The organism is Aeromicrobium sp. (assembly GCF_023146395.1).
In the GTDB taxonomy this organism is placed as follows: Bacteria; Actinomycetota; Actinomycetes; order Propionibacteriales; family Nocardioidaceae; genus Aeromicrobium.
Genome location: NZ_JAGLCD010000017.1, coordinates 1 through 56,329 on the forward strand (window position 1 = coordinate 1; position 56,329 = coordinate 56,329).

General features: G+C 71.3%; 61 protein-coding genes and 1 tRNA gene (1 of these 62 cut by a window edge). 13 read left to right on the top strand and 49 right to left on the bottom strand.

Annotation, left to right across the window (positions count from 1 at the left end; all coding sequences use genetic code 11):
* Positions 1-34: 34 nt before the first annotated feature.
* Positions 35-283, bottom strand: a complete 249-nt coding sequence (locus KAG51_RS11920; RefSeq protein ID WP_290583940.1) for a DUF6457 domain-containing protein — start codon at positions 281-283, stop codon at positions 35-37.
* The gene (locus KAG51_RS11925; protein ID WP_290583942.1) at positions 280-936 is read right to left on the bottom strand and encodes an NTP transferase domain-containing protein; all 657 of its coding nucleotides are present in this window, start codon (positions 934-936) and stop codon (positions 280-282) included. Before KAG51_RS11925 ends, KAG51_RS11920 begins: the two co-directional genes overlap by 4 nt.
* On the opposite strand from KAG51_RS11925, the gene glp reads away from it, so the two are divergent.
* Positions 898-2,148, top strand: coding sequence for a gephyrin-like molybdotransferase Glp (gene glp / locus KAG51_RS11930; RefSeq protein ID WP_290583944.1), 1,251 nt, complete (start codon positions 898-900; stop codon positions 2,146-2,148). The genes KAG51_RS11925 and glp overlap by 39 nt on opposite strands.
* A gap of 16 nt (positions 2,149-2,164) precedes the next feature.
* Here glp and nirD read toward each other — a convergent pair whose 3' ends face one another.
* The 34 genes from nirD to KAG51_RS12100 form a co-directional block, all read right to left on the bottom strand.
* Positions 2,165-2,521, bottom strand: coding sequence for a nitrite reductase small subunit NirD (nirD, locus tag KAG51_RS11935; RefSeq protein ID WP_290583946.1), 357 nt, complete (start codon positions 2,519-2,521; stop codon positions 2,165-2,167).
* Entirely contained in the window at positions 2,518-5,070 is a 2,553-nt protein-coding gene (gene nirB / locus KAG51_RS11940; RefSeq protein WP_290583948.1) for a nitrite reductase large subunit NirB, read from the bottom strand. Before nirB ends, nirD begins: the two co-directional genes overlap by 4 nt.
* 5 nt (positions 5,071-5,075) lie before the next feature.
* Entirely contained in the window at positions 5,076-6,443 is a 1,368-nt protein-coding gene (locus tag KAG51_RS11945) for an FAD-dependent oxidoreductase (RefSeq protein WP_290583950.1), read from the bottom strand.
* Positions 6,444-6,454: 11 nt separating this feature from the next.
* The gene (locus tag KAG51_RS11950) at positions 6,455-8,500 is read right to left on the bottom strand and encodes a molybdopterin oxidoreductase family protein (RefSeq protein WP_290583952.1); all 2,046 of its coding nucleotides are present in this window, start codon (positions 8,498-8,500) and stop codon (positions 6,455-6,457) included.
* Positions 8,501-10,069: a nitrate/nitrite transporter gene (locus KAG51_RS11955; protein ID WP_290583954.1), complete on the bottom strand. Its 1,569-nt coding sequence runs from the start codon at positions 10,067-10,069 to the stop codon at positions 8,501-8,503.
* 185 nt (positions 10,070-10,254) lie between these two features.
* Positions 10,255-10,380 carry a hypothetical protein gene (locus KAG51_RS11960; RefSeq protein ID WP_290583956.1) on the bottom strand — a complete coding sequence of 42 codons (126 nt, stop codon included), beginning with the start codon at positions 10,378-10,380 and terminating at the stop codon, positions 10,255-10,257.
* 172 nt (positions 10,381-10,552) lie between these two features.
* The gene (locus tag KAG51_RS11965; protein ID WP_290583958.1) at positions 10,553-10,996 is read right to left on the bottom strand and encodes a DUF2550 domain-containing protein; all 444 of its coding nucleotides are present in this window, start codon (positions 10,994-10,996) and stop codon (positions 10,553-10,555) included.
* A gap of 27 nt (positions 10,997-11,023) precedes the next feature.
* Positions 11,024-11,413, bottom strand: coding sequence for a F0F1 ATP synthase subunit epsilon (locus KAG51_RS11970; RefSeq protein WP_290583960.1), 390 nt, complete (start codon positions 11,411-11,413; stop codon positions 11,024-11,026).
* A complete protein-coding gene (gene atpD / locus KAG51_RS11975) occupies positions 11,413-12,867 on the bottom strand; it encodes a F0F1 ATP synthase subunit beta (RefSeq protein WP_290583962.1) in 1,455 nt (484 codons plus the stop codon). The genes KAG51_RS11970 and atpD overlap by 1 nt, the downstream gene beginning before the upstream one ends.
* A gap of 6 nt (positions 12,868-12,873) precedes the next feature.
* On the bottom strand, positions 12,874-13,815 hold the full coding sequence (locus KAG51_RS11980) for a F0F1 ATP synthase subunit gamma (protein ID WP_290583964.1): 942 nt from the start codon (positions 13,813-13,815) through the stop codon (positions 12,874-12,876).
* A 2-nt stretch (positions 13,816-13,817) separates the two neighbouring features.
* Positions 13,818-15,458, bottom strand: coding sequence for a F0F1 ATP synthase subunit alpha (gene atpA, locus KAG51_RS11985; RefSeq protein WP_290583966.1), 1,641 nt, complete (start codon positions 15,456-15,458; stop codon positions 13,818-13,820).
* A 34-nt stretch (positions 15,459-15,492) separates the two neighbouring features.
* Positions 15,493-16,317, bottom strand: coding sequence for a F0F1 ATP synthase subunit delta (locus KAG51_RS11990; RefSeq protein ID WP_290583968.1), 825 nt, complete (start codon positions 16,315-16,317; stop codon positions 15,493-15,495).
* Positions 16,317-16,862 carry a F0F1 ATP synthase subunit B gene (locus KAG51_RS11995; RefSeq protein WP_290583970.1) on the bottom strand — a complete coding sequence of 182 codons (546 nt, stop codon included), beginning with the start codon at positions 16,860-16,862 and terminating at the stop codon, positions 16,317-16,319. Before KAG51_RS11995 ends, KAG51_RS11990 begins: the two co-directional genes overlap by 1 nt.
* A gap of 40 nt (positions 16,863-16,902) precedes the next feature.
* Positions 16,903-17,106, bottom strand: a complete 204-nt coding sequence (locus KAG51_RS12000) for an ATP synthase F0 subunit C (RefSeq protein ID WP_290583972.1) — start codon at positions 17,104-17,106, stop codon at positions 16,903-16,905.
* A 102-nt stretch (positions 17,107-17,208) separates the two neighbouring features.
* Positions 17,209-18,006, bottom strand: a complete 798-nt coding sequence (atpB, locus tag KAG51_RS12005) for a F0F1 ATP synthase subunit A (protein ID WP_290583974.1) — start codon at positions 18,004-18,006, stop codon at positions 17,209-17,211.
* 138 nt (positions 18,007-18,144) lie between these two features.
* The gene (locus KAG51_RS12010) at positions 18,145-18,537 is read right to left on the bottom strand and encodes a hypothetical protein (protein WP_290583976.1); all 393 of its coding nucleotides are present in this window, start codon (positions 18,535-18,537) and stop codon (positions 18,145-18,147) included.
* Positions 18,538-18,674: 137 nt separating this feature from the next.
* Positions 18,675-19,796 carry an MraY family glycosyltransferase gene (locus KAG51_RS12015; protein WP_290583978.1) on the bottom strand — a complete coding sequence of 374 codons (1,122 nt, stop codon included), beginning with the start codon at positions 19,794-19,796 and terminating at the stop codon, positions 18,675-18,677.
* Positions 19,789-20,451 (bottom strand): L-threonylcarbamoyladenylate synthase, encoded by a 663-nt coding sequence (locus KAG51_RS12020; protein ID WP_290583980.1) that lies wholly within the window; start codon positions 20,449-20,451, stop codon positions 19,789-19,791. The genes KAG51_RS12015 and KAG51_RS12020 overlap by 8 nt, the downstream gene beginning before the upstream one ends.
* Before the next feature lie 23 nt (positions 20,452-20,474).
* Positions 20,475-20,954, bottom strand: a complete 480-nt coding sequence (locus tag KAG51_RS12025; protein WP_290583983.1) for a VTT domain-containing protein — start codon at positions 20,952-20,954, stop codon at positions 20,475-20,477.
* The gene (locus KAG51_RS12030; RefSeq protein WP_290583985.1) at positions 20,951-21,559 is read right to left on the bottom strand and encodes a CDP-alcohol phosphatidyltransferase family protein; all 609 of its coding nucleotides are present in this window, start codon (positions 21,557-21,559) and stop codon (positions 20,951-20,953) included. The genes KAG51_RS12025 and KAG51_RS12030 overlap by 4 nt, the downstream gene beginning before the upstream one ends.
* Before the next feature lie 51 nt (positions 21,560-21,610).
* The gene (locus KAG51_RS12035; RefSeq protein WP_290583987.1) at positions 21,611-22,102 is read right to left on the bottom strand and encodes a VTT domain-containing protein; all 492 of its coding nucleotides are present in this window, start codon (positions 22,100-22,102) and stop codon (positions 21,611-21,613) included.
* Between the two features lie 57 nt (positions 22,103-22,159).
* On the bottom strand, positions 22,160-22,717 hold the full coding sequence (locus KAG51_RS12040; RefSeq protein ID WP_290583989.1) for a hypothetical protein: 558 nt from the start codon (positions 22,715-22,717) through the stop codon (positions 22,160-22,162).
* Positions 22,714-23,817 carry an MlaD family protein gene (locus KAG51_RS12045; RefSeq protein ID WP_290583991.1) on the bottom strand — a complete coding sequence of 368 codons (1,104 nt, stop codon included), beginning with the start codon at positions 23,815-23,817 and terminating at the stop codon, positions 22,714-22,716. Before KAG51_RS12045 ends, KAG51_RS12040 begins: the two co-directional genes overlap by 4 nt.
* Positions 23,814-25,004, bottom strand: coding sequence for an MlaD family protein (locus tag KAG51_RS12050; RefSeq protein WP_290583993.1), 1,191 nt, complete (start codon positions 25,002-25,004; stop codon positions 23,814-23,816). Before KAG51_RS12050 ends, KAG51_RS12045 begins: the two co-directional genes overlap by 4 nt.
* Positions 25,001-26,086: an MCE family protein gene (locus KAG51_RS12055; RefSeq protein WP_290583995.1), complete on the bottom strand. Its 1,086-nt coding sequence runs from the start codon at positions 26,084-26,086 to the stop codon at positions 25,001-25,003. The genes KAG51_RS12050 and KAG51_RS12055 overlap by 4 nt, the downstream gene beginning before the upstream one ends.
* A complete protein-coding gene (locus tag KAG51_RS12060; protein WP_290583997.1) occupies positions 26,083-27,069 on the bottom strand; it encodes an MCE family protein in 987 nt (328 codons plus the stop codon). Before KAG51_RS12060 ends, KAG51_RS12055 begins: the two co-directional genes overlap by 4 nt.
* Positions 27,066-28,076, bottom strand: a complete 1,011-nt coding sequence (locus KAG51_RS12065; protein ID WP_290583999.1) for an MlaD family protein — start codon at positions 28,074-28,076, stop codon at positions 27,066-27,068. The genes KAG51_RS12060 and KAG51_RS12065 overlap by 4 nt, the downstream gene beginning before the upstream one ends.
* A complete protein-coding gene (locus tag KAG51_RS12070; RefSeq protein ID WP_290584001.1) occupies positions 28,073-29,314 on the bottom strand; it encodes an MCE family protein in 1,242 nt (413 codons plus the stop codon). The genes KAG51_RS12065 and KAG51_RS12070 overlap by 4 nt, the downstream gene beginning before the upstream one ends.
* A 7-nt stretch (positions 29,315-29,321) precedes the next feature.
* Complete coding sequence (locus tag KAG51_RS12075; RefSeq protein WP_290584003.1) at positions 29,322-30,185, bottom strand: ABC transporter permease; 864 nt, start codon at positions 30,183-30,185, stop codon at positions 29,322-29,324.
* Positions 30,182-31,033 carry an ABC transporter permease gene (locus KAG51_RS12080; protein WP_290584005.1) on the bottom strand — a complete coding sequence of 284 codons (852 nt, stop codon included), beginning with the start codon at positions 31,031-31,033 and terminating at the stop codon, positions 30,182-30,184. The genes KAG51_RS12075 and KAG51_RS12080 overlap by 4 nt, the downstream gene beginning before the upstream one ends.
* 108 nt (positions 31,034-31,141) lie before the next feature.
* Positions 31,142-31,981 carry a peptide chain release factor N(5)-glutamine methyltransferase gene (prmC, locus tag KAG51_RS12085; protein WP_290584007.1) on the bottom strand — a complete coding sequence of 280 codons (840 nt, stop codon included), beginning with the start codon at positions 31,979-31,981 and terminating at the stop codon, positions 31,142-31,144.
* Positions 31,978-33,051, bottom strand: a complete 1,074-nt coding sequence (prfA, locus tag KAG51_RS12090) for a peptide chain release factor 1 (protein WP_290584009.1) — start codon at positions 33,049-33,051, stop codon at positions 31,978-31,980. Before prfA ends, prmC begins: the two co-directional genes overlap by 4 nt.
* 96 nt (positions 33,052-33,147) lie before the next feature.
* Positions 33,148-33,354 carry a 50S ribosomal protein L31 gene (rpmE, locus tag KAG51_RS12095; protein WP_290584011.1) on the bottom strand — a complete coding sequence of 69 codons (207 nt, stop codon included), beginning with the start codon at positions 33,352-33,354 and terminating at the stop codon, positions 33,148-33,150.
* A 171-nt stretch (positions 33,355-33,525) separates the two neighbouring features.
* Positions 33,526-34,008 (bottom strand): glutathione peroxidase, encoded by a 483-nt coding sequence (locus KAG51_RS12100; RefSeq protein WP_290584013.1) that lies wholly within the window; start codon positions 34,006-34,008, stop codon positions 33,526-33,528.
* Positions 34,009-34,208: 200 nt separating this feature from the next.
* On the opposite strand from KAG51_RS12100, the gene KAG51_RS12105 reads away from it, so the two are divergent.
* Both KAG51_RS12105 and KAG51_RS12110 read left to right on the top strand, forming a co-directional pair.
* Entirely contained in the window at positions 34,209-34,385 is a 177-nt protein-coding gene (locus KAG51_RS12105; protein ID WP_290584015.1) for a DUF1059 domain-containing protein, read from the top strand.
* Positions 34,386-34,426: 41 nt separating this feature from the next.
* Complete coding sequence (locus KAG51_RS12110; RefSeq protein WP_290584017.1) at positions 34,427-35,419, top strand: EAL domain-containing protein; 993 nt, start codon at positions 34,427-34,429, stop codon at positions 35,417-35,419.
* 6 nt (positions 35,420-35,425) lie between these two features.
* On the opposite strand, the gene rho is transcribed toward KAG51_RS12110, so the two are convergent.
* The 4 genes from rho to KAG51_RS12130 form a co-directional block, all read right to left on the bottom strand.
* Positions 35,426-37,300 (bottom strand): transcription termination factor Rho, encoded by a 1,875-nt coding sequence (rho, locus tag KAG51_RS12115; protein WP_290584019.1) that lies wholly within the window; start codon positions 37,298-37,300, stop codon positions 35,426-35,428.
* Between the two features lie 126 nt (positions 37,301-37,426).
* Positions 37,427-38,302 carry a homoserine kinase gene (gene thrB, locus KAG51_RS12120; RefSeq protein ID WP_290584021.1) on the bottom strand — a complete coding sequence of 292 codons (876 nt, stop codon included), beginning with the start codon at positions 38,300-38,302 and terminating at the stop codon, positions 37,427-37,429.
* On the bottom strand, positions 38,299-39,363 hold the full coding sequence (gene thrC, locus KAG51_RS12125) for a threonine synthase (protein WP_290584023.1): 1,065 nt from the start codon (positions 39,361-39,363) through the stop codon (positions 38,299-38,301). Before thrC ends, thrB begins: the two co-directional genes overlap by 4 nt.
* Positions 39,363-40,685, bottom strand: coding sequence for a homoserine dehydrogenase (locus KAG51_RS12130; protein WP_290584025.1), 1,323 nt, complete (start codon positions 40,683-40,685; stop codon positions 39,363-39,365). Before KAG51_RS12130 ends, thrC begins: the two co-directional genes overlap by 1 nt.
* Before the next feature lie 113 nt (positions 40,686-40,798).
* Between KAG51_RS12130 and KAG51_RS12135 the strand changes: the two genes are divergently transcribed.
* Entirely contained in the window at positions 40,799-41,344 is a 546-nt protein-coding gene (locus KAG51_RS12135; RefSeq protein ID WP_290584027.1) for a hypothetical protein, read from the top strand.
* A gap of 4 nt (positions 41,345-41,348) precedes the next feature.
* Here the strand turns inward: KAG51_RS12135 and lysA are convergent, their stop codons facing one another.
* The 3 genes from lysA to KAG51_RS12150 are packed head-to-tail and all read right to left on the bottom strand — an operon-like array spanning position 41,349 to position 44,842.
* Positions 41,349-42,743: a diaminopimelate decarboxylase gene (gene lysA / locus KAG51_RS12140; protein ID WP_290584029.1), complete on the bottom strand. Its 1,395-nt coding sequence runs from the start codon at positions 42,741-42,743 to the stop codon at positions 41,349-41,351.
* A 17-nt stretch (positions 42,744-42,760) separates the two neighbouring features.
* Complete coding sequence (argS, locus tag KAG51_RS12145) at positions 42,761-44,425, bottom strand: arginine--tRNA ligase (protein ID WP_290584031.1); 1,665 nt, start codon at positions 44,423-44,425, stop codon at positions 42,761-42,763.
* 9 nt (positions 44,426-44,434) lie between these two features.
* Complete coding sequence (locus tag KAG51_RS12150) at positions 44,435-44,842, bottom strand: response regulator (protein ID WP_290584033.1); 408 nt, start codon at positions 44,840-44,842, stop codon at positions 44,435-44,437.
* A gap of 74 nt (positions 44,843-44,916) precedes the next feature.
* On the opposite strand from KAG51_RS12150, the gene KAG51_RS12155 reads away from it, so the two are divergent.
* The 3 genes from KAG51_RS12155 (at position 44,917) to KAG51_RS12165 (ending at position 45,988) form a co-directional block, all read left to right on the top strand.
* Positions 44,917-44,988: transfer RNA gene (locus KAG51_RS12155), tRNA-Arg, on the top strand.
* A gap of 158 nt (positions 44,989-45,146) precedes the next feature.
* Entirely contained in the window at positions 45,147-45,539 is a 393-nt protein-coding gene (locus tag KAG51_RS12160) for a MerR family transcriptional regulator (protein ID WP_290584035.1), read from the top strand.
* Complete coding sequence (locus tag KAG51_RS12165; RefSeq protein ID WP_290584037.1) at positions 45,536-45,988, top strand: PaaI family thioesterase; 453 nt, start codon at positions 45,536-45,538, stop codon at positions 45,986-45,988. Before KAG51_RS12160 ends, KAG51_RS12165 begins: the two co-directional genes overlap by 4 nt.
* Positions 45,989-46,024: 36 nt before the next feature.
* Here the strand turns inward: KAG51_RS12165 and KAG51_RS12170 are convergent, their stop codons facing one another.
* Positions 46,025-46,867 (bottom strand): alpha/beta hydrolase, encoded by an 843-nt coding sequence (locus KAG51_RS12170; protein WP_290584039.1) that lies wholly within the window; start codon positions 46,865-46,867, stop codon positions 46,025-46,027.
* Positions 46,868-46,953: 86 nt separating this feature from the next.
* On the bottom strand, positions 46,954-47,799 hold the full coding sequence (locus KAG51_RS12175) for an SDR family oxidoreductase (protein ID WP_290584041.1): 846 nt from the start codon (positions 47,797-47,799) through the stop codon (positions 46,954-46,956).
* Between the two features lie 47 nt (positions 47,800-47,846).
* Between KAG51_RS12175 and KAG51_RS12180 the strand changes: the two genes are divergently transcribed.
* The gene (locus KAG51_RS12180; protein WP_290584043.1) at positions 47,847-48,818 is read left to right on the top strand and encodes a hypothetical protein; all 972 of its coding nucleotides are present in this window, start codon (positions 47,847-47,849) and stop codon (positions 48,816-48,818) included.
* 8 nt (positions 48,819-48,826) lie between these two features.
* Here the strand turns inward: KAG51_RS12180 and KAG51_RS12185 are convergent, their stop codons facing one another.
* The gene (locus KAG51_RS12185) at positions 48,827-49,786 is read right to left on the bottom strand and encodes an NAD-dependent epimerase/dehydratase family protein (protein ID WP_290584045.1); all 960 of its coding nucleotides are present in this window, start codon (positions 49,784-49,786) and stop codon (positions 48,827-48,829) included.
* Positions 49,787-49,856: 70 nt separating this feature from the next.
* Here KAG51_RS12185 and KAG51_RS12190 point away from each other — a divergent pair, with 70 nt between their 5' ends.
* Genes KAG51_RS12190 through KAG51_RS12205 form a run of 4 tightly spaced genes read left to right on the top strand, consistent with a single transcriptional unit; the run spans position 49,857 to position 52,398 of the window.
* Positions 49,857-50,216 (top strand): CrcB family protein, encoded by a 360-nt coding sequence (locus KAG51_RS12190; RefSeq protein ID WP_290584047.1) that lies wholly within the window; start codon positions 49,857-49,859, stop codon positions 50,214-50,216.
* Positions 50,213-50,569: a CrcB family protein gene (locus tag KAG51_RS12195; protein WP_290584049.1), complete on the top strand. Its 357-nt coding sequence runs from the start codon at positions 50,213-50,215 to the stop codon at positions 50,567-50,569. Before KAG51_RS12190 ends, KAG51_RS12195 begins: the two co-directional genes overlap by 4 nt.
* 43 nt (positions 50,570-50,612) lie before the next feature.
* On the top strand, positions 50,613-51,554 hold the full coding sequence (dapD, locus tag KAG51_RS12200) for a 2,3,4,5-tetrahydropyridine-2,6-dicarboxylate N-succinyltransferase (protein WP_290584051.1): 942 nt from the start codon (positions 50,613-50,615) through the stop codon (positions 51,552-51,554).
* 19 nt (positions 51,555-51,573) lie between these two features.
* On the top strand, positions 51,574-52,398 hold the full coding sequence (locus KAG51_RS12205; protein ID WP_290584053.1) for a hypothetical protein: 825 nt from the start codon (positions 51,574-51,576) through the stop codon (positions 52,396-52,398).
* 7 nt (positions 52,399-52,405) lie between these two features.
* On the opposite strand, the gene KAG51_RS12210 is transcribed toward KAG51_RS12205, so the two are convergent.
* The 3 genes from KAG51_RS12210 to leuA all read right to left on the bottom strand — a co-directional run bounded on the left by KAG51_RS12210 (position 52,406) and on the right by leuA (position 56,050).
* Positions 52,406-53,218: an ABC transporter permease subunit gene (locus KAG51_RS12210; protein ID WP_290584055.1), complete on the bottom strand. Its 813-nt coding sequence runs from the start codon at positions 53,216-53,218 to the stop codon at positions 52,406-52,408.
* Positions 53,215-54,198, bottom strand: coding sequence for an ATP-binding cassette domain-containing protein (locus KAG51_RS12215; protein WP_290584057.1), 984 nt, complete (start codon positions 54,196-54,198; stop codon positions 53,215-53,217). Before KAG51_RS12215 ends, KAG51_RS12210 begins: the two co-directional genes overlap by 4 nt.
* Before the next feature lie 109 nt (positions 54,199-54,307).
* Entirely contained in the window at positions 54,308-56,050 is a 1,743-nt protein-coding gene (leuA, locus tag KAG51_RS12220; protein WP_290584059.1) for a 2-isopropylmalate synthase, read from the bottom strand.
* Between the two features lie 167 nt (positions 56,051-56,217).
* Between leuA and KAG51_RS12225 the strand changes: the two genes are divergently transcribed.
* A protein-coding gene (locus KAG51_RS12225) for a glutathione S-transferase C-terminal domain-containing protein (protein WP_290584061.1) crosses the window boundary here: on the top strand, positions 56,218-56,329 show its beginning. 851 nt of this gene lie beyond the right edge of the window; only the first 112 of its 963 coding nucleotides appear in the window; its start codon is at positions 56,218-56,220; the stop codon falls past the right edge of the window.

Sequence of the window (56,329 nt, forward strand, 5' to 3'; positions counted from 1 at the left end):
GCAACCAACGTGCTGACCGGTTACACCTAGGCCGTCAGTCCTGTGGTGCCGCCCGCCGGGCCAGGACCCGGCCCACGGCCTCGAGCGCGTCGTCGAGACGCGCGCCACGGCCCACCGCGACGCCGACCAAGAACGTCGTGAGCGGCGCGGCCGGTCGCACGACGGCGTGCGCGGCGTCACCGGCCAGGTCCAGCACGACGCCGACCTCGACCTCCAGGTCCACGCCGAGCTCGCGACCCACGTCGGCGACCCACGCGGCCAGGACCGTGTCCTGGTCGCTCACAGGTGGATCCCGTGCCGGGCAGCGTCCTCGGGGTGGTCGACGTCGTCGACGCCCACGTGGACCTCGCGCACGGCCAGTCCCGTGACCAGCTCCCGCATGCTTCTCCCCTCCTGCGCGCCGCGCTGCGTGCGTGCCAAGAGCTCCGGGCCGGGGTACATCGCCAGCAGGTGCTGGCGGCGGCCGGTCGGGTCGACCGCGACCGCCGGCTCGCGCAGCGCACGTAGCTGCGCGAACGCCGCCACGACCTCGGGCACGTCACTCGCGAGGACGGCCACGAGGGGGGCCGGGTCGACCAGTGCCGCGAGTCCGGCCGCGACGGCCGCGGCCGGGCCCGCCCCGGGCGGGTCCTCGACGGCGTGCAGGGCGCCGTCGACCGGCGGTCGGTCGCCGACGACCACGACGCGCCGGGCGTCGGCGACGGACTCGAGCGCGTGCTCGAGCAGGGTCGAGCCCCGGTGCACCAGCGCCGACTTGTCGATGCCGCCCAGTCGCGACCCGCGGCCGCCCGCCAGCACGATCGCGTCGAAGACGAGTGGTGTCATGATGCTGATCATGCCCGATCCGTCACGCGCGAGCGCCGTCATCACCCGGAGCAGGCCGACGAGGTGGACCGCGTGATTCCCGCCGACTCCCTGGTCGAGGTCGAGGAGCACCAGGCGCGCATCCTCGACGCTGTTGTCCGGCTGACGACCGAGCGGGTCGACCTGCGGTCCGCGGCGGGACGCACGCTGGCCGCCGACGTGCTCGCCGCTCGCGACGTGCCGACGTTCGACAACTCGGCCATGGACGGGTTCGCGGTCCGGTTCGACGACGTCGCCGGCGTCGCGCCGGGACGCCCCGTCGTCCTGGAGGTCGTGGCCGACGTGCCGGCCGGGTCCTCCCTGGACCCCGCCCTGCTGCCGGGGCAGGCCGTCCGGATCATGACAGGCGCCGCCGTCCCCAGTCAGGCCGACACCGTGGTCGCGTTCGAGGACACGCAGGAGGGCCTGTCAGACGGCTCGGGACGCATCACCGTGCTCGCCGCACCCCGGGAGCGCGGCCGCCACGTGCGTCGTCGAGGCGAGGACGTCGCCGCCGGCGACCTCCTGCTGCGGGCGGGCACGCGCCTAGGGGCGATGCAGGTCGCCGCGGCACTCTCGGTCGGGCACGTCGCCATCGAGGTCGCCCGCACCCCGCGCGTCGCGATCCTGTCGACGGGTGACGAGCTCGTCACGGACGGCTCGGACCTGGCACCCGGCCAGATCCCGGAGTCGAACGGACCCATGCTCGCCGACCTCGCCCGGTCGGCCGACGCCACGGTCGTCCGGACGGGATCGGTCGACGACGACGACGCGTCGCTCCTGCGGGTCATCGATGAGCTCTCCGGGACCGCCGACGTCATCGTCCTGACAGGAGGTGTCGGCACGGGTGCCCACGACGTCGTGAAGTCGGCGCTCGGCAGCGCGGGCCTGATGGACTTCCTCCGGGTGCGGATGCAGCCGGGCAAACCGCAGGGCTTCGGCGTCACGGCGACCGGGCAGCTCCTGTTCGGCCTACCGGGCAATCCGGTCAGTGCCGCCGTGTCGTGGGAGGTCTTCGTCCGGCCCGCACTTCTCGCCCTCCAGGGACGGTCGGGGCCGTCCCACCGGAAGGTCCGGCTCCGCGCCGCCACGGCCTGGCCCTCGCCGCCGGAGCGACGACAGTACGTCCCGGTCACGCTCGACACGACCGACCCCGCCGCCTGGCAGGTCCGCCCCGCGTCGTCGGGCCACTCCGGGTCCCACCTCGTCGGTTCGCTGGCGCGTGCCGACGCGTGGGCCGTGGTCCCGGCCGGCGTCGACCGCGTGGAGGCAGGCGCCCTCGTCGAGGTCATGCTGACCGTCTGAGCGCCGCTCCGCCAGGTCATGGGGCTGATGCGGTCGCTGCCTCCACGTGCACCACACCGTCGCGCACCACGACCGGGTGCACCGCGACCCGCACGCTCTCGTCGTCGAGACACAGCCCCGTCCGGAGGTCGAAGACCTGTTTGTGCAGAGGCGAGGCCACCACGTCACGGTCGCCGCGGGTCCCCACGATGCCGCGCGACAGCACCGACGCCTGACCGAACGGATCGAAGTTGTCCAGGGCGAACACGTCGTCGGCGTACGTGCGGAACACCGCGACGACCTCGCCGTCGACCAGGGCCGTGACCCCGCCCTCGCGGTCGATGTCGTCCAGTCGGCAGATCGCGACGAGCCGCTGCATCGACGGGGCGGTCACGGCCGACCCACCGGGATCGAGGTCCCCAAAGAGACCGGACCCAGAGACACGGGGCCCGTGCTGGCCTCCGGCACGATCTGGTCCCGTGTGCTGCCGAAGCTGATGTTCGGGTCAGGGGTGTCGGGCGCGTTGACGAACGACACGAACCGGCGCAGCTTCTCCGGGTCCTCGATCGTGGCCTTCCACTCGTCGACGTAGGTGTCGACGTGGCGGGCCATCGCCTCCTCCAGCTCCGTGCCCAGCCCCAGGGCGTCGTCGACGACGACCTCGCGCACACGGTCGAGCCCGCCCTCCAGGCTGTCGATCCACGTCGACGTGCGCTGCAGACGGTCGGCCGTGCGGATGTAGTACATGAGGAACCGGTCGATCATCCGCACGAGCTCGTTGTCGTCGAGGTCCCCGGCGAGCAGCTGGGCGTGCGCGGGCACCGCGCCACCGTTGCCACCGACGTAGAGGTTCCACCCCTTCTCGGTTGCGATCACGCCGAAGTCCTTGCCGCGCGCCTCGGCGCACTCGCGGGCACAGCCGGAGACGCCACCCTTGAGCTTGTGCGGCGAGCGCAGCCCTCGATACCGCAGCTCCAGCGCGATCGCCATCGCGACCGAGTCCTGTACACCGAAGCGGCACCACGACGACCCCACGCACGACTTCACGGTGCGCAACGCCTTGCCGTACGCGTGCCCGGACTCGAACCCGGCGTCGACGAGCCGCTTCCAGATCGCCGGGAGCTGCTCGGTCCGCGCGCCGAACAGGTCGATCCGCTGCCCGCCGGTGATCTTGGTGTAGAGCCCGAAGTCCCGCGCGACCTCACCGATCACGATGAGCTTCTCGGGGGTGATCTCCCCGCCCGGGATCCGCGGCACGACCGAGTACGTGCCATTGCGCTGGATGTTGGCCAGGAACGCGTCGTTGGTGTCCTGCAGGACACGACGGTCAGGTGCGAGCACGTGGCCGTTGAGCTGGCTCGCCAGGACGCTGGCGACGACCGGCCGGCACACGTCGCAGCCGCGGCCACGTCCGTGCGCCTCGACGATCTCGTCGAACGTCCGGTAGCCATGGACCAGCACGACGTCGAACAGTTCGGCGCGGGTCATCGCGAAGTGCTCGCACAGCGACCGGTCGACGACCTTGCCCTGCGACGCGAAGTAGTCCTCGACGATCTTCTTGACCTGCGGCTTGCACGAGCCGCACGTCGATCCGGCCGTCGTGCAGGTCGTGACGCAGGCTGCGGACTCGCAACCGCCCTCGACCGCGCCCTCGATGTCGTCCTTCGTGACGGTGTTGCACGAGCACACGACGGCCTCGGCCGGCAACGTGACGCCCGGCGCGCCACTCGACGCCGGCAGGATGAGCTCCTCGGGGTTCTTCGGGAGCTCGATCCGACTCGAGACCATCGCACGCAAGGTGCCGTAGGCGCTCGCGTCACCGACCAGGACGCCGCCGAGCAGGTGACGTCCGTCGTCGCTGATGACGAGCTTCTTGTAGACCCCGGCGACGGCGTCGGAGAACACCAGGTCGATGCTGCCCTCGGTCGTGCCGTGGGCGTCGCCGAAGCTCGCGACGTCGACCCCGAGCAGCTTGAGCTTGGTCGACATGTCGGCGCCCGTGAAGGTGCCGGCACCTTCGAGCAGGGCGTCGACCGCGATCTCGGCCATCGTGTAGCCCGGCGCGACGAGGCCGTACATACGGCCCTGGTGCGCCGCGCACTCCCCAATGGCCCAGACGTGCGGATCGCTCGTGCGGAGCTGGTCGTCGACCGCGACCCCACCGCGCTCGGCCACCGCGAGCCCGGCCTGCCGTGCGAGCTGGTCGCGCGGACGGACACCCGCGGAGAAGACGACGACATCCAGCGGCACGGTCTCACCACCCGCGAACGTGATGCCCGTGACGTGCTCCTCGCCCTCGATGCGCTCGGTCGCGACGCCCGTGTGGATCGTGAGGCCGAGCTTCTCGACGTGGCGACCCAGGATGCGCCCGCCCGCCTCGTCGACCTGCGCCGACATCAGGCGCGGGTTCATCTCGACGACGTGGGTGTCGAGGCCGAGCTGGCGCAGCGCATTGGCGGCCTCGAGACCCAGCAGGCCGCCGCCGATCACGACGCCGGTGCTGGCACGGGCCGCCGCGTCCCGGATGGCCTCGAGGTCCTCGATCGTGCGGTAGACGAACGCGCCCTCGAGGTCGTGACCCGGGACGGGCGGCACGAAGGGTGCCGATCCGGTCGCGAGCACGAGCTCGTCGTAGCCGATCGTCTCCCCGTCGTCGAGCGAGACCGTGCGGGACGCCACGTCGAGTTCCGCGACGTTCGTGCCGAGCCGCAGTGTGACGCGGGGGTCCTCGTAGTCGCCGGACGGCAGCAGGCTGAGAGCGTCGGCGCCGACCTCGAAGAACGACGTCAGCGCGACGCGGTCGTACGCCGCGCGCGACTCTGCACCGAGGACGACGATGTCGTACGTCTCGGACAGTCCGCGTTCGACCGCGGCTTGCACGAAGCGGTGGCCGACCATTCCGTGGCCGACCACGACGAGGCGCTTGCGCAGGTGTGGACTCATCGGTTTCATCCCTTCACCAGTTGAGAGAGCAGGTTCGTGCAGGTCGAGAGGCAGCCACCGCAGCCGGTCGTGGCCCGGGTGGTCTCGCGCAGCTCCTCGAGCGAGGAGCACGCCCGGACGCGGCCGACGCTGACCCCGGCGCATGCGCAGACCTCGGCGTCGTCGGGCAGCTCGGGCGGCGCCGAGGGGCGGGGGGTCATCAGGAGCTCGCCCGGCTCGCCGGCCGCGAGGACCGTGCGCTGGTCGAAGGCCTGCGTGATCAGGCCGACGCGGGAGAGGTCGCCGACCAGCGTCGCGGCGACCACGACTCCACCGTCGACGACGAGCTTCTTGTGCGTGCCGGTCACGGGGTTGGAGACCTCGACGACCTCGCCCTGAGCGGTCTCGGGCTCCCCCAGGACGGCGACGTCCAGGTCGGTCGCCCGCAGGCGCGCCACCGTGCGGTGACCCGTGTACGTCGCGGGTGACCCGGCGAACCGGTCGCCCAGGATCCGGGCCTGCTCCCAGGCCGGCGGGACAAGACCGGGCGTGCGACCGGAGTGCTCCGCGCAGTCGCCAATCGCGAAGATGCGCGGGTCGGACGTCGCGAGCGTGTCGTCGACGACGACGCCACGCGCGGTGACGAGCCCGGCCGCGTTGGCCAAGCGGATGCGCGGGCGGCTTCCGGCGGTCAGCACGACGAGGTCGGCGTCGAGCTCGTAGCCGTTGTCGAGACGCAGCCCCGACGGGGTCAACCGGGTCGCCCGGACGCCGACGTAGACCGCCGTGCCGAGCTGCTCGAGGCTGCGCGCCAGGATACGGCCGGCCTGCGGGTCGACCTGGCGTCGCAGGACGTGGTCGCCGACCTCGACGAGCTCGGCGCGCATCCCCCGGACGCTCAGCGCACGGGCGACCTGGAGGCCGAGCAGCCCGCCGCCGACGATCAGCGCGCTGGAGGACGCCGAGGCGGCGGCGATCAGACGGTCGCAGTCGGCCAGGGTGCGGAACGCGTGCACGCGCTCGTCCATGACCCCGTCGGCGTCGACCAGGCCCCGGATCGGCGGCAGCTCGGGGACGCTGCCGATCGCCAGCACGAGCCGGTCGTAGGGCACCCGCTCACCGTCGGCGAGCTCGACCTCCTGCACGCTGCGGTGGATCGCGACGACACCGGCGCCCAGACGCAGGTCGACCGCGTGCGCCGCGTACCAGTTCGCGCTCCGCAGCGAGATCGCCCCGGGACGGTGGGAGCCCTCGAGCACCGCCGACAGCAGGATCCGGTTGTACGGCGTGCAGGTCTCCTCGCCCAGCACGGTCACGTCCGACACACCGTGCTCGACGAGTCGCTCGACGAGGGCCACGGCCGCCATCCCGTTGCCGATGACGACGGTCCTCATGTCGTCACCCCTCACGTCGACACCACGGCGGCGCACACCTTGAACTCGGGCATGCCGCTCGACGGGTCGAGCGCGTCCGACGTGAGCCGGTTGGCCCCGAGCCAGTGGAACGGGACAAAGATCGTGTCGGGCCGGATCGTCTCGACGACCCGGGCAGGGGCCCGCAGGACACCGCGTCGCGTGCGCACCGACACCGGGTCGCCGTCGTGGGCGCCGACCCGGAGAGCGAGGAACGGGTGCAGCTCGACGAACGGACCCGTGTCGGGCAGGTCCTTGATCCGCCGCGTCTGCGCACCGGACTGGTACTGGGCGAGCACGCGCCCGGTCGTCAGGTGCACGGGGAACTCGCCGTCGACCGGCTCGACGGGACCCGTGTGGTCGACCGCGACGAAGCGGGCCCGTCCGTCCGCGTGGAAGAAGGACTCCTCGAACAGGCGCGGGGTCCCGGGGTGATCGGCATCGGGGCACGGCCAGAACACGCCGTCCTCGGCGCGGATACGCGCGTAGTCGATCCCCGCGTAGTCGGCCCGACCGCCGGCGCTCGCCCGGCGGAGCTCGTCGAAGACCTCCTCGGGATCGGTCGGCCACGTCGACGCGGCACCGAGACGCTCGGCGATGCCAGCCATGAGCTCGAGGTCGGACCGCACGCCCTCGGTCGGCGTCACGGCCTGCTGGCGCAGGATGACGCGTCCCTCGAGATTCGTCATGGTTCCGGTCTCCTCGGACCACTGCGTCACAGGAAGCACGACGTCGGCCAGGGCTGCGGTCTCGCTCATGACGATGTCGGCCACGACGAGCAGGTCGAGCGCGGCGAGACGTTCGGCGACGCGCGCCGTGTGGGGCGCCGACACTGCGATGTTGGAGCCCAGCACGAGCAGGCTGCGCGGCCCGCCGTCGGTGCCCAGGCTCATGAGCAGCTCGTAGGCCGAGAGGCCCTTGCCGGGCAGGCTGTCGGGATCGACGCCCCAGACTCCCGCGACATGGGCCCGGGCGGCCGGGTCGTCGATCATGCGGTAGCCCGGCAGCTGGTCGGCCTTCTGGCCGTGCTCGCGGCCGCCCTGGCCGTTGCCCTGGCCGGTCAGACAGCCGTACCCCGCGAAGGGCCGGCCCGGCAGGCCCAGCGCCAGGGAGAGATTGACCCACGCCAGCACCGTGGCGGTGCCGTCGGCGTGCTGCTCGGCACCCCGGGCGGTCATGACCATGACACGGGGCGAGCTCATGAGGAGGCCGGCGAGCTCACGCAGCTGAGCGACGGCGACGCCCGTCACGCGCTCCACCCGCTCGGGCCACCACGCCGCCGCGGCGGCCCGGACGTCGTCGAAGCCCGATGTGCGGGCCGCGACGTACTCCTCGTCGACGCCCCCGGCGGCGTCGACGAGGTGCAACAACCCCAGGGCGAGCGGGAGATCGGTACCCGGCACGGGCTGCACGTGCACGTCGGCGCGATCGGCCGTGAGCGTGCGCCGCGGGTCGACGACCACGACGTGGGCACCGCGCTGCCGGGCGCGGTCGAGATGACGCACCGCCGGCGGCATCGTCTCGGCGAGGTTCGACCCCACCAGGACCACGACGTCGGCCTGCTCGACGTCAGCCAGGGGGAACGGCAGCCCCCGGTCGACCCCGAACGCCTGGTTGCCGGCACTCGCGGCCGACGACATGCACCAGCGGCCGTTGTAGTCGATCATCCGCGTGCCCAGGGCGACCCGTGCGAGCTTGCCCAGCTGGTACGCCTTCTCGTTGGTCAGACCCCCACCGCCGAACACCGCGTTCGCATCGGCACCGTGCTCGTCACGGATCGCCGCGAGCCGTTCCGCCACGACGTCGAGGGCCTCGTCCCACGACACCGCCGACCACACGTCCGTGGCCCGGTCTCGCACGAGCGGCGTCGTGAGCCGCTCGCGCGAGCCGCGCAGTCCCATGGCGGTCCAGCCCTTGCGGCACAGCGCACCCTCGTTGACCGGGAAGTCCTCGCGGGCCTGCACCTCCAGACGGCGACCCTCACGGACGAGGGTCATGCCGCACTGGAGGCTGCAGTACGGGCAGTGGGTGTCGGTCACTCAGACGTCCCGGTAGCGCGAGGCCGACCTGCGGAGGAAGACCGCCCAGGTCACGGCGGCACACACGACGTAGAAGGCCGTGAAGATCCAGAAGGCCGTCTTGGTCGCCGAGAGCGGGTCGCTGACCCACGGGCTGTTGAACGTGATGGGGATCAGGAAGCCGCCGATGGCCCCGATCGCGCCGACGATGCCCAGGGCCGCCGAGGAGCGCTTGCCCTCCGCGCGGAGGGCGTCGTCGCGCTCCGGCGTGCCCGGGCTCGTCGCGTGCTCGGCGTCGCGGCGGAAGATCGCCGGGATCATCTTGTAGGTCGAGCCGTTCCCCATGCCGCTGAACACGAAGACCAGCAGGAACGCCGCCAGGAACCACGGGAAGACGGCGGCATTGGTGTCGACCGCCGACCGCACCGCGTCGGGGAACTGGAACGCCGCGGGATCGGCGGCGATCGTCGCGAGCTGGTCCGGGGTCGGCGGCGCCGGCAGGGTCTGCAGGCGGCTCAGGGTCACCAGGACCAGGAGCGTCGACGCGATGATGCCGACGAACGAGACGAGCGTGATGCGAGCTCCACCGAACCGGTCGGCGAGCCGGCCACCGATCGGCCGGGCAGCCGAACCCACGAGCGCCCCGAGGAAGGCGTAGAACACGAAGTTGATCCCGATGCCCTCGACCCCCGGGACGGGCTGCCGCCAGAAGTTGAGCTTGATCAGCAACGGCATCGCGGCCGAGTAGCCGATGAACGAGCCGAACGTGCCGATGTAGAGCAGCGACATGACCTGGATCGGACGGTGCGTGATGACCCGGAGCTGCTCGCGCGGTCGCGACTCGACGCCCTCGATGTTGTCCATGAAGAAGAACGCGCCGAGCGTCGCCACGACCGCGAGCGCGGCGTACAGCCACGCCGCACGCTCGAGGTGGATGCCGCCCTCGCTCGCCTTCACGAGGCCGAAGATCCCGGCGCCGCCGACGATGACCGGCAGCAGGAACTGGATCAAGGCCACGCCCAGGTTGCCACCGGCCGCGTTGAGGCCGAGCGCGGCACCCTTCTTGTCAGGCGGGTAGAAGAAGTTGATGTTGGCCATCGAGGAGGCGAAGTTGCCCCCGCCGACGCCGGCCGTCGCCGCGATGAGGCAGAACGCCCAGTAAGGAGTGCCGGGCTGGGTCACGGCGTAGGCGAAGCCGAGCGTGGGCACCAGGAGCAGGGCCGCACTCATCATGGTCCAGTTGCGCCCCCCGAACTTCGGGACCGCGAGCGTGTACGGCACCCGCAGCAGCGAGCCGACCAGGTTCGGGATCGCGACCAGGAAGAACAGCTGCTCGGGCGAGAAGGAGAAGCCCTGCGACACCAGGAAGGCCGAGCTCACGCTCCAGATGAGCCAGACGGAGAAGCCGAGGTGCTCGGCGAAGATCGACCAGGCGAGGTTGCGCCGCGCGACACGGGCGCCGATCACCGTCCAGAAGGTCTCGTCCTCAGGTCTCCAGTCGCGGATCCACCGCCGTCGCAGGGGTGCCGGCGACGACGCGGTGTCGGACACCATGTCTGACACGGGGGGCTGTTGTTGCGTGGCGGTCATGCGGGCTCCTCGGTGCGAGTCGGTCGTACCGATCCTCGGAGTCCGTCATGTCAGCGGTCGTTCCCCCGCGTGCCAGTTGCGTCAAACCTTCCTCACGCGCCCGCAGGGGCGACTGTGAGCAGGAGGCTCAGAAGGCAGCGACACCCGCCTCCCGGAGCCGGGAGACGGGTGTCGGAGCGCGAGTGTCAGTGCCAGTCGATGGCCTGGGTGACGATGCCCCCCGGCTTCGCGGGGGCCGCGTCCGCCGGAGCAGCGACGCCCAGGACGGGCAGGACCGCGACGACCGCGGCGACGACGAGCTTCTTGACCATGAGACTTCTCCCCCGGGCTCTCGGACCGGGTCGTCGGTGACCCGGCCGCTCTGCCGATCCTGCCCCGGCCCGCTCGGGGGCGTCAAGGGCCCGTCGGTGACGTTCAGAGAACGGTGCCCCCGACGTTCAGAGAACGGTGCCCCCGACGTTCAGAGAACGGTGCTTCTGACGTTCAGAGAACGGTGTTGATGCCCCGCCCCGGGGGCGAGGACTCCAGCCACGACAGCAGACCGGTCAGGGCCGGAGGCGTCAGCGACAGCCGGAGGCGGCGCTCGGAGCTCACCAGGTCGACCACGATCGACCCGGGAGCGAGCACGTGCGCCTCGGCCGTGTCGGGGTGGCGCCGCCCCGTGATCTCGACGCCACGTCGCGGCAGCACGATCGACGGCCGCCAGGCGAGCGAGAAGGTGCGGTACCACTCGAGGTGGTCGTCGTGATAGACCGCGGTACCGATGGACCAGCCAGCCGCGCCCGCGTCACGGCGACTGATCGTGAGCTCGAAGGCACCCGCGCGCCGTTCGATCGATCGTCGGCGCACGACCACGAGCGCCAGCAGGACGACGACCAGGACGACGACGAGCAGGAGGGAGTCGACCAGCCACAGCCAGAGCGGCATGTGCGTCTTCTCCCTCCCGCGTCGTCGTCAGGAACGCTGCAGCACGCGCAGCTTGGCCTCGGCGCGCAGGGCAGCGAGATCGTCACCGTCGGCCGCAGCCCGCTCGAGCTCGGCGCGCGCGTCGGACTCCACGATCTCCTCGGCGAGGAAGGTGTCCTCGCTCAGGATCGACACCCGGTTGTCGGACACCGAGAGGAATCCGTCGCCGACCGCGGCGCGGACGCGCTCGCCACCAGCCGTCTCGATCTCGACGACACCCGGGACGAGCAGCGACAGCAGCGGAGCGTGGTTGGCCAGCACACCGAGGTCGCCCGACGCGGTGCGTGCGAGGACGCGAGCGGCCTCACCCGACCACACCACGCGGTCGGCCGCGACGAGCTCGACCTGGAGGGCCTGGCCCGATCCTGATGGGGCCATCAGAAGCTCTTCTGGATCTCGGCCCACTTCGCGTCGACGTCCTCGAGACCGCCGCACATGAAGAAGGCCTGCTCGGCCACGTGGTCGTAGTCGCCGTCGCAGATCTTGGTGAAGGCGTCGATCGTCTCGTCGAGCGGGACGGTCGAGCCCTCGATGCCGGTGAACTGCTTGGCGACGTACGTGTTCTGGCTGAGGAAGCGCTGGATGCGACGCGCGCGCGAGACGATCGTCTTGTCCTCCTCGCTGAGCTCGTCGACACCAAGGATCGCGATGATGTCCTGGAGCTCCTTGTTGCGCTGCAGGATGCTCTTGACCCGGTTCGCCGTCTGGTAGTGGTCGTCGGCGATGTAGCGCGGGTCGAGGATCCGCGAGGTCGACGTCAGCGGGTCGACGGCCGGGTAGATGCCCATCGAGGCGATCTCACGGTTGAGCTCGGTCGTGGCGTCCAGGTGCGCGAACGTCGTGGCCGGGGCCGGGTCGGTGTAGTCGTCGGCCGGCACGTAGATCGCCTGCAGCGAGGTGATCGAGTGACCACGGGTCGAGGTGATGCGCTCCTGCAGCACGCCCATCTCGTCGGCCAGGGTCGGCTGGTAGCCCACGGCCGACGGCATGCGGCCGAGCAGCGTGGAGACCTCCGAACCGGCCTGCGTGAACCGGAAGATGTTGTCGATGAACAGCAGCACGTCCTGCTTCTGGACGTCGCGGAAGTACTCGGCCATCGTCAGGGCCGACAGGGCCACGCGAAGACGCGCTCCCGGCGGCTCGTCCATCTGACCGAAGACCAGCGCCACCTTGTCGAGGACGCCGGCCTCCTCCATCTCGGCGATGAGATCGTTGCCCTCACGCGTGCGCTCGCCGACGCCGGCGAACACCGAGACGCCGTCGTGGTCCTTGGCGACGCGGGCGATCATCTCCTGGATCAGCACGGTCTTGCCGACGCCGGCGCCACCGAACAGGCCGATCTTGCCGCCGAGCACGTACGGCGTCAGGAGGTCGATGACCTTGATGCCGGTCTGGAACATCTCGGTCTTGGCCTCGAGCTGGTCGAACGCCGGGGCCTTGCGGTGGATGCCCCAGGTCTCGCCGACCTCGAACTCCTCACCCTCCTCCAGGTTCATGACCTGGCCGGTGGTGGTGAACACCTTGCCGAGCGTGCGGTCGCCGACCGGCACCGAGATCGGGCCGCCGGTGTCGATGACCGGCGTGCCGCGCACGACGCCGTCGGTGGGACGCAGGCTGATCGCACGGACCAGGCCGTCACCGATGTGCAGGGCGACCTCGAGCGTCAAGGTCTCCTTGGTGCCCGCGACCTCGGTGTCGACGTGCAGGGCGTTGTAGATGTCGGGCATCTGGTCGGCCGGGAACTCGATGTCGAGCACCGGGCCGATGACGCGCGCGACGCGACCCGTGGCACCCGAGGCGGGGGTGGTCTTCTCAACAGCTGTGGCAGTCATGTTCTCTCACTCCTGACCAGCGGTGGCGTCGGCCAGCGCGTTGGCGCCGCCCACGATCTCGCTGATCTCCTGGGTAATGCCAGCCTGGCGGGCCTGGTTGGCAGTGCGGGTGTACTTCTCGATGAGGTCCTGCGCGTTGTCGGTGGCGGACTTCATGGCCTTCTGGCGGGCCGCGAGCTCGGAGGCGGCCGCCTGCAGCAGGCAGTAGTAGATGCGGCTGTTGACGTACTTCGGCAGCAGCGCGTCGAGCACCTCGGAGGCCGAGGGCTCGAACTCGTACAGCGGAAGGAGCTCGTGGTCCTCGGGGGCCTCCGTGCCCTCGACGACCTCGAGCGGGAGCAGACGGATCACGTCGGGCTCCTGCGTCAGCATGGACTTGAACCGCGTGAACACGATGTGCAGCTCGTCGACCGGGCGCACCTCGACGTCGGTGGAGGCGCCGGACTCGACGTCCTCCCCCTCGGCGAACGCCTCGACCAGCACCTCACCGATCGTGCGCGCGTCCTCGTACTGCGGCTTGTCCGAAAATCCCGTCCACGACGTCACGTGGTCGAGGTCGCGGAACTTGAAGTACGCCACCGACTTGCGACCGGCGAGGTAGAAGTCGATCTCCTTGCCCTCGCTGCGCAGCTTCTCAGCCAGGCGCTCGGTCTCCTTGAGCACGCTCGAGGAGTAGGAGCCGGCCAGACCACGGTCGCTCGTGATGACGAGCACCGCCGCCCGCGTCGGGTTCTCCTTCTCGGTCGTGAGCGGATGGTCGACGTTCGAGAACGTCGCGACCGCCGAGACCGCACGGGTCAGCTCACGCGCGTACGGCGCTGCCGCCGCCGCGTGCTGCTGCGCCTTGATGATGCGCGACGCGGCGATGAGCTCCATCGCGCGCGTGATCTTCTTGGTCGCCTGAGTCGACCTGATCTTCGCGCGTAGCTCTCGTACCGACGCTGCCATGGTCAGCCCCGCTTCTGCTTGACGATCTGCTCCTGCTCGACGTCCTCGTCGTCCAGGGCCTCGACGTCCATCGTGCCAGGCTTGATCGACTCGCCCTCGCTGGTCTCGAACTGGTCGAGGAAGGACGTGTAGGCGTCCTCGAGCGAAGCGGCGGTGTCGTCCTCGAACTTCCCGGTCTCCCGGATCGCGTCGAAGATCCCGCTGTGCGAGCGCTTGATGTAGTCGAGGAACTCGCGCTCGAAGCGGCTGACGTCCTCGATCGGCACGTCGTCGACCTTGCCGTTCTGGACCGCCCACAGCGAGACGACCTGCTGCTCGACCGCGAAGGGCTGGTACTGCCCCTGCTTGAACAGCTCCATGATGCGCTGACCGCGGGCCAGCTGCGCCTTGGAGGCGGCGTCGAGGTCCGAGGCGAACATCGCGAAGGCCTCCATCGCGCGGTACTGCGCGAGCTCGACCTTGAGCGAGCCGGTGACGGCCTTCATCGACTTCTGCATCGCCGCGCCACCGACGCGCGACACCGAGATGCCGACGTCGACCGCGGGACGCTGGTTGGCGTTGAAGAGGTCCGACTGCAGGAAGATCTGGCCGTCGGTGATCGAGATGACGTTCGTCGGGATGTAGGCCGAGACGTCGTTGGCCTTGGTCTCGACGATCGGCAGACCCGTCATGGAGCCGGCGCCGAGGTCGTCGCTGAGCTTGGCGCAGCGCTCGAGCAGACGCGAGTGCAGGTAGAAGACGTCACCGGGGTAGGCCTCGCGGCCCGGCGGGCGACGCAGCAGCAGCGACACCGCGCGGTACGCCTCGGCCTGCTTCGACAGATCGTCGAACACGACCAGGACGTGCTTGCCCTGGTACATCCAGTGCTGACCGATGGCCGAACCGGTGTACGGCGCGAGGTACTTGAAGCCGGCCGAGTCGGACGCCGGAGCCGCGACGATCGTCGTGTACTCCAGGGCGCCGGCCTCCTCGAGCGCACCGCGGACACCCGCGATGGTCGAGCCCTTCTGGCCGATCGCGACGTAGATGCAGCGAACCTGCTTGCTCGGGTCGCCCGACTCCCAGAACTCCTTCTGGTTGATGATCGTGTCGATCGCGATGGCGCTCTTGCCGGTCTGGCGGTCGCCGATGATGAGCTGACGCTGACCGCGCCCGATGGGCGTCAGGGAGTCGATCGACTTCAGGCCCGTCATGAGCGGCTCGTGCACGCTCTTGCGCTGCACGACGGTGGGCGCCTGCAGCTCGAGCGCGCGGCGGCTGTCGGTCTCGATCTCGCCGAGGCCGTCGATCGGGTTGCCGAGCGGGTCGACGACGCGGCCGAGGTAGCCCTCGCCCACGGGGACCGAGAGGACCTCGCCCGTGCGGCGGACCTTCTGGCCCTCCTCGATGCCGGCGAAGTCACCGAGGATGACGACGCCGATCTCGCGGACGTCGAGGTTCAGCGCGAGGCCGAGGGTTCCGTCCTCGAACTCGAGCAGCTCGTTGGCCATGGCCGAGGGCAGACCCTCGACGTGGGCGATGCCGTCACCGGCGTCGGACACGATGCCGACCTCTTCGGTGCTGGCCGCGCTGGGCGTGTAGTCGGCCACGAACTTCTGCAACGCGTCCCGGATCTCTTCCGGACGAATCGAGAGCTCCGTCATGGTGTGCCTGCCTTACTGGGTGGGATGCGAGACTTCAGCCCGCGAGCTGCCGGCGGGCAGCCTCGAGGCGACTGGACATGGTGCCGTCGATCACGTCGTCGGAGACGGCGACCGCAAGGCCACCGATGACGGACGAGTCGACGACGACGTTGAGGTGGACCTCTCGGCCGTACCGGGCGGTGAGGGCCGCGGCGAGCCGGTCGTGCTCGGCCTGGCCGAGCTCGTGTGCGGTGCGGACCTCCGCGAGGAGGCGGCCGCGCCGCGCGGCGACCAGGTCGGCGAACCGCTGGAGCGTGCGCTCGAAGGAGGCCGAGCGCGCCCGAGCGGCCTGGCGGACGATGGCGACCGTGGCCGGCTGGACCTTGCCGTCCAGCACCGACCCGATCAGGTCGGCCTTGCCCGCGCCGGGGACCGACGTGTCGGACAGCGCCGACCGCAGCTCCGGGGCGGACGTGACCAGGCCGGCCACCGAGAACAGCTCGTCCTCGAGGGCGTCGACCTGACCGGCCTTCGCTGCGGCCGCCAGGATCGCGACGACCCCAGCGGTCTCCAAGGCGTCGGTGAGATCGCGACCCGCGCTCCACCGACTGCCGACCGCGGTGCGGACGACCTCGAGCGTGCTGGCCGCGACGGCCTCACCGAACACCGACGAGGCCAGGCCGCGCTTGGCCTCGTCCTCAGTCGACGGATCGGTCAGGACCCGGCGCAGCGCAGGAGAGCTGTCGAGCGTGGCGACGACACCGAACAGCTGGCTGCCCAGCTGCTCGCCCGCGTCGCCGCTCGCCTCGACCGCGGACAGCACGGCGTCGAGCGAGCTGCCGGAGACGCCACGCAGGTGGCCGGGGGTGGACGCGGACATCAGTTGGCCGACTCCCCTTCGAGCTCGGCGATGAAGCGCTCGACGGTGCGCTGGCTGCGCGCGTCGTCGTTCAGGGCCTCACCGACGATGCGGCCGGCGAGCTCGGTGGCGAGCGTGCCCACCTCGCTCTTGAGCTGCGCCACGACCTGCGCGCGCTCGGCCTCGACCTGCGCGTGCGCCGCCGAGGTGATGCGCTGAGCCTCGGCCTGCGCGTCGGCGCGCAGCTCCGCGAGGATCTGCGCACCCTGCTCCTTGGCCTCCTCGCGGATGCGAGCGGCCTCGTGCCGGGCCTCGGCGAGCTGAGCGTTGTACTGCTCGAGCGCCGCCTGCGCCTCCTTCTGCGCGGCGTGCGCCTCCTCGATGCCACCCTCGATCTCCGCCGTGCGGGCCGCGTAGGCCTTCTCGAAGCCGGGGACGACGAGCTTCCAGATGAGGACGAGGAGCAGCAGGAAGACGGCTGCGCTCAGGACGATCTCCGCGGCGTGCGGGATGAGGGGGTTGAGCTCCTCACCCTCGGTGGCCGCGACGAGTCGGGTCGAGATCATGCGTGTGCCTTCTGTCGGAGTCGGTGGCTGGTGCTACGGACTAGAGAACGAACGCGAGCGCCAGGCCGATGATGAAGAACTGCTCGGCGAGCACGAAGCCAAGAATCGCGAGCTGACGCAGCGTGCCCTGGGCCTCGGGCTGACGGGCGACGCCGGAGACCAGCGCGGCGAAGATCAGACCGACCGCGATACCGGGGCCGATGGCGGCCAGGCCGAGACCGATCATGTTCAGGTTGCCATCCACGGCAGTTCCTTTCGTCGTCGGCACGGTACGTCCGTGCCGATGTACAGGTGGGAATGTGAAGTTGTGTCGGTGCGGCGACCGACGGGCCCGATCCGGGTCGGATCAGTGCTCGTCGGCGACCGCCTCACCGATGTACATGGACGCCAGCAGCGTGAAGACGTACGCCTGCAGGAACATCACCAGGATCTCCAGGAAGGTGATGCCGACGAAGAGGATCGCCGAGGCGATGCCCGCAGGGATGGCCAGCGCGTTCTCGGAGTGCAGGAGCAGGTACTCCGCGCCGAGCGAGAACAGCAGCAGGAGGAGGTGCCCGGCGAACATCGTGGCGAACAGACGCAGGGTCAGCGTGACCGGGCGGAGCAGGATGTTCGAGAGGAACTCCAGGGGCACGAGCAGCAGCAGGATCGGGCCCTTCATGCCGGCGGGGACCGTCTCGTGCTTGAGGTAGCCCACGAAGCCGTGCTGCTTGATGCCGGCGCCGTTGTAGACGACCCAGGTGATCAGCGCGAGGGCCAGGGGGAAGCCGATGTGCGACATCGTCGGGAACTGCACGACCGGGATCAGACCGTAGTAGTTGTTGACGAAGACGAACGTGAAGATCGCGAACAGGAACGGCACGAAGCGCTGGAAGTCGTGCGACCCGATGTTGTCGCGGGCGATGCCGTTGCGGACGAAGCCGTAGGCCATCTCGCCGGCGAACTGGAGCCGGCCCGGCACCACGGCGGCGGGTCGCGCCGCGGCGGCGAACAGGGCGACGATGAGGACCGCTGAGATCAGCAGGAGCACCATGGGCTTGGTGACCTCGAGCGCGCCGATCTCGAAGATCGCGGGAAGATTGAAGTCGGCCGGACCGGGGCTCGGCGGCGTGGAGGCTGCGGAGAGCGTGGAGGCGAGGATCACTCGGTCTCTTCCTTAATCATGGCGCGGTCGCGCGACGAAAAGTCGCGATCCGGGCTTACGGCCAGCGTCATCAGCGGGTCCGGTCGGGCATGCCTGCGGGCCGCTGCGGGAAGGCTATCAGGCCCTCTCCGCGAACTCCTACTCGAGGTCGTAGATCGGGGTGCGGGAGCGTCGGACGGTCGTCAGGTGCAGGCCGATCCAGGCCACGGCGGTCACGACCATGGCGATGGCGACGGCCTCGCGCGTGAGGTGCTGACCGATCCCGTCCTCGTCCAGCAGGACCGCCAGCACCACGATCGCAGCGACCGCCTTGACGGTGAAGAAGCCGAGGGCGATCGGCAGGGACGCCATCGGGCTCTTCTTCGCGAGCGGGTCGAGCAGGCCAGGGCTGGACCCCAGGAACGCGACCACCAGGATCCCTCCGACGAGGCTCCCGTAGACCGCCTCACGGCCCCCGACGATCCCCGCGACGACCGCGGTGACGGCGATCAGGGCGAGGCACGGCACGACGACACGGCGCACGATCTGCATGCCGCCATCGTCCCATCCCCCAGGGTCGCGGCGAACAGCCGCCGTGACCCCAGCCACCAGATGTGCGCTGAAATGCGCGGTTCGCCGCCCTCCAGAGTGCACATCTGGGCGCAGATCTGGGTGCGGAGGTCAGGCTTTCAGGGGCCGACCTTCGAGCTGAGCTTGGGCGCCAGGATGATCGCGATGCCACTGAGCACGAGCAGCACCAGGAAGGCCACGATCGACTGCCAGCCGCTGAGCAGGCTGACGACGACGCTGCCGAACGCGACCAGCCCGGCCACGGCGTACATCGACAGCACGGCCTGCGGATGGGAGTGGCCCATCTCGAGCAGCCGGTGGTGCAGGTGCATCTTGTCGGGACTGAACGGCGACCGACGCTCGCGCGTGCGCCGCACGACCGCGAGCACCATGTCGACGAACGGGATCGCCAGCACCATGAACGGCAGGATCAGCGGGAGCAGGGCGGGCAGGAAGTTCGCGTCCGCGTCGCCGACGCCCTGCGCGAGGCTGCTGGGCGGGAACTGACCCGTCAGGCTGATCGACGAGCACGCCATGACGAACCCGATCAGCATCGAGCCGGAGTCGCCGATGAACATCTTGGCCGGGAAGAAGTTGTGCGGCAGGATCCCCAGGCACACGCCGGCGAGCGCGACTGTCAGCATCGCCGCGGCGATCGCGCGCGTCTCGCCGTTCTCGACCGCGAGGATGAAGGCGAACACGAAGAAGGCGATGGCCCCGATCGCGACGATGCCGGCGGCGAGTCCGTCGAGGCCGTCGACGAAGTTGACGGCGTTGGCCGATCCCACGATCAGCACGATCGTCAGGAGCATCGCCTGGGCCTGGTCGAGCCCGATGAACGTGCCCGGCAGGGGGAGGTAGACGAACTGCACGCCGAGGGCCACGACCACGACCCCCGCGAGCACCTGGCCCGCAAACTTGGTGAGGGCGTCGAGCTCGATCAGGTCGTCGACGACGCCGACGGCGCAGATGAGCGCTCCCCCGGCCAGGATCGCGCGCACGTCGTGGAAGACCGTGGCATCGGCCGAGCCGAGGAACGGCAGGCGTTCGGCCAGGAGCGTGGCCGCCAGCAGGCCACCGAGCATCGCGGGCCCGCCGAAGTACGGCGTGGGCACGGCATGGACGTCGCGGTCACGCACCCGCGCCTGCGCGCCGACGCGCACCGCCACGAGCCGCGCGATCGAGGCCAGGAGGTACGTGACGCCGAGGGCGATGCCGAAGACCGCGAGGTACTCACGCACCGGCCGCTCCCCCGGCCGGTGCGGGCTCGATCGTGTTGTTGAAGCGGTGCAGGTCGGCCAGGTCGATGGCCCCCTGCCGCAGGACGCGCGGGGTCGGGCCCGTGACGTCGAGGATCGTGGACGGCACGCCACCGGGTGAGGTGCCCCCGTCGAGATAGACCGCGACGGAGTCGCCGAGCTGCTCCTGCGCCTCGGCGGCGGTCGTGGCGGCCGGCTGACCGGTGCGGTTGGCACTGCTCACCGCGAGCGGCCCGGTGGCGCTCAGCAGCTCGCGGGTCACGGCGTCGTCGGGCACGCGGACCGCGACGGTGCGGTGGGTCTCGCCGAGGTCCCAGTCGAGCGAGGCCTGCTGGTGGCACACGATCGTGAGCGCCCCGGGCCACAGCTCCTGCGTCATGCTGCGCAGCCACCCGGGCACCTCGGCGACGAGGGCCTCCAACGTGGACGTCGCGCCGATCAGCACGGGCGGGGGCATCGTGCGGTCGCGCCCCTTGGCGTCGAGCAGCCGTTGCACCGCGGCGGGTGAGAACGCGTCGGCTCCGACGCCGTAGACGGTGTCGGTGGGCACGACCACGAGCTCACCACCGCGGACGGCGGTACGGGCCGCCTCGACGCCGTCGCGCCGCTGTGCGTCGTCTCGGCAGTCAAAGATCACGACGTCATGGTAGGCGAGGGCGGTCAGACCAGGCCGTGAGCCGCACCGGCGATCAGCACGAACCTCGCCGCACGCCCCACGAGGACCGAGGTCGCGAACACGACGACCCGCATCCGGGAGGCACCAGCGAGCACCGCGACGGCCAGCAGCGGAGGCACGCCCACGAAGGCCGAGGCCAGCACCGTCACGATGGCCCGCAGCGGGTCGTCGAGCCAGCCGATCAGCACGGCCCCCACCCGCTGGACCAGGCGGGCCAGCCGGCCGGTGCGCGGCTCGCGCGCCGGGCGGCGGCGACTCAGGTCGCGTCCGGCCCGCGCCGCCTGGAACAGGACGACCTTGCCCACGACGGTCCCGATCGAGAGCGCGACGACCATCCACACGACGTCCATGCCGTCGAGGAGCAACGCCGTCGCGGCGACGTAGGCCTCGGCGTTCAGCACCGGGATGAGGGCGGAACCGATGCCGTAGGCCAACGCGGCCAGCACCACCGCGGCCGTCGTCACACGGCGACCTCGCGGCTCGCCTCGAGCTCGCGGATGCGCCGGACCACACGGCGGGCGCTCCAGGCCTTCACCGACAGCTGGGCGATCACGATCACGAGGGCCAGCGGCAGCGATCCCACGACGACGGCCACGATGATGCCGATGTTGTTGAGCGCCTTGGCCGGGTGGGACCAGTTCAGTCGGTACACCAGGTCGTCGACCACGGCGAAGTAGTTCGGGCTCACGATCGGCCACAGCAGGAACGACAGCGACAGCAGGCAGTCGAGCACCATGAAGTTGAGCAGGAAGATCCCGACCGGCACGGCGAGGTCCGGCTGCAGCAGGATCAGGTTCGCGGCGCAGACGGCGGTGCACAGACGGTCGCTGAGGATGTCGTGCACCGCGCCGGCCCGCGTCTCCTGACCGAGCAGCCGGGCCGCCAGACCGTCGGCGCTGTCACCGAGGTAGTAGACGAGGTACGCCGCGACGACCCACGGCAGCCGGTCGTCGCTCTGGAGCGCGACGAGGGCCAGCGCGAGGCTGACGACGGTGCGGACGACGGTGATCGCGTTGGGGACCGTGAGGAGGGGGCCGATGCCGTCGGCGACCACGGGTGTTCGTGCCACACGTGGACCCTACGCCGCGCGCCGCCCGTGCGAGCGGACCCGGGTGCCGGTTCAGGACACCGCCTGGTGCAGCACGAACGCGATCGCGAGGTACTGCAGGGTCCGACCGATGAACACCATGAGCGAGAACAGCCACATCGGCTGGCGGGAGGCGCCGGCCAGGATCGAGACGATCGCGAGCGGCGGAACCATGAACGCCGACGACACGAACACGGTCGTGGCACCGAGGTAGGGCCGGTCGAGCAGCCCGAGCAACCAGTTGCTGAAGGTCCGGACCCGGGCGGTGAACCGGTTGCGCGGTGGCCCCGGCTCCCGCTCGCGGCGGCTCAACCGCCGCCGCCCCTTGCGCGCGAGGTCGAAGACCACGACCTTGCCCAGCACCGTGCCGACGCTCAGCGCCATGATCAGCCAGAACAGGAAGACCGGACTCTCGGTCAGCGTGCCGAGCACGATGACGTAGGCCTCGGCATTGAGGAACACCGGCAGGATCGACGAGCCCACGCCGAAGGCGAATGCCGTCGCGACCAGCGCGAGGTCTCCCATGACCGGCAGGCTATCGGGAGCGCCGGACCGGGCTCAGCACGGGACCGCGACGGGGTCTCAGCACGGGATCGCGACAGGATCGCCGGGCGCCGCGAGGTCGTCGACGAGCCAGGCGCCGTCGACCCGCAGCATCGACAGCTCGATCGAGGACAGGACGCACGTCGTGGTGGCCGACGAGCTCTGGGCGACGCGCTGCTGCGCGTAGAGGCTGACCACGACCTCGTCGGCGGAGGCCGCACGCGGCGACGAGGCGAGCACGGTGCCGCTCGACGAGGCTGCGAGAGCGCCGTAGGTCTCGCGCAGGCCGTCGATGATCGCGGCGTAGTCGTCCTGGAACGAGGCGGTGGCTCCGTCCTCGGCCCAGGCGGCGTCCTCGTCGAGCGTGGCGGCCTTCCACGTCAGGATCTGGACCGTGCGCTCCTCGGCGACCTCGCGGGCCTGACGTTCGGCGTCGTAGCGCTGGGCGTCGCCCCGCCACTGCCACGCCACGACGGCGAGCGCCACCAGCGCCAGCACCAGACAGGCGGCCAGGGCGAGCACGAGCGGGGACCGCTCCTGCCGCCGCAGACGGGTCGTCACCGACGCCGCGACCGAGCGCTCGGCCTCTCCCGTCACGGCGCCAGCACCCCGACCGGACCTGGCGCGTTGGCCGAGCCGCGCTGCTGCAGACCGAAGTCGGCGGCGCAGCCGCGGGAGGCGTCGACCGCGACCCGGGTCGGGTCGGTCGGCACGGGGTCCGGCGCGTACCGGCAGACCGCCTCGGCGAAGGGCCGGGTGTCGACCAGCATGACGGAGTTGAGGAAGCCGCCGTTGACCGTCGCGGCGAACTGACTGAATCCCTCGGGCAGGTCGGCCAGGAGCTGCCAGAGATGGGGCCGGTAGGGCAACGTCATGTCGGTGAACTCGCCCATCGCCGTGAGCATCGCCGGGAGCTTGAGCCCGACGGTGGAGGTGAACGACCGCAGCTCGGTCACGCGGCCGGGGGTGTCCTGCAGGATGGCCCGCACCGTGGGGTCGTAGTCGGCGAGCCACCGGGTCAGGCTGACGGCGGTCGGCGCGAGCGTCCGCAGCTGCGGCTCGAGCTCGACGCCGGTGCGCAGCACGGTGCCGGAGCTCGCGATGATGCGTTCGGTCTCGGGCCAGGAGGCGTCGAGCGTCTCGAGGATCTGCTGCCCGGCGTCGACGACCGTCGCGAGGTCGTCGGGATCGGCGAACGCCACGCTGAGCTCGTCGAGCGCGACCTGCAGGTCCGCCGGCTCGACCTGCGACATCAGGGTGTCGATCGCGGCGAGCGACTCCGCGATCGTCGTGGGCGTCTGGGTGCGGTCGAGGGAGATGGTGTCGCCGTCGGCGAAGGCCGGTCCGTCCTCGCTGTCGGGCTGGAGGTCGAGGAACTGCTCACCGGCTGGCGAGAGGTTGCGCACCACCGCCCGGGCCGTGGCCGGCACCTCGACCCCAGGGTCCAGGGCGAGCTCGGCCTCGACCCCGGTCGAGGTCGTGCGGATCTCGACGACCTGCCCCACCTTGACCCCGCGGTAGGTGACCGACGACCGCTCGAACAGACCACCGGTCTGGGTCAGCTCGACCGTGACGGTCGTGGGCCGTTGCGCGATGGATCCGCCCAGGAACGACTGGTAGACGTACACCGTCGTGAGGACGAAGACGGCCAGGAGCGCGACCGCAGGGGCCAGGAGACTCAACGGCAGACGTTTCACGAGGCCCCACCTCCGAGCGGCGCGAGCAGGTCCGCCAACGGGTTGCCGCCCGTGGGCGGCCCGGCGGCCGACGAACCGGAGGCCGGCGCCGGCAGCAGGCCCGTCAGCTGGCTGATCAGCGGCAGCTGCGTGAGGTCCTGCACCAGGTCGGGGGCCACCTCCGGGAGCGGGGAGCCGTCGCCGGACGGTGCGACGACCGTGAGGTCGCCGAGGCTCAGCGCCCCCCGGAACGTCAGATGGGTGTTGAGGAACGAGCCCGGCACGCCGGCCTGAAGCCCCGCCACGAATGCGAGGATGCGCTCCACCCCGGCATCCAGCCGCGACTCGACCGAGGCGACCTCGGCGAAGATCGGGCCGGCCTGGGCGGCGATGGCCACGATGTCGTCACGGGTCTGCGCGATCGTGGGCACGACGACGTCGCCGAGCGCGTCGACGGAGGTCAGCAGGTCGACGAGCGCAGCGGTGTTCTGGTCGAGCACCTCGGCGGCCGGCGCGATCTCGGTGAGGGCGCGGTCGATCGTGCTCTGCCGGGCGGCCAGCACCCCGGACGCGTCGGCCACGGCGACGAGCGCCGCGTCGATCTCGGCGCTCATGTCGGCCACGCTGGAGGCCGTGGAGGTGATGCGGTGCAGCACGTCGCGCACGGTGTCCTCCCGACCACCGATCGCGAGGTTCGTCTCGTCGACGATGGTCTGGATCTGGCTCAGCCCGCCCCCGTTGATGAAGAGCGAAGCCGCTGACAACGTGTCCTCGACCGTGGGGGCCGCCGACGACCGGTCCGGGTCGACCCGATCGCCGTCCTGGAGCGTCGCCCGGTCGGCGGCGACAGCGGCCGGGTCCTCGACGACGTCGACGAAGAGCTCGCCGAGCGCGGTGGTCGTGCGCAGGCGGAAGTCGGCCGTCCGGCTGATCGGGGTGTCGGCGGCGATGTCCATCGTGACGACGGCCCTGAGGTCCTCGACCCCGATCGCGACGACGCGGCCCACCACGACGCCGTCGACCTTGACCGAGGCGCCTTGGGCGAGGTTGAGCGCGTCGTCGAACGTCGCCGAGACCTGGTAGGTCTCCCCCCGCATCGAGGTCCCCGGCAGCGGCAGGTCGGCGGCCGTCGTGCCGCAGCCGGCCAGGCCCGCGCCGAGGGCACCGAGCAGCACGCCGGTGATGAGGAGGTGTCGGGACCGGTTCATCGGCGCTCCCCTCGCAGCAGGTCGAGCAGGTCGAAGATCGAGGCCTGGTCGAGGGCGAGGTCGTCGCACAGCACCTCGACGGAGTGGCAGGCCTCCTCGATGGTCGAGCGCCCGGGCACCAGGTCGGCCGGCCGCGTCAGGAAGCGCAGGCGGCCGCGGCTGTCGATCGCGCCGGGCAGGTTCTGCGTCACGAGCGGTCCGTTCCTGAGCAGCTGGGTGATGTCCTGCTCGTGGGCGACGAGCTCGTCGGACAACGCGACGAAGTCGTCGATCTGGTCCGCGATCTGCTCGCGGTGCGCGGCGGAGAACTCGGTGAGCCCCTGGAGCATCGCGGTGACCGCGTCGAACGTGGCCTGGATCTGGAGCTTCTGCCCGTCGAGCATCACGGTGGCGTCGGTGACCTGGGTGACGAAGTTCCGGACGAGGGTGTCGTTCGCGGCCAGGGTCTGGGTCAGCGTGTCGAGGTTCGTGAGGTTCTGCTCGACCGCCGGCATCGAGCCCGAGAGCGACGCCAGCACCGTGGCGAGGTCGGACAGACCCGCGGCGATCGTCCCGCCGTTGCCCTGGAGGTTGGCCGCGCTCGCCGCGAGGAGGTCGTGGAGCGGACCCTCGGCCCCGCCCACTCCCCCGTCCGGACCGCCGAGCGCCGACGAGACGTCCTCGAGCGATCCCAGCAGCTGCTCGAACTCGACCGGAGTGCGGGTGCGGTCGGCCGCGATCACGGCGCCGTCCTGGATCTCCGGCCCGGAGGTGTAGGCCGGGGTCAGCTCGACGTAGCGGTCGGTCGCGACCGAGCGCGAGACGATGACCGCACCGACGTCCTTCGGGAGCTTGACGTCGCCGTCGACCACGACCTCGACCTCGACGTAGGCGCCGGCCGGCGTGATGGACTCGACCGTGCCGACGCCGACCCCCCGGATGCCCACGTCGTTGCCCTGGAACAGACCGGTCGCGTCGGTGAACTGGATCGTGAGCCGCGTCTGGTCCTGCCCCAGCCCGAGGCACCCCCCGAGCAGGGGCAGGGCCAGCAGGAGGGCGAGCAGGGGGCGGAGGACCCCGCCGCTGCGCCTCGTGCGCGTCATGAGCACTCCCGGCTGGGGCTGAGGCAGAACAGGTTGTCGGGGATCGCCGACGGGACGTGAAGATCGACCCAGGGGCCGTTGCCGGAGGCGTTCGCGAGGTACACCGTCATGTTCGACAGGCTCGTGACCGTGGCCAGGACGCTGTCGCGCATCGCGGAGAGGTGGTCCAGGGACTCGGTCAGGTTGACCATGAGCGGGTCGAGGTCGTCCGCGGTGTCGCTCAGGATGCCGCTGACCTGCGTGGCGAGGCTCTGCGCGTCGACGAGCAGCGCGTCGATCGCCGCCTGTCGGGAGGTCAGGGCGTCCAGCACGAGCGCCGACTGGTCCAGCAGGACCAGGATCTCGTCCTGCTGGTCGACGAGCATCCCGGTGAACGAGCCGGTGGCGTCCAGGAGGGCCCGCAGCTCGTCGGTGCGCTGGGCCGCGGCCGACGACAGGGCCGCGACCCCCTCGACCGCGGCGGTGGCCTCCTCGGGCGTGCGGCCGAGCACGTCGGCCAGCACCGTCATCGACTCCGCGAGCACGTCCTCGTCGAGGGCCTCGAGCTGCGTCTGGGCGCCCTCCACGACGTCCTGGAGGTTGTACGGCACCCGCGTGCGTTCGAGCGGGATCGTGTCGTCGGCCAACGTGCCGGTGCCGGCGGGGGTGACCTCGAGGTAGTGCGTGCCGAGCAGGGTCGCCACCTTCACGGCGGCCGACGAGTCACGGCCGACCGGGACGTCGGCGTCGATCGTGAACTCGACCGCGACGGCGTCCTCCGTCAGCCGGATGCCGGTGACCTCCCCCACGCCCACGCCGGCGACCTGGACCTCCTCGCCGACGCGCAGGCCCGCGGTGTGCTCGATGATCGCGGTCAGGTGACGCTTGCCGATCGAGGCGCTGCTGAGACCCACGACGAGCAGACCCAGGACGAGGACGCCGACGACGCCCATCAGGCCCACGGTCCGCGGGTCCCGCAGCCGACGTCCAGCACCGCGCGTCATGAGCAGACCTCCGAGTAGGGGCCGGCCGGGTTGCCGAGCGAGATCGACGACCCGGGCAGGACGTCGAGGGTGATGACGCAGATGTACATGTTCAGCCAGGTGCCGGTGTTGGTCGGCCGCGTGAACGAGTCGAAGCCCAGCGGCGCCGAGGCGAACAGCTCGTCGAGTGCCGCCTGGTGGCCCACGAGCGTGTCGGCCACCGCGCGCAGGGAGCCGATCGCGGTGTCGACGTCGGGGCGGATCTCCTGGGTCAGGGACGCCGCGGCCTGCGCCAGCTCCGAGACACCGTCGAACGACCCGGTGATGACGTCGCGCTCCGCCGCGAGCCCCGTCATCAGGTCCGAGAGCGCGTCGACCGTGGTCGTGAACTGCGCCTCCTGGGCCGTGAAGCTCTCGAGCACGGGGGTCAGGTTGGTCAGCACGTCGCCGATGACGTCGTCCTTGGCCGCGAGGTCCTGGGTCAGCCTGGCGGTCTCGGCCAGGAGCGCCTCGACCGTGCCCCCCTCCCCCTGCAGCACGGCCACGATCGAGGTGGCGAGCCGGTTCAGCGCTTCCGGCTCCAGGGTCTCGAACAGCGGCTCGAAGCCGTTCAGGAGGGCCGTGAGGTCGAAACCGGGATCGGTCTGGTCGGTGCCGAGGACGTCGCCGGCCGCCATCGGGGTGCCGGGCTCCTCACCGGGGATGAGCGAGAGGTACCGCTGGCCCAGGAGGTTCTGGTACCGGACCGAGATCTGCGTCGTGTCCGAGACGGTCTGCCCCGCGCCGAGGGTGAACTCGACGCGGGCCCGGTCGGTGCCCTCCAGCCGGATCTGCTCGACGCGGCCCACGCGCACCCCGGCCGCGCGGACGTCGTCGCCGGGGCGCAGGCCCGAGACCGACGTGAACTCGGCCGTGTAGCGGGTCGACTCGCCGCCGACCCGGTTCACCATCGTGTTGTAGATGACGAGCATGATCGCGAGCGCGACGACCGCGAAGATCGAGAACTTGATCCTGACGCCCCAGTTCACGGCTGCGCACCCCCCACGAACCCCCGCGTCAGGAGGTCGCCGATGCCGTTCGGGTCCGCGTCGGCGACGGCCTCGAGCTGCGCCAGGAGGCCCTGGATCTCGGCCACGAGTCCGGCGTCGTCGGCCGCGCTCGAGGTCGTGGGTGACGTCGAGCCGCAGTTGGGGCCGAAGGCGCGGTACTCCGGGGGTCCGAAGACGGCGCAGTCGGCGCCCGTGTACGGCGCGTCGGTGTTGACGACGATGTCGACCGTCGTCTCCAGGAAGCCGCCCGGGGTCGCCCCCGCATCGGGGTCGGTGAACGTCGAGGCGCCGACCGTCGAGAGCGCGACGAGGGAGTCGAAGGTCTTCGAGAAGCCGGCCCGGCGGTCGAACATCGTCTCGACGATCGGCGCCGACTGCGCGAGGGCCTTGACCAGGGCCTGCTGGTTTCCGGCGACGAGGAGCTGCGTCTCGTCGACGAGCGCGTCACCCCCGGTCAGGACCGTCGCGAGGTCGGTCTGACGATCGACGATCGTACGGGTCGTGACGAACGAGTTCTCGAGGGCGTCCAGGAGGTCGGGCGAGATCTCGGCGACCGTCGTGAGGTTGGTGGCCAGCAGCTCGAGGTCCTCCCGCACCTGCGGAAGCTGGGGCTCGAGCCGGGCCAGGTAGGAGTCGAGCGTCACGAGCGAGCTCCCGAGGGACTCGCCGCGACCGTCGAGCGCCTCTGCGAAGGCACCGAGCGTGGTGGCGAGCCTCGCCGGCTCGACGGCCGTGAGGATCTCGTAGCTCGCGTCCAGGGCGTCCTGGAGCTCCCGGGTCTCGGTCGAGGGGTCCTGCGGGATGACGGCGCCCGCCCGCAGCGTCTCGCCGCCCGCGCCGCGCTCGGGCGGCACGAGGTCGACGAACGACGTGCCGAACACCGTGGCCGGGAGGATGCGGGCCGTGACCTGCGCCGGGAGCCGCTCCGCCTCGTCGGGATCGATCGACAGCCCCAGGCGCACGCCACCGTCGCGGGCGTCGATCGACGTGACCCGGCCGATGATCGCGCCGCGGACCTTGACGTCGTTGCCCACCACGAGCGCCCCACCGATGTCGTCGACCTGGGCCGCGACCTCGACCCGATCGCTGAAGAGACCGCCCTGGACGGCCACGAAGGCGACGACGGCCAGCCCCGCGAGCACCAGGGTCGCGATGCCCCGCTGCACGAGGCTGCCGCGCCGGTGCTCGAGGTCGCGCGAGATGTAGGCCGCCGTCATCGGTCACTCACCCCGAGATCCGGACGCCCGGATCGCCGCCCCAGAAGAGCAGCGTCATGACCATGTTGAGCAGGACGACGACGACGATGCTGGCGCGGATGGCCCGGCCGGTCGCCTCGCCGACACCCTCGGCACCACCGCGCGCCATGAATCCGTACCAGCAGTGGATGACCGCGACCGCGAAGGCGAACACGACGATCTTGACGACCGAGAGCAGGACGTCGGAGACCGCGATGAACGTGCCGAAGTAGTGCTCGTACGTGCCGCTCGGCTGACCGAACAGGACCGTGACCGCCATCTGCGACGCGAGGTACGACCCCGCGAGGCCGATCATGTAGAGCGGGAGGATCGCCATCATCGTGGCGATGATGCGGGTCGTGACGAGGTACGGGATCGCCGGGACGGCCATGACCCCGAGGGCGTCGATCTCCTCACTCGTGCGCATCGACCCGAGCTGGGCCGTGAACCGGCATCCCACCTGCGCCGCGAGCGCGAGCGCCGCCACGAGGGGCGCGAGCTCACGGGTGTTGACGACCGCGGACACGAAGCCCGTGAGCGGGGCGAGCCCGATCGTCTCGAGGCCGTTGAAGCCCTCGATGCCGAGCGAGGTGCCCGCCGAGAGCGCGAGCAGCACCATGACGCCGACCGTGCCGCCGCCGACCAGGATCGCCCCGGTCCCCCAGCTGATGTCGAGCAGGATGCGGAACGTCTCGGCGCGGTAGTGCCGCAGCGTCGTGGGCACCGCTGTCACGGCCCGCACCACGAAGGTCGCGAACGTGCCGACCGTCGCGACACGGTCGGTAGCGGCGTCGGACGCGCGCGTGAGGGCGCGGGAGGTCACGCGCGGGTGGCCGACCCGCTCGGTCGTCATGCGATCCTCGCCGGCACGAGCATGACGTAGCCCTGCGTGATCGCGACGTTGACCACGGCGAGCACGATGACGGCGATGACGACGCACTGGTTGACCGCATCGGCCACGCCCTTGGGGCCGCCCGAGGCCGTGAGCCCCTTGTAGGCCGCGATGACCATGGCGAGGAAGCCGAAGATCACGGCCTTGCCCTCGGCCAAGATCAGGTCGGTCGGCTGGGCGAAGGCGATGAACGAGGAGAGGTACGCGCCGGAGCTGACCGATCCCCCGCCCACGTTGATGATGTAGCCGGTCAACATCGCCGTGGCTGCGACGACGATGTTGAGCAGGAAGCCGACTGTCATGGCGGCCGCGACCCGCGGCGCGACGATGCGCTGGACGGGGTCCAGCCCCATGACCCGCATCGCGTCGACCTCCTCGCGCACGGTCTGCGCGCCGAGCTGGGCGCAGACCGCCGAGCCGACCGCACCGGCCATGAGCAGGGACGTGACGAGCGGGGCGGCCTGACGCAGGATGCCGATGCCGTTGACCGCTCCGGTGAACGAGACGGCTCCGATCTGCGACGCGACGGCCCCGACCTGGACCGCGATGATGATGCCGAACGGGATCGCCACCAGCACCGTCGGCAGGAACGCCACGCGGGTCATGAACCAGGCCTGGTCGAAGTACTCACGCCACGAGAAGCGGCGCAGCACGATGTCGGTCGCCAGGTGGCGCAGGGCACCGAGGCCGAGGATCACCATCGCGCCGAACGTGTCGACGCCACCCCAGAACTTGCCGTGCGCGGAGCGAGCGAGCGCGGCGGACCGCGACGGCCTGCGCCTGACGGTCACACCCTCCTGCAGCCCCATGCGTCCCCTTCGCGTCGACCTTGCGCTGAGTCACTGTAAACGGGAGTGACCTAGGTCACAACGACTTTGAGCAGGGTCTCCGTCAAAAAATTTGGACGAATGTACCACTCAGGGGCGCTGCGCGGTGACGAAACGCGGTCGACCGGCCAGATCGGCCCGGTCACGGACGCTGCTCCAGCGCGGCGCGAAGACCGCGGGCGCCGACTCGCCCTGGGCGTCGGCGTGCTCGGCGGCCAGGATTCCGCCGCTGCGCAGGAGTCGCCACCCCACCTGCTCGACGACCCGCATCGCGTCGAGCCCGTCGTCGCCGGACCACAGCGCGAGCGCAGGATCGTGGTCGCGCACCTCGGGAGCGACGCTCTCCCACGCGTCCAACGGGATGTACGGTGGATTGGCCACGACGGCGTCGACCGTGCCGTCGAGGTCGGCGAACGCGTCCGCCATGTCCCCCTGGCGCAGGTCGACCCCCGTGCCGACGAGGTTGCGCGAGGCCCACTCCGCGGCCGCCTCGTCGAGCTCGACGGCGTGCACCCGGGCGTGGGGCACCTCGTGCACGATGCTGAGCGAGATGGCGCCCGAGCCCGCGCAGAGCTCCACGACGACGGGCGCCGCGAGGTGCTGCACCTGCTCGATGACCCACCCGGTCATGACCTCGGTCTCCGGCCGCGGCACGAAGACCCCCGGGCCGACCTCGACGTCGACGTACCGGAAGGCGGCGGTGCCGGTGATGTGCTGCAGGGGCACGCGCCGGGCCCGCGCCTCGATCATCTCGAGGTACGTGCGGCGCTGCATCTCCTGCACCGACGCGCGGCGCACCATCGCCCGTGGGACGCCGCAGACGTGCGACAGGAGCAGCTCCGCGTCGACCTCGGGCGACGCGACGCCCCCGGTCCGCAACGTCGCGGCAGCCTGCTCGAGCAGCCGCTCGGCCTGGGTGCGGACGCTCACGACGTCTCCTTCCCGGGCGCCAGTGCGGCGAGCCGCTCGGCGAGATCGGCCTCGACCAGCGAGGCGATGACATCGTCGAGCGCGCCGTCCATGACGGCATCGAGGTTGTAGGCCTTGAATCCGGTCCGATGGTCCGAGACCCGGTTCTCGGGGAAGTTGTAGGTACGGACGCGCTCGGACCGGTCCATCGTGCGGATCTGCGAGCGACGGGCCTGCGAGGCCTCGGCGTCCGCCGCGGCCTGCGCGGCCTCGAGGAGCCGCGAGCGCAGGATGCGCAGCGCCTGCTCCTTGTTCTGCAGCTGACTCTTCTCGTTCTGACAGCTCACGACGATGCCGGTCGGCACGTGCGTGATGCGCACGGCGGAGTCGGTCGTGTTGACGCTCTGACCGCCCGGGCCCGACGACCGGAACACGTCGATGCGCAGATCGGCGTCGTTGACCTGGACGTCGACGTCCTCGGCCTCGGCGAGCACCAGGACGCCCGCGGCCGAGGTGTGGATCCGGCCCTGGGACTCCGTGATCGGCACCCGCTGCACGCGGTGCACGCCGCCCTCGAACTTCAGCAACGCGAACGGGGCCTGGCTCGGATCGGTGGCCCTGCCGGACTTGACCGCGGCCGTGACCGACTTGTAGCCGCCGAGGGCCGTCTCGGTGCTGTCGAGGACCTCGACCTTCCAGCCGCGCGTCTCGGCGTAACGGGAGTACATGCGCAGCAGGTCGGCGGCGAAGAGCGCCGACTCGTCGCCGCCCTCGCCGCCCTTGATCTCGACGATGACGTCCTTGCCGTCAGCCGGGTCGCGGGGCACGAGGAGTCGCTGCAGGCGCTCGCCGAGCTCGGCGACCTGCGTCTCCAGCTCGCCGACCTCGTCAGTCAGCTCGAGCTCCCGGGCCGCCTCCAGGTCGTCGGTGGCCTGCTGCAGCGCGCGGTGCGTGCGGACGATGCCCCCGAGCTCGGCGTACCGCTGTCCGACCCGCTTTGCCGTCGCGGGATCGGCGTGGACCGCGGGATCGGCGAGCCGCTGCTCGAGGTCGGCGTACTCCTCGAGCAACGAGGTGACGGCGTCGAACATGGGGGCTCCTTGCGCTGCGTGGACCTGCGGCGGGACGGCTGGACAGACGACGACGCCGGTCATCCCCAGGCGGGGATGACCGGCGTCGCGGAGCAGCTACTTCTTGCCGTAGCGCTTCTCGAACTTGGCCACGCGGCCGCCGGTGTCGAGGATCTTCTGCTTGCCCGTGTAGAACGGGTGGCAGGCCGAGCAGACGTCGGCGCGGAGCGTGCCCTCGGTGGCGGTGCTCTTGGTGGTGAACGAGTTGCCGCAGGTGCAGGTGACCTGGGTCTCGACGTACGCGGGATGGATGTCGCTCTTCATGGTGTCCTCTCCGTGACGCTGGGTCGTGCGCAGGGCTGCGCACGTGAACCAGGGCCGACGTCCCATTCTGCCACCCGCGACGTCTCAAACCAAGCGGGCCCCGCAGCACGAGCTCCGGTGACGGCGTGACGCACGCGCCGCTCTGGTCTGCGCCGCGTGTCAGGACACCCGTCAGGCGGGCAGGAGCTTCTCGATGTCGCCCGCGATCTTGGCCGGCGACGTGGTCGACCCGTACCGCTTGATGACCGTGCCCTCGGGGTCGACCAGGAACTTGGTGAAGTTCCACTTGATCTTCGACGGTCCCACGCCACCCTTCTCCTTCTTGAGCCACTGGTAGAGCGGGTGGGCGCCGTCGCCGTTGACCTCGATCTGGGAGAACATCGGGAACGTCACGCCGTAGTTCTTCTCGCAGAACGCCGCGGTCTCGGCGTCACCGTCGGGGTTCTGGTGGCCGAACTGGTCGCAGGGGAACCCCAGCACCACGAGTCCACGGTCGACGTAGGTCTTGTACAGCTCCTCGAGCCCGGTGAGCTGCGGGGTGAAACCGCACTGGGTCGCGGTGTTGACGACGAGGAGCACCTTGCCACGGTAGTCGGCGAGCTGGCGCTCGGCGCCGTCGATGCCGGTGGCGGAGAAGTCATGAGCAGTGGTCATGCGCACCACCCTAGAGCGCGCCACGGAACTCGGCAGGTGAGCCAGCGCACCCCATGGCCCGACCCGACCGGGCCCTAGGACCCAGACGGAACGGTCCCCATGGGCCAGGGACCAGTGGGCCCTGTTCCTCTAGTGTGTCAGGGGCGACCGGTCGGACCACTGACGGATCGACCTGGGAGGGTCGCCAAGGGAGATGCACCATGAAGACCTTTGCCTGCGGGGACGTCGTCCCCGGCTGTGACGCCACCTGGGTCTGCGACAGCGAGGACGACGTCCTGCATGCCGTCGCGATCCACGCGCGCGACGACCACGGCCTGATCGAGGTGCCGGCCGATCTGGTCGCGGCTGTGCGGAGCCAGATCCGCGACGTGGCGTGATCGCGCCAAGCTCCCTCACCCCCTTGCACGACCACACCTCGATGACCGGCCCACCCCTGGGACTGCGCCCCGTGCTCGACGTCGCCCGGCGCACCGCAGCCGGGTTCGAGGCCAGCGCGGCCCCCGGCGTCCGCGCGGTCGACGCGGTGACCGCCGCACTCGACGCCCGCGCGACCTTGCCGCCGAACACGTTCCTGACGCTCGCACCGGACCACGCGGCCCTGACCGACCGCGCCTGGCTCGCTGCGGTGACGGAACCGGGCGACCTGACCGGCGTCGTCGTGCACGTCGACGACCCGCAACGACTCCCCGCCACCGGCTTCGACCACGTGCGCGTGGTCCGGGAGGCCGGTGCGCTGCTCTCGACCGGCGACCGCGATCGCGGTCAACCGACCCTGCGGACGATCGCCGACCTGCGCCCGGCCATCGTCCGGCTCGGTCGCGCCTGGGTGCGCGGCACCGACGTCGACCCGCACAAGCGTCGCGCGGTGGCCACGACCGGCGAGCTCGCGTCCCAGCTGGACGCCTGGATCCTCGCCGACGACGTCCGGACCACCGACGAGCTCAAGGCCTTGGCCGAGCTCGAGGTCCCCCTCGCGCAGGGGCCCGTGATCGGGGCGGTCACCTGGCCGTGGCCCGCCGTGTCACGCGCCGCCCACGGGGCCCTGGCGTCCACGACCCGTGAGCACGACCGGGTCGAGTCCGTGCGCGAGCTCCTGCAGCGGGCGTTCACGACCAGCGACGACCGACGAGCCGCGACAGAGGCTGCGCGCTCCGGCTACGACCTGACGGTCGTGCTCGACGACCGAGGCCGCCCCGTGGCGCTGCTCGTCCTGCGCGACGGGCGGTGGGGCACCGAGCGACCGTTCACGATCAACGTCGATACCGCCCCCGCGGCAGCGCTCGACCGGGCCCGGCACCGCGTGCCCGGACAGGAGAACGCCCCGCTCGTCTGTACCGACGCGGCGGGGCGTTTCTGCGGGATCCTGCGCCCGGACCGGCTCGCCGCGCACCTGGCGACGAACCGGCCCTGACGAAGGTCAGACGAGGCGGCGGACGACCTCGGCATTGGTGGCGGCCGCCCCGAGGCGCTCCAGCACGGCGGCGACGGCCACCGAGGGAGCCAGCTCGGTCAGCTCGCGACGCCAGGCCCGCGCGGCCGCGAGCTCGTCGGCAGACTGCAGCAGGTCGTCGTGGCGCGTGCTCGAGGCCACCGGGTCGATCGCCGGGAACTGACGCTTCGAGGCCGCGTCGCCGTCGAGCCGCAGCTCGGTCGTGACGGTGCCCCGGACCTCACCGAGGATGAGGTCGTCGATGCGTGAGCCGGTCTCGACCAGGGCCGTCGCCAGGACCGTCAGCGAACCGCCGTCCTCGAGGTTGCGGGCCGCGCCCAGCAGGCGCTTGGGGGCGAACAGGGCGGAGGCGTCGACGCCGTCGGCGAGCACGCGGCCCTGACCGGCCGCAGCCTGGTTGTACGCACGGCCCAGGCGCGTGATGCCGTCGATCAGCACCACGACGTCGTGACCGAGCTCGACGAGCCGCTTGGCCCGCTCGATCGCGAGCTCCGCGACGGTCGTGTGGTCGCCGGCCGGGCGGTCGAACGTCGAGGAGATGACCTCGCCCTTGACCGACCGCTGGAAATCGGTGACCTCCTCAGGCCGCTCGTCGACCAGGACGATCATGAGGTGGCACTCGGGGTTGTTCGCCGTGACGGCGGCCGCGAGCTGGCGCAGCACGCTGGTGTTGCCGGCCGCCGGAGGCGCGACCAGAAGACCGCGCTGACCCTTGCCGATCGGCGCGAACAGGTCGACGACCCGGCCCACGACGTTGTGCTGGTCGGTCTCGAGGCGCAGGCGCTGGGTGGGGAACACCGGGGTCAGCGACTCGAACTCGGAGCGGGCCTTGGCCTCCTCGAGGGTCATGCCGTTGACGGAGTCGACCCGGACCATCGGGTTGAACTTCTCCTTGCGCTCGCCCTCACGCGGCTGGCGGACCTGACCCACGACGGCGTCGCCGCGGCGAAGTCCCCACTTGCGCACCATCGACAGCGAGACGTAGACGTCGTTCTCGCTCGGGAGGTAGCCGGTGGTCCGGACGAAGGCGTAGTTGTCGAGGATGTCGACGATGCCGGCGGCCGGGACGAGCACGTCGTCCTCGGTGACCTGGACGTCACCGTCGGCGCCGCGACCACCGCGGCCACGGCCGCGTCGGTTGCGGCGGCGTCCGCCGTTCTCGTCGTCGTCGTGCGAACCCTGGTCGGAGGACCGGTTCTGCTGGCCGCCCTGACCCTTCTGGTCGCCCTGGTTCTGCTGGTCGCCCTGACCCTTCTGCTGCTTGGCCTGGCCCCCGCCCTTGTCGTTGCTGCCCTTGTCGTTGCTGCCCTTGTCGTTACCGGCCTTGTCGTTACCGCCCTTGTCGTTGCCGCCCTGCTGGCCGCGGCCCTGACCGCGCTCGGGGCGATCGGACTGGTCCTGCTTGGCACCACGGTCCTGCTTCGAGGCGCGGTCCTGCTTGGACGCGCGCTCCGGCTGCTCATCGGCAGCCGAGTCGGACTTCTGGGCGGCCGGGGCCTGCTTGGCCGGACGATCCCCCGCGTCCTTGGCGGATCCGCGCCCGGAACGGGCCGGTTTCGACGCCTGCTCGCCAGAGTCGTCGCCCTGAGGCGTCGACGCCGTCGCCGCCGGAGCGGCCTTGGGGGTCTCGCCGCGCGCGGCCTTGATCGCGTCGATCAAGGCTCCCTTGCGCAGCGTGTTCGCGCCCTCGATGCCGAGCTCGGCGGCGATCTCCTGGAGCTCGGCGATGACCTTGCCGCCGAGCGCACCCCCGCTGCTGCGGCGGGCGGGACGAGTCGCGGCCTGCGCCGTGGCGGGCTCAGGGGTGGTGGGCTCCTGGGGAGCCTGGGTCGTGTCAGTCACAGATGGATTTCCCTCTAGACGATGGTCTCGCCACGTCCGCGCGACGGCGGTCAGAGAGGAACGATTCGAACCGAACGGTTCCCGTGGCGTGCCGAGGAGTGTGTTCTCGACTCCGGCGCTGTCAGCCTAGCACCGGACGGTCGCGCCCTCGGCGTCGACGTCCAGGTGGTGCAGGGCCCATCCGGCCGGCAGGGCGTCGTCGATGCCCCGGGCGAACGCGAGCACGGTCGGGCCGGCGCCCGAGATGACCGCGGGCACGCCCTCGACGCGCAGCGAGCGCACGAGTCGGTAGGACTCCGGCATCGCCGTGCTGCGGTAGGGCTGGTGGAGCCGGTCCTCGGTGGCCGAGATCAGCCGGTGCGGCGCGTGCAGCAACGCCGCGACCAGCAGCGCCGACCGCCCGGCGTTGAAGACCGCGTCGGCATGCGGCACGCGCTCGGGCAGCAGGCCACGGGCCTCGGCCGTGGAGACCGCCGTCGGCGGCACGAACACCGTGACCGGGACCTGGCAGTCGAGCCGTTCGACCGCGGCTGCCGCACCGTCGACCCAGGAGATGGTGAGACCGCCGAACAGGGCCGGGGCGACGTTGTCGGGATGTCCCTCCAGATCGGTCGCAAGCTGGAAGAGGGCCGCGTCGTCCAGGCGGTCCTCACCCTCGACGAGGGCCCGTGCCGCGACGATCCCGCCGACGATCGCGGCCGCGCTGGAGCCGAGGCCACGTCCGTGCGGCACGACGTTGCGGCACGTGAGACGCAGGCCGACGGGTCTCTCCCCCAGGAGATCGAAGGCCGCGTGCATCGCCCTGACCACGAGATGGGTCTCGTCGAGCGGCACCTCGCCCTGGCCCGCGCCGGTGACGTCGATGTGAAGACCTGAGTCGGCCGCCTCGACCGTGATCTCGTCGTACAGGTCCAGGGCGAGCCCGAGGGCGTCGAACCCGGGGCCGAGATTGGCACTCGTGGCGGGCACCCGCACCGTGACCGGGGTCGTGCGCACGGTCACCGAAGCCCTGCGGTCTCGGCCGCCGCGTCGACGTCGACGTCGATCACGGCGTCGACCAGGTCGCCCCGGTGGGCCATCGCGGTGTCGATGTCCTTGAGCCCGTGTCCCGTGACGGTGACGGTGATCGTGAGCCCGGGCTCGATCTCGCCGGCTGCCGCGGCCGCGAGCAGACCGGCGACGCCCGTGGCCGACGCGGGCTCGACGAAGATGCCCTCGCGGGCGCCGAGCTCACGCTGCGCCGCGAGGATCTGCTCGTCCTGGACCATGTCGATGCGTCCGCCCGACTCGTCGCGGGCGTTCTCGGCAAAGGTCCAGGAGGCCGGGTTGCCGATGCGGATCGCGGTCGCGACGGTGTCGGGCTCGGGCACGACCCGGCCCAGCACGATGGGTGCTGCGCCCGCGGCCTGGAAACCCCAGATGCGAGGGCGGCTCGTCGTGACCCCGGCGGCCTCGTACTCGACGAAGCCCTTCCAGTAGGCCGTGATGTTGCCCGCGTTGCCGACCGGCAGCACGTGCAGGTCCGGGGCCTGGCCGAGCACGTCCGCGATCTCGAACGACGCCGTCTTCTGACCCTCGATGCGGATCGGGTTGACGGAGTTCACGAGGGCGACCGGGTACTCCTTGGCCAGCCCGCGCGAGAGGTCGAGGCAGTCGTCGAAGTTGCCGCGCACCTGGATGATGTCGGCCCCGTGCATGACGGCCTGCGCCATCTTCCCGGCCGCGATGCGCCCGTGCGGCACGAGCACGATGGGCGTGAGGCCCGCCCGGGCCGCGTACGCCGTCATCGACGCGGAGGTGTTGCCGGTGGACGCGCACACGACCGCCTTGGCGCCCTGGGCGACCGCCGCCGAGATCGCGGTCGTCATGCCGCGGTCCTTGAACGATCCCGTGGGGTTCTGGCCCTCCACCTTGACGTAGACGTCGCCCCGGACGACCTGCGACAACCAGGCCGAGTGCACGAGCGGGGTTCCGCCCTCACCGAGCGTCTGCGCCTTGACGTCGTCGTCGAACGGCAGCCACTCGCGGTACTCCTCGATGACGCCCCGCCACGGCCTGGCCATCACTGACCTCCCTCGACACGCATGACCGACGAGACGCCACGCACCACGTCCAGGCCCCGGAGCGCCTCGACGGTGGCGGCGAGCGACGCGTCCTGCGCCTCGTGCGTCACGATGACGAGCTGGGCGTCGGAGTCGTGTCCCTCCTGGCGCAGCGTGCGGATCGAGACCCCGAACCGCGCGAACTCCTGCGCGATCGTGGCGAGCACGCCGGCCCGGTCGTCGACGTCGACCACCAGGTGGTACTGCGTGCGGGCCCGGCCGATGGGCACGAGCTCGACGTCGGCGTGCGAGGTCTCCCCCGGTCCGAACACGTCGCTGACGCGATTGCGGGCGACCGAGACGACGTCGCCGAGCACCGCGCTGGCCGTGGGAGCGCCGCCGGCGCCCGGGCCGTAGAACATGAGCTGACCGGCGGCCTCGGACTCGACGAACACCGCGTTGAACGCGCCTCGCACGCTGGCGAGCGGGTGCTCGAGGGGCACCATGGCCGGATGGACCCGGGCGCTCACAGCCGGTCCCTCGGGGGTCTCGATCTGCTCGCAGATCGCGAGCAGCTTGACGACCGACCCCATCTCGGCGGCCGACCGCACGGCCTCGGCCGTGACCGACCGGATGCCCTCGCAGTGCACGTCGTCGAGGGTCAGGTTGGTGTGGAACGCCAACCCGGCCAGGAGCGCCGCCTTCGCCGCGGCGTCGTGGCCGTCGACGTCGGCGGTGGGATCGGCCTCGGCGTAGCCCAGGCGCTGGGCCTCCGCGAGGGCCTCGTCGAAGCTCTGACCCTGGGTCGACATCTGGTCGAGGATGTAGTTGGTGGTGCCGTTGACGATGCCCAGGACCCGGCTCACCCGGTCGCCCGCGAGCGACTCACGCAGCGGGCGCACGATCGGGATCGCGCCGGCGATGGCCGCCTCGAAGGAGAGGTCGCGCTGCGCCTTCTCGGCCAGGGCGAACAGACCGGCACCCTGGTCGGCCAGCAGCGCCTTGTTCGCCGTCACGACCGACGCCCCGTGCTCGAGCGCGGTGCGGATGAGGTCGCCCGCCGGGTCGATGCCGCCGAGGACCTCGATCACGATGTCGAGGTCGCCTGCGCGCACGAGCGCCTCGGCGTCGTCGGTGAACACCTCCGGCGGCAGGCCGAGTCCGCGGTCGCGGGTCACGTCGCGCACGGCGATCGCGGCAAGCTCGAGGGGCACCCCGACCCGCCGCGCGAGCTCGTCGGCGTCGCGCGTCAGGCGTCGGGCCACCTCCGTGCCGACGACACCGCACCCGAGCAGTGCGACGCGCAACGGATGGTCACGAGGGGGACGATCGACGGAGTTCACGGGAGTCAGCCTATCGGCGGGCGGCTCCACCCCGTGCGCCGCGCTCCGTACCCATCCGCCACGCCGCTCGTTGTAGCATCGGCCGCCACGAGGGCGCCGCGAGAGGAGCATGTATGGCATCCGACAGGTGGCAGCGGATCCGCAGGTGGGCGCGACGCCGACGTACGGCGCTGCTCGTCGGGGGCGCTGCCCTCGCGCTGGTCGCGATCGCGGCGTACCTGATCTACGACATCGCCACCGAGCCCGTCGTGGGCGGCGACTCCACGGCCTCCGACCCGTTCACGGTGCCGTCGGGGACCCCCACCCTCCCGCCCCCCGGGACGAATGGCACCACCGGGCTCGACCCCGCCGCGTTCGGCCTGCCGACCGGCGGCCTGTCGGTCGGGTGCGACGTCACGAGCTTCACGATGTCGTTCACCTCGGACGCCCCGATCGCGATCGCCGGATACCTGTCCTCCGGCGGCGAGAGCGGCTACTTCCCGAACGACGCCACGGGATCGGTCACGCTCCAGCAGTGCCCGACGGACCCGTCGGTCCTGATCATCGCCCAGGCGGGCCCGACGGCCTCGAGGATCACGTGCACCACGACCCGGTCCGGCCGGGTCGTCGAGACGCAGACCGCCTCGGGGTCCTACGGCATCGTCGCCTGCTACGCCTGAGTCGTCACACGACGTCGAGGGCGAGCAGGTCGTCCTCGGTCTCACGCCGCACGATCACCCGGGACTCGCCCTCGCGCACCGCGACGACGGGCGGGCGCGGCACGTGGTTGTAGTTGCTCGCGAGCGAACGGCAGTAGGCACCCGTGCCGGGCACGGCGAGCAGGTCGCCCGGTCCCAGGTCGGCCGGCAGGTACTCGTCCTTGACCACGACGTCACCTGACTCGCAGTGCTTGCCCACGACCCGGCTCAGCACCGCTGGCGCGTCGGAGAGGCGCGAGGCGAGGGTCGCGGAGTAGTCGGCGCTGTAGAGCGCGGCGCGGATGTTGTCGCTCATCCCGCCGTCGACCGCGACGTAGCGACGCGAGGCACCACCGTCGAGGGCGACGTCCTTCGTGGTGCCGACCGTGTAGAGCGTGAAGGTGGACGGACCCACGATCGCCCGACCGGGCTCGATCGAGAGCTTCGGCACCCCGATGTCGAGGGCGTGGCACTCGTCGTCGACGATCTTGGTGATCTCGCGAGCGAGGTCCTCGGGCCGGCGCGGGTCGTCCTGCGTCGTGTAGGCGATGCCGAAACCGCCGCCGAGGTCGAGCTCGGGCAGCGTGACGCCGAGCTCCCGCTCGATCTCGGCCTGCAGCCGCAGCACCCGACGCGCCGCGACCTCGAATCCGTCCGTGACGAAGATCTGGGACCCGATGTGCGAGTGCAGGCCCAGCAGCTGCAGGCCCGAGGCCGTCGTGATGCGCCGGACCGCCTCGAGCGCCTGGCCGCCGGCGATCGAGAAGCCGAACTTCTGGTCCTCGTGCGAGGTCGAGATGTACTCGTGGGTGTGGGCCTCGACGCCGGCGGTGACGCGAACCATGACCCGGACCGTGGCGTCCATCTCCTCGACGAGGCGCGTCAGGCGGTCGATCTCGTCGAACGAGTCGACGATGATGCGACCGACCCCGACCTCGACCGCCCGCCGGAGCTCGGCCTCGGACTTGTTGTTGCCGTGAAAGGCGATCCGCGCGGGCGGGAACTCCGCCCGCAGCGCTACGGCGAGCTCTCCGCCGGTGCAGACATCGAGGTTGAGACCCTCCTGCGCGACCCACCGCGCGGTCGCGACGCACAGGAAGGACTTGCCGGCGTAGAACACGTCGGCGTTGCTGAACGCGTCACGGAACGCCCGGGCCCGCTGGCGGAAGTCGTCCTCGTCGACGACGTACAGCGGCGTGCCGTGCTCGGCCGCCAGCTCGGCGGCGGACTCCCCCGCCACCGTCAGGACCCCGTCGGTCTTGGCCGCGTGGCGCGACCAGAGGTGGGTGACGAGCTGGTTGACGTCGTCCGGGCGGTGCAGCCAGGCCGGACCGCGGTCGCCGGCTTGTCCGTGCAGGGCGCCGGCCTCGTGGGAACGCATGGCCCCATCCTCCTCCATCACATCCGGTCGGGAGCACCCACTCCGAGAAGACCGAGTCCGTTGGCCAGGACCTGTCGCGTCGCGGCCACCAGAACCAGGCGCGACCGGTGGACGTCGGCGACCTCCTCGTCGCCCATCGGCAGGACCCGGCACACGTCGTAGAACTTGTGGAACTTCGACGCGGTGTCCTCGAGGTAGCGCGCGACCCGGTGCGGCTCCCGCAGCTCCGCGGCCCGCGTGACGAGGCGCGGGTACTCCGCGAGCGCGCGCAGGAGGTCACCCTCCTGCGGGGTGTCGAGGAGCTCGGGCACCAGGACGTCGACGTCCGGCGTGATGCCGAGATCGCCGGCGTTGCGCACGATCGAGGAGAGCCGCGCGTGCGCGTACTGCACGTAGTAGACGGGGTTGTCACTGCTGCTGCTGGCCCAGAGGTCGAGGTCGAGGTCGATCTGGGAGTCGGTCGAGTACCGGGCCAGCGCGTAGCGAGCGGCGTCGACCCCGATCGCGCCCACGAGGTCCTCCAGCGTGATGACGGTGCCCGCCCGCTTGCTCATGCGCAACGGCTCGCCGTCCTTGAGCAGGTTGACCATCTGGCCGATCAGGATCTCGAGGTTCACGCCCGGCTCGTCGCCGAACGCGGCGCACATCGCCATCATCCGCGAGACGTAGCCGTGGTGGTCGGCGCCCAGCATGATGATCGCGCGGTCGAAGCCCCGCTCGCGCTTGTCGAGGTAATAGGCCAGGTCGCCCGAGATGTAGGCCGGCTCGCCGTCGGACTTGATGACCACGCGGTCCTTGTCGTCGCCGTAGTCGGAGGTGCGCAGCCACCGCGCGCCGTCGCGCTCGTACATCTTGCCGAGCTCCTCCAGCCGGCCGATCGCACGGTCCACGGCCCCCGACTCGTGCAGGTCGTTCTCGTGGAAGTAGACGTCGAAGTCGACCCCGAAGTCGTGCAGGCTCTGCTTGATCTCCCCGAACATCCGCTCGACGCCCTCAGCGCGGAACGTCTCGACGGCCTCGGCGTCGGGCAGGTCCGTCGCCCCGGGACGTGCGACGACGACCGCATCGGCGATGTCGTGGATGTACTGGCCCCCGTACCCGTCCTCGGGCGCCGCCTGGCCACGGGCCGCGGCCAGCAGCGAGCGCGCGAAGCGGTCGATCTGCATGCCGTGGTCGTTGAAGTAGTACTCGCGCGTGACGTCGGCGCCGATGTTCTCCAGCAGCCGCCCGAGCGAGTCGCCGACGGCGGCCCAGCGCACACCGCCGATGTGGATCGGACCGGTGGGGTTGGCACTGACGAACTCGAGGTTGACCTTCTGTCCCGCGTAGGCGTCGCTGCGGCCATAGGCCGGACCGGCGGCCAGGACCTGGGCGGCCACGGCACCCTGGGCGCCCGCCGCGACCCGCACGTTGAGGAAGCCGGGCCCGGCGACCTCGACCGAGGCGATGCCGTCGTTCTCGGCGAGCACGTCGGCGAGGTCCTGCGCGAGCTCGCGCGGTGGACGGCCGGCCCGCTTGGCGAGCTTCAACGCGATGTTGGTCGCGTAGTCGCCGTGCTCCTTGACCTTCGGACGCTCGACGAGCACCTCGGTCGGCAGCGGTTCCGGCGAGCTCAGGCGCCCGTCGCCCGCCAGGCGGCCGAGGGCGGACACGATCACGTCACTGAGCTGCTCGGGAGTCACCCGCGGAGTCTATCGACGCCCGTTCCGGACCAGCTCCGCCACGGTGGCCACCAGGTGGTCCGGGTCGAACGGCTTGACGAGGTAGGCGTCGACGCCGGCGTCCCAGCCGCGCTGGACCGAGGCGGGATGGCCCTGCGTCGTCACCATGATCACCGTGAGGTCCCGCAGGGCAGGATCGGCGCGGATCGCCTGGGTCGCGGCGAGGCCGTCCATGCGCGGCATCATGACGTCGATCGTGACGGCGTCCGGCAGCGACGCGCTCCCGCGCAGGATCTCGAGGGCGTCCACACCGTCGAACGCCTCCTCGACCTCGAATCCGGCGAGCTCGAGATTCATCCGGATGAGGAACCGGATCGAGGCGGTGTCGTCGACGACCAGCACGCGTCGGCCGGTCCCGGCGCCCGTCAGCTCCTCCACCTGTCTCACGGTATCGGCGGTCCGGTAGGCTCGGCGCGGAAACGGACGGTCCGGTGCACGCTGCCGGGCCCCGGGCCCCCGTAGCTCAGGGGATAGAGCGCCGCCCTCCGGAGGCGGAAGCGCAGGTTCGAATCCTGCCGGGGGTACTCGCTGGACGAGGGCCCGGACCCCAGCGGTCCGGGCCCTCTGTCGTGTCACGGGCCGATCGGCGTCGGACCGCGGAGCCCCGGTCTGGCGCCGAGCGGTCGTGACCAGCGCCCCTCGGCTTGCCTCGCACCGTGCGAGGGTCGCTAGCGTCGCGCACATGCGGGTCTCCGAGCTCTCCGACCGGACGGGCGTGTCCATCCACCGTCTCCGGCGGTGGGAGTCGTCCGGACTGCTGCACGCCCAGCGCGATCCCCACGGCGTCCGCCGCTTCGACGAGACCGCCGTCCGCGTCGTGACGTTCGTGGCCATGGCGCGTGACCTGGGCTTCGGCCTCGACCACATCGGGCGGCTCGTGCCGGACTTCGCCGCGGGCCGGCTCAGCATCGACGAGCTGGTCGAGCACCTGCAGACCCGTCTGACCGAGATCGACACGCAGATCACCGACCTCGAGGACCAGCGCCGACGCGTCGTCGACCACGTCGCGTGGTTCGACGCCCGACGCCCCATCACCCCCACCTCCGCCGCCCCGACCCCCAAGGAGCCCCCGTGAACGCCGCCGAGTCCCACCCCCTCATCGATCCTGACCTGGCCTTCATCCGCGACGCCGTCGCCGAGATGCCGATCGCGCGCACGCTCGGGGTCGAGATCGTCGAGGTGCGTCGCGGCCACGTCGAGCTGCGCACCCCCATCGCCGAGTCGATGACCTTCCGTCCCGGGCAGCTGCAGGCCGCCGCGGTGTTCGCCGCCGGGGACTGCGCGGCCGTGGCAGCGGCCGGGACGCTGGTGGGCCCGGGCTCCTGGGCGGCGACGATCGACGGCACGATCAAGCTCGTCGCGCCGGCCACCGGCACCGGTCTGCGCGCCGTCGGCCGGGTCGTCTCCGCCGGGCGGCTGCTCACGACGTGTGCGGCGGACGTCTTCGCGGTCGACGGCGACGAGGAGCGACTCTGCGCCACGTGGCTCGGCACGGCCCGTACGATGGCGCCTCGCCTGGACTGAGGCCGGTCCGACGCTCTGCCCGGACACGGCGCGGGGTCAGGTGAGGGAGTCGTCCAGGAACTGCACGACCTGCTGCGCGAAGACGTCGTTGTCGTCGCCAGCCACCATGTGCCCTGCCTTGGCCTCGCGCACCGTGGCGTGCGGGATGAGCCGCTGCAGCTCCTCGGCCCCCTCGGCCGACACGACGTCGGACTGGGTGCCGCGCACCAGCATCGTCGGCGCCACGACGCTCGCCGCGGCGGCCTTCAGCCGCTCGTGCTGGGTGGCCCGACTGGGCTCGTCGCGCACCGTCAGGAAGGCGGGGTCCCAGTGCCAGTGCCAGCGACCGTCGTCCCACTGGCGGACGTTCTTGCGCAGCCCGTCGAGATTGCGGGGCCGTGGCCGGTGCGGGTTGTAGGCGGCGATCGCGTCTGCGACCTCCTCGAGCGAGGCGAACCCGTCGGGTGCAGAGGCCATGAAGTCGAGGATCCGCTGCACCCCCGCCGGCTCCACCTGGGGCGCGACGTCGACGAGCACGAGCGCTCGAGCGACCACGGCCTTCTCCCCGACGGCCACCAAGGACGTGATGCCGCCCATGGACGCGCCGACCAGCACGGGTTCGACGGCGAGCCCCGTGACGACCTGGGCCAGGTCCGCGACGAGAGCGTCCATCGAGTAGTCGCCGTCGGGCGCCCAGGCGCTGTCGCCGTGACCGCGAGCGTCCAGAGCGATCGTCGTCCAGCCCGCGGCCGCGAAGCGCGCACCGCTGCGGTGCCACGAGTGCCGCGTCTGCCCACCGCCGTGGAGCAGGAGCACGACGCCCTGCTCGTCGCTCGCCACCCATCGGTCGGCCGCGAGACCGCCCGCGAGCCCCGGCAGGTGGAGCTGCTCCGATCCCACGGTTCCTCCGCTCGACGCACCTGAGCACGACCGACGGTCGTCGGCCGCACGCAACGCCTCGCACGGTAGCCGACCGCGGCCGGTGGTCAGCGCCCGGCTGCGAGAAGCTCCGCCAGGGTCAGCGGCGCGCGGCCGGTCAGGTCTCGGACGTCGCCGGAGACCAGGTCCTGCTCCCCCGACGCGATCGAGGTGTAGGTCGAGACCCAGGCGTCGAGCTGCCAGTCGGGCGCCCCGTACACCGCCCGGGAGGCGTACGCCTCGGTGACGGTCTCGTCGTGGAAGCGCACGTCGGTGCCGGTGACGGCACCGATCGTCGCGGCCACCTCGGCCATCGTCAGCGACTCGCGACCCGTCAGCTCGTACGTCCGACCGCGGTGGGCCTGCGGGTCCTGCAGCACCGCCGCGGCGCACCGCGCGACATCGGCCCGCGCCACCGGCGCGTAGCGTCCCTGGCCGGCAGGGCCACGGATGACGCCGTCCTCACCGACCAGGTGCGGGGCGAGGTCGAGGTAGAAGGAGTCGCGCAGGAACGTCCAGTCCAGTCCCGACCCACGGAGGTGCTCCTCGGTCGCCCCGTGGTCGCGCGCCAGCGTGAACTCGGCCTGCGGCCCTGCCGCGTGGAAGGACGTGTAGACCACGTGCCGCACGCCGGCCCGGGCCGCGGCGTCGATGAAGGCACGGTGCTGCTCGACACGGTCGGCGCTCTCGTGCGCCGAGACCATGAAGAGGAGCTCGACCCCCGCGAGCGCCGCCGCGCAGGACCTGGGGTCGGCATAGTCCGCAGCGCGCACCTCGGCACCGGGGAGCGCCGGCGCACGGTCGGGAGCGCGCGCCAGGAGTCGTTGCGACGCGCCGGCCTCGGCCGGCAGGCGGGCCACCGCACCGCCCACGGCGCCGGTGCACCCGGTCACGGCGACGACGGGAACGGTCACGCACTTCCTCCTCGGTCGGGCTGTGCCCGCCACCCTAGGCTGGCCGCATGTCTCGCGCCCGGATCCCTGTCCTCGCGGTGGCCGTCCTGCTCCCGCTGCTCGTCCTGGCAGCCCTGGTCGTGCGCCCCGTACCGGCGGACCCGACGGACGCCCCGGTCGTGCTGGTGGCCGACCCGATCGTGGCCGGCGGCCTGCTCGACGTCCTGGAGTCCGACGGCGACCGGACGCTCGAGGTGCTGACCGGGACCACGATCGAGTCGGCGCGCCAGCTGGTCGAGGACGGCATCGTCATCGCCGCGGTCAGGGTCGACCTGGAGTCGGCGAGCGACGTGCTCTACGTGGCCGGAGCGAACGGCTCGCAGGTCAACGATCCGGTCGTCACCGCGATCACGGACCTGCTCGACACGTTCGACCGGGACGTCGCGGTGCTGGACGTGCACCCGGCCGACGTCCCTGTCGCCACGCCGGGAATTCTGGTGGGCACGGGCCTGGTGCTCGGCGTCGTGCTGATGCTCGTGCGCCAGTGGGGCGCACGCGTGCGTCGCGGCGCTCGGCCGCCCCGACACCTGGCGGAGCGCATCGGCACCGATGCGCTGCTGTACGGCGTGACGCTGGGCCTCGCCGCGGTCGCCCTCGGCCTGCCCGGGTCGCCGCCGCTGTGGATCGTGCTGGGCACCGCCGTGGTCGTCGCCGCCGCGACGATCACGGCCACGGCGGTCCGCACGATCGGCCCCTGGGGTCTCGGCGTCGTCGCGGCCCTGTTCCTGCTCCCGATCTGGGTCCTGGTCCGTGCACCGCACCCGCTGCTGCTCCCGGCCGGGTTCGAGGCGGTCGGTCAGTGGATGCCGCACGGCGCGGCTGCCGAGATCACCCAGCGCATGGCCCTGTTCGGCGACGCCGCCAGCACCCGCCCCTGGATCGTGCTGCTCGGATGGGCCGTCGCGGGCGCCCTCGCGCTCGCCCTGACCCGCCGTGCCGCACCGACCGAGCCTGCCGAGCCCGCCGCCATCGAGGGCTGAGACCCCGGTCAGAGGAGCCCCTCCTCGCGGAGCCAGCGCTCGGTCCGAGCCATGCCGACGGCGAGGTCGACCTGCGGCTCGTAGCCGAGCAGGCGACGGGCCTTGTCGATCGAGTACGTCCCGGTGCGACAGAAGTACCGCACCGCCACGGGGCTGATCTCGGTCGCCGGGTCGATCAGGCGGGCCGGCACCGCAGCGCCGGCGGCGATCGCGAGCGCGAGCGGTGTCGGCAGCAGCACGGGCCGGCGGCCGAGCATCCGGTGGTAGTGGCCGAAGAACTCCGCCGTCGTGACACCCACACCGCCTGCCAGCGTGAAGACGTGCCCGACCGCTTCCGGCCGCAGGGTCGCCCGGCTGACTCCCTCGATTAGGTCGTCGACGTAGACCGGACTGTGGATGCCGCGTCCGTGGGCCGGGAGGAAGAACTGACGTCTACGGATCAGCTCGACCGGCAGCAGGGTCCACGGACGCGATCCGGGCCCGTAGACGTCGCCCGGCCGCACGATCGTGACGCCGATCTGCCCGGCCGCGTGAGCCTGCAGCACGACCTGCTCGGACGCGATGCGTGTGTCGACGTACGGATTGCCGTCAGGCCGGACGGGATGGTCCTCGGTCACGCCGTCGGGGAATCCGAGGTCCGAGAAGACACGGATCGACGACAGGTGCACGAACCGGGTGACGCCGGCAGCGACCGCGGCGTCGAGCACGTGTCGGGTGCCGACGACGTTGACCTGCCAGGCCTGGTCGAGGCTGGGCGAGTTGGAGACGATCGCTGCGGTGTGGACCACGACGTCCACGCCCTCGAGCTGGTCCCGCCACCCGTCGGGCTCGCCGACGTTCCCAGCCACGACGCCTCGAGCCGGATCGGCAACCAGGTCGACGCCCCAGGTCTCGTGGCCGTCGGCGGCGAACCGCTCGATCAGGTGTCGTCCGATGAAGCCGCTCGCGCCTGTCACGAAGATCCGCATGGGGGCAGTGTGACCGCCGCCGGACCATCTGACAGCCATTCCGGTCAGATCGGGCGCTTATCCTCCTCACGTGGACCGCACCCGGGAGCTCGCCCTCGTCGCCGTGGGCGGAGCCGTCGGCACGCTCGTCCGGTACGCGCTCGACGACTGGGTCGGTGCCGTCCAGGATCTTCCGCTGTCGACGCTCCTGGTCAACCTCCTGGGATCGCTCGCGCTCGGCGTGCTCGTCGGTGCCGGCGTGCCAGAGCGGCTCCGGCTGCTGCTCGGCACCGGCCTGCTCGGCGGCTTCACGACCTACAGCGCGTTCGCGGTGCAGGTGCAGGACCTCGGGTCCCGCGGCGATCTCCTGCTCGGTGCCGGCTACGCCCTCGTGACGGTGGCGGGCGGCTTCGCGCTGGCCGTCGTCGGCCTCCGGTGGGGGCGACGGTGAGCGGGTCCGCCCTGGCCCTGGGCGTGGCCCTCGCGGGCGGCCTCGGCGCCGGGCTCCGACACCTCGTCGACCAGCTGGTTCCGGCCCGTGAGCGGCTTCCCTGGGCGCTGCTCGTCATCAACACGACCGGCTCGTTCTGCCTCGGCGTCCTGGTCTCGGTGTGCACCACGCCCGGGTGGCACGCCGTCGTGGGCACGGGCCTGCTCGGTGGCTACACGACGTTCAGCTCGGCAAGCCTCGACGCCGCGGTCCGCTGGATCGACACCGGCCGGGGCGACGCGCTGCGTTCTGCCGGTCTGATGGCCCTGACCTGCGTCGTCGCGGCGGTCGCCGGGGTCGCGATCGGAGCCTGAGCCGTCGCGGCCGGCCGACCGGCCTGTCGGTAGCGTGGGGCCCATGACGAGCGAGCACCCCGGCGCCCACGCCTTCGGACTGGCCACCCTCACCGAGGACGCCACGGTCCTCGACGTCTGGTACCCCGAGCCGCGCCTCGGTGCCCCCGGCGAGCACGATCACGAGCCCGAGATGCTCACCGCGGCCGAGCGCGACGACGCCGTCCGCGGCGTGCGCGTCGTCGTGGTCCACACGGTCATCGACGACCTCGCCGAGGCCCCGACCGACGCCTACGACGTCTACCTGCGCCTGCACCTGCTCTCGCACCGCCTGGTCCGGCCGCACGGCCAGAGCCTCGAGGGCATCTTCGGACTCCTCAGCAACGTCGCGTGGACCTCGCTGGGACCGGTCGCCGTCCCCGAGCTCGACGTCACGCGTGCCCGGGCCCGCGCGCACGGCCACCACCTGGCAGTCACGAGCGTCGACAAGTTCCCGCGCATGACCGACTACGTCGTGCCGTCCGGCGTCCGCATCGCCGATGCCGATCGCGTGCGCCTCGGCGCGCACCTCGCCGAGGGCACGACCGTCATGCACGAGGGCTTCGTGAACTTCAACGCCGGCACGCTGGGCCATGCGATGGTCGAGGGCCGCATCTCGGCCGGCGTCGTCGTCGGCCACGGCAGCGACGTGGGCGGCGGTGCATCGATCATGGGCACACTCTCCGGCGGCGGCTCGCAGGTCATCAGCATCGGCGAGAACAGCCTCCTGGGCGCGAACTCCGGCGTGGGCATCAGCCTCGGCGACGACTGCGTCGTGGCCGCCGGCTGCTACGTCACGGCCGGCAGCAAGGTCACACTGCCGGACGGCAGCGTGGTCAAGGCCGCGGACCTGTCGGGCCAGGACGGCCTGCTGTTCCTGCTGAACTCCGAGACCGGCCGGCTGGAGGCCCGTCCCCGCGGTGACCGCGCCGGCATCGAGCTCAACGCCGACCTGCACGCCAACTGATCGGGAGCACCACCACCTCGTGAAGCTGCGCTGGCTGCTCGCCGGAGCCCTCGGCCTGACGGTCGTCACGGTCGCCGCGACGCTGCACGACCGTGAGCCCAGCCGGGCCGAGTACTGCGTCGCCGACGTCGAGGGCACCCGGGCGCAGATCGACCTCGAGCAGGCGCGCTGGACCTCGCTCATGGCCGCGATGGCCCAGAACCGGGGCCTGCCCCCGCGGGCCACGACGATCGCGATCGCAACGGCGTACCAGGAGTCGCGGATCCACAACATCGACTACGGTGACCGCGACTCGATCGGACTGTTCCAGCAACGCCCCTCCCAGGGGTGGGGAACCGTCGAGGAGATCCTGCAGCCGCCCTACTCCATCGGGAAGTTCTACGACGGCCTCGTCGAGATCCCCGACTACACGACGCTCGAGATCACGGTGGCAGCCCAGGCCGTGCAGCGTTCCGCCTTCCCGCGGGCCTACGCCCAGCACGAGCCGGCCTCGCGGTCACTCGCCTCGTCGCTGCGGGGCTACAGTCCGGCGGCGTTCACGTGCCAGCTCAACGAGTCAGGCGTCGGCAGCGCCACCGCGGTGCTCGCCGACGTCAATGCCGCCTTCGGCGATCTCGGCGGCGCGGTCACGGGAGACGAGGTCGTCACCCGGTTCACGGGGCCACCGGAGGACACCCGCATCCGGGGCTGGGCACTGGCGCACTACGCCGTGGCCAACGCCTCGCACCTGGGCATCACGAGCGTCTCCTTCGACGGTCGGCGCTGGAGCGTCGCCGACTCCCCCGAGGGCTGGACCTCATCGCCCGACGCCGCCGCCGACACCGTCGTGATCCGGACTCGCTGAGCCCGGGTCACCCGATGTCGCGGCGGAACGTCGTGGACCGGCCCACGACGGCCAGGACCGCGATGTAGGCGACCATCACGACGGCCCCGCCCCACTGCGGGAGCAGGTCGGTGCCGCCGCCCTCGCCCCCGAACGAGCTGAAGAAGCTCGACCCGAGCACGGCGTCGGCCGCCGCACCCGGGAGGAACTTCGAGACCTCGCTCGTGGCGTCGAACGCGCCAAGCGCGACACGCGCGATCGGCTCGATGAGCTGGGTGAACGCCAGCACCACGACGATCGCCGCGACCTGGTTGGTCAGGACTGAGCCGAACGCGACTCCCATCATGGTCCAGAGCGCCATCACGACGACCGACAGCACCAAGGTCTCGATGACCTCGCCGTCACCGAGGAACGCGCCGTCGCCTGACAGCGCGAGCACCGGGCCACCCACGGCCACCACGGTGCCGGTCGCCAGGACTCCGTACGCCAGACCGAGCGGGATGCTCGACACGAGCTTCGCGACGAGCAGCACCGACCGGCGCGGCTCGACCAGGAGGCTTCCGGTGATGGTCTTGTGCCGGAACTCCGCCGTGACCGCGAGGCTGCCGACGACCAGCGGGAAGACGTAGCCGATCGGGCTGGTCAGCGCGTAGATGCTCTGGGCGACCTCCCGCGGCGACAGGAAGTCGCTCGGCTGGGAGGAGGACCCGGTGTCGACCGTGAGCGAGAACGCGAAGACGCCGGCGATGAAGGCCAGGTACGCGACCATCACGAGGGCGAGGACCCACCACAACCGGGTCGAGAAGAACTTGCGGGACTCCGCGACGAGTGCCGTGATCATGCCGCACCTCCGTTCGGACCCGGCGCCGCCGGCGGGGGCGGCGGGGCCACGTCGGCAGACGACGGGCCGCCGAAGTGGGTCGTCGGGGCGTCCGAGGACTCGGTGAGGCGCAGGAAGACCGCTTCGAGGTCGGCGCCGTGGTCGGCGAGCTGGTGCACCTCGAGGTTCGCCGCGTGGAGCGCCGCACCGATCTCGGCGGCGTCGACGTCGTGGACGACGTGGTGCTCCAGGTGCGGGTCGACCCGCCATCCCCGCTCGTTCAGCACGCGGTCGGCAGCCTGGTAGTCGGCCGTGCGCACGAGCACGTCGCGCGACGCGAGCTGCTCGAACTCGGTGAGCGTGGAGGCGTGGATGAGCCTGCCGCTGCCGATCACGACGACGTCGTCGACCGACTGCTGCACCTCGGCCAGCACGTGGCTCGAGACGAGCACGGTGCGCCCGTCGGCCGCGAGCGCGCGCAGGAGCCCGCGGAGCCAGGCGATGCCCTGCGGGTCGAGCCCGTTGGCGGGCTCGTCGAGGATGATGATCGACGGATCGCCCAGCAGCGACGCCGCCAGCCCGAGGCGTTGTCGCATGCCCATCGAGTAGCCGCCGACGCGCCGCTTCTTGGCGCCCTCGAGGCCCACCAGCTCCAGGACCTCGTGGCAGCGCGCATCGGGCACCCCGACCTGCGGGGCCAGGGTGCGCAGGTGACCCAGGCCCGTGCGGCCGGGGTGGAAGCTCGACGCCTCCAGTGCCGCGCCGACGAGCTGGGCCGGGCGCCGGATGGTGCGGTACTCGCTCTCCCCGACGATCGCGCGGCCCGAGGTCGGCTGCATGAGCCCCAGGAGCATGCGCAACGTCGTGGTCTTGCCCGATCCGTTGGGCCCGAGGAATCCCGTGACCCGGCCCGGCGCGACCGCGAACGAGAGGTCGTCGACGGCGGTGACGGCGCCGAAGCGCTTCGTCAGGTGCTCGATGGTGATGGCAGGTGCGGTCACGACTCCCCCGTCGTCGTCAGCTGGTCCACCCCGACCTTAGCGAGGATCGCGGCAGACCCGATCTCGACCCGCGCCGGGCGCGGGTCGAGATCGGGTCACACGCGGCGTCTCAGGCGGGCGAACCGTGCGGGATCGTGACCCCGACGGCGCGGTTGGCCGCCGAGACGACGGCCTCGAGCGAGGCCCGCACGATGTTGGCGTGGATGCCCACGCCCCACACGATCTCGCCCGCGATCTCGCACTCGACGTACGCGGCGGCATGCGCGTCGCCGCCGGCGGAGAGGGCGTGCTCGGAGTAGTCGAGCACCCGGATCTCGGCGCCGGCCTGGCGCATCCCGTCGACGAAGGCGTCGACGGGGCCGTTGCCCTCTCCCTTGAAGGAGCGGGTCTCGCCACGCACCACGAGGTCGACGACCTGCTGGTCGCGACCGTCGACCGAGGTCGTGGAGCTGAACGAGGTCAGGGCGTACGGCTCGGAGCGCTCCAGGTACTCGGTGCGGAACGTCGACCAGATGGTGGCGGCGTCGATCTCGCCGGCGTCGCCCTCCGACAGGTTCTGGATGACCCGGCTGAACTCGATCTGCAGACGCCTCGGGAGGTCGAGCTGGTGCTCGGACCGCAGGATGTACGCGACGCCGCCCTTGCCGGACTGGCTGTTGACGCGGATGACCGCCTCGTAGCTGCGCCCCACGTCGTGCGGGTCGATCGGCAGGTAGGGCGCCTCCCACGGGATCTCCGAGACCGGCACGCCCTGGGCGGCCGCCTCGCGGTCGAGCGCCTCCAACCCCTTCTTGATCGCGTCCTGGTGCGAGCCGGAGAACGCGGTGTAGACCAGGTCGCCCGCGTACGGGTGGCGCGGGTGCACGGGCAGGTTGGTGCAGTACTCGACGGTGCGCCGCACCTCGTCGATGTCGGAGAAGTCGATCTGCGGGTCGATGCCCTGGCTGAACAGGTTCATGCCCAGCGTCACCAGGTCGACGTTGCCGGTGCGCTCGCCGTGACCGAACAGGCAGCCCTCGACCCGGTCCGCACCCGCCATGAGGGCCAGCTCGGTGGCCGCCACCGCGGTGCCACGGTCGTTGTGCGGGTGCAGGCTGATCGCGACGTTCTCGCGACGGCTGACGTTCCGGCTGAACCACTCGATCTGGTCGGCGTACGTGTTGGGCGTGGCCATCTCGACCGTGGCCGGCAGGTTGAGGATGATCTCGCGGCCGTCCTCGGGCTGCCAGACGTCCATCACGGCCTCGCTGACCTCGAGCGAGAACTCCAGCTCCGCGCCCGTGAAGATCTCGGGGCTGTACTGGTAGCCGAACTCGGTACCGGGCATGTTCTGCTCGGCGTGCTTCATGACGAGCTCGGTACCCCGCGTGGCGATGGCCCGCACCTCGTCGCGCGAGGCGTTGAACACGACGCGACGAAACATCGGAGCAACGGCGTTGTAGAGGTGGATGTTCGCCCGCTTGGCCCCGGCCAGGGACTGGGTCGTGCGCTCGATCAGGTCCTCACGAGCCTGGGTCAGCACCGAGATCGTGACGTTGTCGGGGATCAGGTCGCCCTCGATCAGCGAACGGATGAACTCGAACTCGGTCTCGGAGGCCGAGGGGAAGCCGACCTCGATCTCCTGGTAGCCCATGCGCACGAGCAGGTCGAACATGCGCCGCTTGCGCACGGGGGTCATGGGGTCGATGAGGGCCTGGTTGCCGTCACGCAGGTCGGTCGACAACCAGCGTGGGGCCCTGGTGATGACCTGGCCGGGCCAGGTGCGGTCGGGCAGGTCGATCGGCGGGAACGCCGTGTAGCGCCCGACGGGCATGGCGGAGGGGGTCTGCGGAGAGACGATGTTGTTCTTCATGCTCGGAATCCTCGAAAAATGGGTGCGGTCTCAAGCGGTCGGCGACGACGAGACCCCGCGGCGAGGTGTCCGACCTGATCAGACCTCGACGCGGCAGCGAAGGAGCCCTTCGACGGGGCTCAGGAGAACGAGATTCGCGATACGCATGTCCCGGCTAGCGTAGCAGCATGACGACCCCCAGCTCCGCGGACTCCGACCTCTCCACCACCGGCGCCTACGTGAAGGCTGGCGCCGACTTCGACCGCGACATGGACTACATCCCCGACCGGATCACGCGCG

Bases quoted from the DNA above. Each gene is read 5' to 3' on its own strand.
- KAG51_RS12100 (WP_290584013.1), bottom strand. From the start codon at position 34,008: ATGACCACTGCTCATGACTTCTCCGCCACCGGCATCGACGGCGCCGAG.
- KAG51_RS12110 (WP_290584017.1), top strand. From the start codon at position 34,427: ATGACCGGCCCACCCCTGGGACTGCGCCCCGTGCTCGACGTCGCCCGG.
- KAG51_RS12210 (WP_290584055.1), bottom strand. From the start codon at position 53,218: ATGATCACGGCACTCGTCGCGGAGTCCCGCAAGTTCTTCTCGACCCGG.
- thrC (WP_290584023.1), bottom strand. From the start codon at position 39,363: ATGGCCAGGCCGTGGCGGGGCGTCATCGAGGAGTACCGCGAGTGGCTG.
- KAG51_RS12105 (WP_290584015.1), top strand. From the start codon at position 34,209: ATGAAGACCTTTGCCTGCGGGGACGTCGTCCCCGGCTGTGACGCCACC.
- KAG51_RS12160 (WP_290584035.1), top strand. From the start codon at position 45,147: ATGCGGGTCTCCGAGCTCTCCGACCGGACGGGCGTGTCCATCCACCGT.
- KAG51_RS11990 (WP_290583968.1), bottom strand. From the start codon at position 16,317: ATGTCCGCGTCCACCCCCGGCCACCTGCGTGGCGTCTCCGGCAGCTCG.
- KAG51_RS12080 (WP_290584005.1), bottom strand. From the start codon at position 31,033: ATGGGGCTGCAGGAGGGTGTGACCGTCAGGCGCAGGCCGTCGCGGTCC.
- KAG51_RS11970 (WP_290583960.1), bottom strand. From the start codon at position 11,413: ATGGCCCCATCAGGATCGGGCCAGGCCCTCCAGGTCGAGCTCGTCGCG.
- KAG51_RS12050 (WP_290583993.1), bottom strand. From the start codon at position 25,004: ATGAACCGGTCCCGACACCTCCTCATCACCGGCGTGCTGCTCGGTGCC.
- dapD (WP_290584051.1), top strand. From the start codon at position 50,613: ATGACGAGCGAGCACCCCGGCGCCCACGCCTTCGGACTGGCCACCCTC.
- rpmE (WP_290584011.1), bottom strand. From the start codon at position 33,354: ATGAAGAGCGACATCCATCCCGCGTACGTCGAGACCCAGGTCACCTGC.
- KAG51_RS11980 (WP_290583964.1), bottom strand. From the start codon at position 13,815: ATGGCAGCGTCGGTACGAGAGCTACGCGCGAAGATCAGGTCGACTCAG.
- KAG51_RS11995 (WP_290583970.1), bottom strand. From the start codon at position 16,862: ATGATCTCGACCCGACTCGTCGCGGCCACCGAGGGTGAGGAGCTCAAC.
- atpD (WP_290583962.1), bottom strand. From the start codon at position 12,867: ATGACTGCCACAGCTGTTGAGAAGACCACCCCCGCCTCGGGTGCCACG.
- KAG51_RS12180 (WP_290584043.1), top strand. From the start codon at position 47,847: ATGTCTCGCGCCCGGATCCCTGTCCTCGCGGTGGCCGTCCTGCTCCCG.
- KAG51_RS12035 (WP_290583987.1), bottom strand. From the start codon at position 22,102: ATGGGAGACCTCGCGCTGGTCGCGACGGCATTCGCCTTCGGCGTGGGC.
- KAG51_RS12185 (WP_290584045.1), bottom strand. From the start codon at position 49,786: ATGCGGATCTTCGTGACAGGCGCGAGCGGCTTCATCGGACGACACCTG.
- prfA (WP_290584009.1), bottom strand. From the start codon at position 33,051: ATGTTCGACGCCGTCACCTCGTTGCTCGAGGAGTACGCCGACCTCGAG.
- KAG51_RS12075 (WP_290584003.1), bottom strand. From the start codon at position 30,185: ATGACGACCGAGCGGGTCGGCCACCCGCGCGTGACCTCCCGCGCCCTC.
- lysA (WP_290584029.1), bottom strand. From the start codon at position 42,743: ATGCGTTCCCACGAGGCCGGCGCCCTGCACGGACAAGCCGGCGACCGC.
- atpA (WP_290583966.1), bottom strand. From the start codon at position 15,458: ATGACGGAGCTCTCGATTCGTCCGGAAGAGATCCGGGACGCGTTGCAG.
- KAG51_RS12070 (WP_290584001.1), bottom strand. From the start codon at position 29,314: ATGACGGCGGCCTACATCTCGCGCGACCTCGAGCACCGGCGCGGCAGC.
- KAG51_RS11945 (WP_290583950.1), bottom strand. From the start codon at position 6,443: ATGAGGACCGTCGTCATCGGCAACGGGATGGCGGCCGTGGCCCTCGTC.
- KAG51_RS12060 (WP_290583997.1), bottom strand. From the start codon at position 27,069: ATGACGCGCGGTGCTGGACGTCGGCTGCGGGACCCGCGGACCGTGGGC.
- nirB (WP_290583948.1), bottom strand. From the start codon at position 5,070: ATGAGTCCACACCTGCGCAAGCGCCTCGTCGTGGTCGGCCACGGAATG.
- leuA (WP_290584059.1), bottom strand. From the start codon at position 56,050: ATGAAGAACAACATCGTCTCTCCGCAGACCCCCTCCGCCATGCCCGTC.
- KAG51_RS12135 (WP_290584027.1), top strand. From the start codon at position 40,799: ATGGCATCCGACAGGTGGCAGCGGATCCGCAGGTGGGCGCGACGCCGA.
- KAG51_RS12055 (WP_290583995.1), bottom strand. From the start codon at position 26,086: ATGACGCGCACGAGGCGCAGCGGCGGGGTCCTCCGCCCCCTGCTCGCC.
- KAG51_RS11965 (WP_290583958.1), bottom strand. From the start codon at position 10,996: ATGCCGCTCTGGCTGTGGCTGGTCGACTCCCTCCTGCTCGTCGTCGTC.
- KAG51_RS12010 (WP_290583976.1), bottom strand. From the start codon at position 18,537: ATGCAGATCGTGCGCCGTGTCGTCGTGCCGTGCCTCGCCCTGATCGCC.
- KAG51_RS11955 (WP_290583954.1), bottom strand. From the start codon at position 10,069: ATGACCGCCACGCAACAACAGCCCCCCGTGTCAGACATGGTGTCCGAC.
- KAG51_RS11960 (WP_290583956.1), bottom strand. From the start codon at position 10,380: ATGGTCAAGAAGCTCGTCGTCGCCGCGGTCGTCGCGGTCCTGCCCGTC.